Here is a 57,671-nt window from a genome sequence, read left to right as displayed (position 1 = left end):
ACCCACCGTAGCGTCGACCGCGCCCGTTCGACGGAGGGATCCGAGATGACGGACAGCCGGCAGGTGACCGCCCGCCCCTACCCGTTCGCCGCCCCCGACCGACTCAACCTCGACCCGCACTACGCCCGGCTGCGCCGCGACGAGCCGGTGATCCGGGTGCAACTGCCCTTCGGCGAGGAGACCTGGCTCGCCACCCGCCACTCCGACGTCCGGGTCGTACTCGGCGACGCCCGGTTCAGCCGCGCCGCCGGGGTCGGGCGCGACCAGCCCCGGACGATGCCCCGGCAACCGGATCTCGGCATGCTCGGCATGGACCCACCCGACCACACCCGGCTGCGCCGGCTGGTGGCGAAGGCGTTCACCGCCCGCCGGGTGGAGCTGCTCCGCGCCCGCGCCCAGGAGATCGCCGACGGGTTGGTCGACCGGATGGTCGAGGTCGGTCCGCCGGTCGACCTGGTCGAGCACTTCGCCACCCCGCTGCCGATCCAGGTCATCTGCGAGCTGCTCGGTGTGCCGTTCGCCGACCGGGACAGGTTCCACACCTGGTCGGAGGCGATCGTCTCGACCACCTCGCTGAGCCCGCAGCAGATCCAGGAATACCTGGAGAGCCTCTGGGGCTACATCGGCGACCTGGTCGCCGTCCGCCGTCGCGAGCCGATCGACGACCTGCTCGGCGCGATGGTCCGGGCCCGGGACGAGAACGAGGACCGGCTCACCGAACAGGAGCTGGTGCAACTCGCCGCCGGTCTGCTCGCGGCCGGGCACGAGACGACGGTGACCCAGATCCCGAACTTCGTCTACGTGCTGTTGGAGAACCCGTCGGAGCTGGCCCGGCTGCGCGCCGATCCCGCGCTGATCCCGAGCGCCGTCGAGGAGCTGATGCGGTACGTCCCCCTCGGTGCCGCCTCGGCCTTCCCCAGGTACGCGACGGAGGACATCGAACTCGGTGGCGTACTCGTCCGGGCCGGTGAGCCGGTGTTGCCGGCGATCGGCTCGGCCAACCGGGACGGCACCGTCTTCGCCGACCCGGACCGGCTGGACCTGGGTCGGCGGGACAATCCGCACGTCGGCTTCGGCCACGGTGTGCACCACTGCGTCGGCGCGCAGCTCGCCCGGATGGAGTTGCAGGTGGCGATCGGTACCCTGGTCGGTCGGCTGCCCGGACTGCGACTGGCGGTACCGGAGCCGGAGGTGCCGTGGAAGAGCGGCCTGCTGGTACGCGGACCGCTCGCCCTGCCGGTGGCCTGGTGAGCGCCGCCTGGCGGGTAACCGTCGACCCGCACCGCTGCATCGGCTCCGGGATCTGCGCCGGCATGGCGCCGGGGCACTTCCAGCTCGTCGACGGGTTCTCCACCCCGCTGGCCGAGACCGTCGAACCGGCCGACCCGGTGGTCGACGCGGCCGAGTCCTGCCCGGTAGAGGCGATCCTGGTCCGGGACGCGGAGGACCAGCGACTCATCGCGCCCGAGGCGTGACCGGACTCGTCGCACCCGAGGCGTGACCCCCGGACCGTCCGGCGCCCCCGTGACGCCGGACGGTCGGCTCGGCCCGCCCATGACGCGGGTCGGGCCGGACGGGCTCAGAGGAGCGCGTCGACCGGGGTCCTGATGAAGTCCAACAGCGCCTGGTTGACCTCGTCGGCGTGGGTCCACGGGATGCCGTGCGGCGCGCCCTTCAGGGTGACGAGCTGGCTGTTCGGCATCGCCGCGTGCATCCGCTGCCCGGTCACCGGATACGGCAGGATCCGGTCCGCGTCGCCCTGGATGATCAGTGCCGGTACGTCGATCCGGGGCAGGTCCTGCCGGAAGTCGGTGAGCCAGGCGGGGATGGAGGCCAGGGTGCCGATCGGCGAGGCGGCCACCGCCACGTTCCAGCTCATCCGGACCACCTCGTCGCTGACCCGTTTGCCGAGGTTCTCGTCGAGGTTGTAGAAGTCGTGCAGGAACGACGTCTGGTATTTGGGCCGGTCCGTGATCACGCTCTGCATGAAGCCGTCGAAGAGGCTCTGGTCGACACCCTCCGGGTTGTCCTCCGTCTTGAGCAGGAACGGCGGGATCGGCGAGATGAAGACCGCCCGGTTCACCCGGGCCGAGCCGTAGTTGGCGATGTACCGGGTCACCTCGCCGGTACCCATCGAGTGGCCGACCAGGATCACGTCGGTGAGGTCCAACTCGTTCATCAGGATGCTCAGGTCGGCGGCGAAGGTGTCGTAGTCGTACCCCACGGCGGGCTGGCTCGAGGTGCCGAATCCCCGCCGGTCGTAGGTGATGGTCCGGTAGCCGGCGTTGAGCAGCGGGTTGATCTGCTTCTCCCACGCCGCGCCGCTGAGCGGGAAACCGTGGATGAGCACCACCGGCTGCCCGGCGCCGTGGTCCTCGTAGTGCAGATCGATGGGCGCGGAGTTCTCCACGCCGACAGTCAGATAGGGCACCCGACTCTTCCCTTCCCCCGTGGTTCGCCCGCCGGGCGCGGCGGCCGCGTCGACCGGCGACTAGCGGACACGGCACCTCGGCGACAATTGCGTAAATTGTCGAAATTGCCGGCCTCGGTCAGCCTATCGAGTCCGTCCCCACCATGCCGGCGGGATGCCGTAATCCCCTGCACCGCGGGCGCCCACCGGCCGGGGGATATTCGCTGGTGGGCCCAACGGGCCGGGCCTAGGGTGGGCCCCGATGACGCTCGCACACGATGTCGCCGGAAACGGCCCCGCGCTCCTGCTGCTGCACTCCTCCGTCTGCGACCGGCGGATGTGGGACCCGCAGTGGCCCGCCCTGCTCGATGCCGGCTACCAGGTGATCCGCTGCGACTTCCGGGGCTTTGGTGAGACCCCGGTGCCGGACCGCCCCTACGCCGAGGCCCAGGACGTGCGCGACCTGCTCGACGCGCTGCGGGTCGACCGGGTGGCGCTGGTCGGCGCCTCGTTCGGCGGCCGGGTCGGCCTGGAGGTGGCCGCCCGCTGGCCGGACCGGGCGACCGCGCTGGCACTGCTCTGCGCCGGCATGCCTGGCCACCTGCCCGGTCCGGAGCTGCGGGAATTCGGCCGCCAGGAGGACGAGCTGGTCGAGGCCGGCGACGTCGCCGGGGCCGTCGAGCTCAACGTCCGGACCTGGCTGGGGCCCGAGGCCGACGAGGCGACCCGGAATCGGGTACGCGAGATGCAGCGGCACGCCTTCGACGTCCAACTCGCCGCCACCGAGGAGGTTCCGCGACTCGATCTCGGCGAGCCCGACCTCGGTCAGATCACCGCGCCCTGTCTCGCCGTCTCCGGCCGGTACGACCTGGCGGACTTCCGGCAGATCGCCGCCCGGCTGCCCGCGCTGCTGCCCGACGCCCGGCACCTCGAACTTCCCTGGGCCGGTCACCTGCCCAGCCTGGAACGCCCCGCCGAGACGACCGCGCTGATCCTCGACTTCCTCCGCGAGACCCGGCCGGCCTGACCGCTGCGGTTGTGCCTGAGCGAGCGAAACTCCGCGGTCAGCAGGGGCGGAGGGCCCGGGCCAGGCGGCGCACGGCCTCGTCCATCAGCTCGGCTGGGGCGGCGGCGTAGCTGAGCCGCAGGTGCGCGGCCGGTGGTTCGGCGGCGTACCAGGGACGGCCGGGAAAGACGACCACCCCCTCGGCAGCCGCGGCGGAAGCCAGTGCGATGTCGTCGGCGCCCTCGGGCAGCCGGACCCACAGGTGCATGCCGCCCCGTGGAACGGGCTGTCCGGCGAGTTCGGGCAGGTGCCGACGGAGCGCGGCGAGCAGCGCCTCCCGGCGGGTCCGCAACTCGGTACGCAGGGTGCGCCGGTGCCGTACCCAGGCCGGGGAGCTGACGAACTCCAGGGTGGCCTGTTGCAGCGGGCCGGCGACGAAGAGGTCGTCGCGCAACCGGGCGGTACGCAGCCGGGCGCCGGCCGGCCCACGGGCCCCGATGGCGGCGACCCGCAGCCCGGGTGCCGTCGACTTGGTCAGGGAGCGCAGGTGGACCACGTGTCCGTCGGGGTCGTCGGCGGCCAGTGGCGGTGGGCTCTCCCCGTCGATGGTGAGGTCGCGGGCATAGTCGTCCTCGATCAGGAACGCGCCCGCGTCGCGTACCGCCTCGGCGACCCGGGCCCGGCGGTGTGCCGCAAGTGTCGCGCCGTGCGGGTTGGCGTGCAGCGGCTGGCAGTAGAACAGCCGGGCGCCGGTACGGGCGAAGGCGGCGGCGAGGTGGTCGGGGCGTACCCCGTCGACGTCGGCGGGTACCGGCACCACCCGCAGGCCGGCCGCTCGGGCGGTGGCCAGCGCGCCGAGGTAGGTCGGCGACTCGACGAGCAGGGTGTCGCCGGGCGAGGCCAGCGCGCGCAGTGCGGTCGACAGCGCCGCCTGTCCGCCGGGGCAGATCACCATGTCGTCGGCGCGCAGCCCGCCTCCTGCCTCGCGGGCGAACCAGGCGCGGAGGTCCTCGCGCCCGTGCGCCGGTCCGCGCTGCCAGGAGGCGGACTGCCGGGCGGCGCGGGCGAGCGCGGCGCCGAGCGCGGCGGTGGGCTGGAGATCGGCGTCGAGATAACCGCCAGAGAGCGGGATCGCACCCGTGGGCGGTAACGCCAGTAGCGCCTGCATCTCCGCTTCGCCGGGTCGGCGGGGACCCAGCGCCACTGTCTGCCAGGACAGGTCGGGGACGGCCCGCCGCTGCGGCGGGACGGCCACGAAGGTTCCCCTGCCGGACCGCGCCTCGACCAGCCCTTCCGCCACCAACTGCCGGATCGCCTGGGCGACGGTGACCGGCGAGGCCCGGTGCCGCGCGGTCAGCTCGCGCACCGGTGGCAGCCGCGTGCCGGGCGCCGCGACAGCCACGAGCTGACGCAGATCTTGGATAACGCGATGCGCGGCGTTACCGTGGTCCATGAGAGGACAGAGTAGCGTTACTGCCCCGACGACGGTAACGGCGGAACGGCTGGCCGGCCTCGCCCTCGGTGCGCTCGGGGTGCTTGCCTTCAGCATGTCCCTGCCGGCCACCCGGGTCGCGGTGCGGCAACTCGACCCGTGGTTCGTCGCCTTCGGGCGGGCCGTCGGCGCGGCGCTGCTGGCCTGGGCGTACCTGCGGATCACCGCCGCGCCCCGCCCCACCCCCGACCAGTGGCGGCGGCTGTCGATCGTCGCCCTCGGCGTCGTCGTCGGCTTCCCGCTCTGCACCTCGCTGGCGCTGGTCACCCAGACCTCGGCACACGGCGCGGTCGTCATCACGGTCCTGCCGGCGATGACAGCGGTCTTCGCGGTACTGCGGGCCGGCGAACGTCCCCCGTTGTTGTTCTGGCTCGCCAGCACCGCCGGACTGCTGGCGGTGCTGGCGTTCCTCGTCGCCAGTGGTGCGGTGCACGGCGCCCTCTCCGCAGCCGACCTTCTGCTGCTCGCCGCGGTCGTGCTCTGCGGTCTGGGCTACGCCGAGGGCGGTGCGCTCGCCCGCGAGCTGGGCGGCGCCCGCACGATCTGCTGGGCCCTGCTGCTCTCGCTGCCCGTCACCGGCCCCGTCACGGTCGCCGCCGCCGTGGCCCATCCCCCGCAGGCAGACGCGGTCAGCTGGTCGGCGTTCGGCTACCTCACCCTGGTCTCCATGTTCCTCGGCTTCTTCGCCTGGTACGCGGGCCTGGCCCGGGGCGGCATCGCCCAGGTCGGCCAGATCCAGCTCGCACAGCCGGTGCTCACCCTCGCCTGGTCGGCGCTGCTGCTCGGCGAGACCGTCACCCCGGCCTCGGTCGGGGCCGCGCTAGCGGTGCTGGCCTGCGTCGTACTCATCCAGCGCACCCGGTCGCGAGCACCGGCCGTGCTCCGTGGTTGACAGCCGTGGTCCCTGGTGCACAGTGGACGGACCACGGCCGCCCGGGAACAAGCCCCGGGCGACCGTCCATCCCGTCCGGCTGCCGTACCGCGGCCAACCCGCTGGCTACACGCGGCGGCGCCCGTAGAGGCCCGCGGCCAGGCTGACGCCGACGGCGGCGAACCCGACCTGGAGGGCGAGTTCGATCCAGTCGATGTCGGGGGTCTCGGCGACACCGAAGGCGGCGGCGACGACGGTGCCGAGCAGAGCGGCGAGGATACCGATGAGCAGGGTGAGCCAGATCGGGATGCTCTGCCTGCCGGGTACGACCAGCCGGCCGAGGGCGCCGATGATCAGACCGATGATGAGGGCGCTGAGAATGCCGCCGATCTCCATACTGAATCTCCTTCGTGTGTCGTTGGCCGGGGTCGCAGTGCCCGTTGGACGGTTCCGAGAAACCTTTCGCCGGCCGGCGCACGCCGCCCGGACGCCGTTGCGGCGCGCCACCGTGCCCTTCGCCCCCTTCCCGGTTATCGCCCGGCACCCGCCCGTGGTGACGCCTCCGTATGCTGACCGGATGCGAATCGCCTTCGGCACCGACGACGAGAACGAGGCGACCAGAGCGGTATTCGACTACCTCTCCGGGCTCGGCGAGGTGGAACGGGTCGGCGGCGACGAGCCGTGGCCGGCCATCGGTGCCGAGGTGGGCCGCGCGGTGACCGAGGGCCGAGCGGACTTCGGCGTCGTGATGTGCTGGACGGGCACCGGCACGGCGATCGCGGCGAACAAGATCCCCGGAGTACGGGCGGCGCTGGCCTGGGAACCGTGGATCGCGACCGGCGCACGGCTCTGGAACGACGCCAACGTGCTCGCGCTGAGCCTGAAGCGACTCGCCCCGGACGTCGCCGTCGAGGTCGCCCGGGCGTTCTTCGACACGCCCCGGCCCGACCCGGACGAGGTCGGTAACATCGCCCGACTCTCCGAACTGGAGCCGGGGTAGGGCCGGTGACGGTGACCCGGTCCACCGGCCGGGCGGCCCGCCCCGGTCGTCCCCCAACCCGCGGAAGGTGACGTCGAGTGCCGGCACGGGGATACGACGTCATCGTCGTCGGCAGCCGGGTGGCCGGTGCGGCGACCGCCATGCTGCTGAGCCGCCGGGGCCTGCGGGTGCTGGCGGTCGACCGGGCGCGCTTTCCGAGCGACACCCTCTCGACGCACCAGGTCCAGGTGCCCGGAGTCGCCCGGCTGCACCGGTGGGGCCTGCTGGAGCGGCTGGTGGCCGCCGGCACTCCGCCCGCCCGCGACATCCGGCTCGACACCGGTGAGGTCGTACTCACCGGCCGCTACCCCGGGTACGACGGCGTCGACGCGCTCTACAGCCCGCGCCGTACCCTGCTGGACGCGCTGCTTGTCGATGCGGCCCGCGAGGCGGGTGTCGAGGTACGCGAGGGGTTCGACGTCGACGAACTCGTCTGGGACCGGGACCGGGTGGTGGGGATACGCGGACGGCAGCGCGGCGGCTCACCGGTGACCGAGACCGCCTCGCTGGTGATCGGTGCCGACGGCAAGCGTTCCACGGTCGCCGCCCAGGTACGGGCAACCACCTACCGGGAGCAGCCGGCGAGCACGTTCGCCTGTTACACGTACTGGTCCGGGGTGGCGCTCTCCGGTGGAGAGCTCTACCAGCGCCCCGGGCGTACCGTGGCGGTCTTTCCCACGAACGACGGCCTGACAATCGCCTACGTCGCCGGCCGGGCCACCGACTTTCCGGCGTTCCGGGCCGACGTCGAGGGCCACTACCTCGGCACCCTGGACGCCTGCGGTGATCTCGGCGCCCGGGTGCGGGCCGGCGAGCGGGCCGAACGCTTCCGGATGACGCCGGACGTGCCGAACGCGTTCCGGGTGCCGCACGGGCCGGGCTGGGCACTGGTCGGCGACGCGGGCCTGGTGATGGACCCGATCACCGGCCAGGGCATCGGAAACGCGTTCCGGGACGTCGAACTGCTCGTCGACGCCGTCGCCACCGGGCTGGACAGCGGCGGCCGGCTCGACGCCGAACTCGCCGGCTACCGGGCCCGCCGGGACACCGCCGCCGGCCCGATCTACGACCTCACCTGCGACCTGGCCGCCTTCCGGCCGCCCCGCGCGGTCGACCGGGAACTCTTCGCCGCGCTCAGGGACCGACCGGCCGCGGTCGAGGCGTTTCTGGGGGTACTCTCCGGTGCCGTCCCGATGCCCAGGTTCCGAACTCCGGGCAACCTGCTGGCCCTGCTCGGGCCGCGGGCCGTGATCCGGATCGCCGCCGCCGACCTGCTGCGCCGGTGAGCCCGGCTGGGCAATTCTGGCGGACCTCGGTCGCGGCGGGAGCGACCGGCCGTACGCTACCTGCTGCGCCGGGCGACCCGTACGCCGTACGCGATCGTGCCGACGACGAGCAGTACGCCGATGAGTTGGAGGCCGGGCGAGTCGTCGGCTCCCCCGTACAGCACGGCGGCGACGCCGAGAGCGACGATGAGCAGGGCGACGACGAACAGGACGTACCTCATGGGTTCTCCGTTCCGATCCCGGCGGTGACCGGGTCGACCTGGTCGGTGTGTGCGGCGCCGGCCGCGGCACGGCGGTTCATTCGTCGACCCACTCGAGTAGGTCACCGGGCTGGCAGCCGAGCACCCGGCACATCGCCTCCAGGGTGCTGAACCGGACGGCCTTGGCTCGGCCGTTCTTGAGCACGGCCACGTTCGCCGGGGTGAGCCCGACCCGCTCGGCGAACTCACCGACGCTCATCTTGCGTTTGGCCAGTTCGACGTCGATGCGCACGACGATGGGCATCAGATCACCGCTTCCATGTCGGTGCGCAACGTGGTGGCCTGGCGCAGCAGCGCACGCATCACGACCATCAGCAGTCCGAGCACGGCGACGCCTATCGACATCAGGAAGAGCAGCAGGGGCAGCCCGGGGTCGTCGGAGTGGAGACCGACGTAGACGAGCACGCCGACGAGGACGATCCACGCGGCGGCGATGGCCCAGAGGATCGCGTCCACCCAGGCCAGGGAGGCCTCGCTGAAGATGCGGTCGTTCTTGACCATGGTGAGCAGCTTCCAGGTAGCCACGATCACCGCCTGGACGCAGAGCACCCAGAAGACCGAGACGGCGGTCGCCGGCCACCTCAGGTACGCGAGTTCCGGGGACTGCTCGGCCATGTGCGCGAACTGTCCGGGCAGCGAGAAGGTCTGGAACATGACCAGCACCCCGAACAGCAGCACCAGGAGGACTCGGAGTGGGGCGACCGCTCGATGTTCGACTAGCATGCATCGACTATCACTCGGTACCTATCGAAAGTCAATAGGTCACTGCCAAGCTCAGCCCAGCCGGGCCGGCAGCGACGGGGGCGTAGGCCGTCGCCGACCTCTCATCCCAGCGGCGGTGTCGGTACCGGAGTGAGGTGTTTGGTGATCCGCAACAGCACCCGATCGGGGGGACCCGGGACGAAGACGGCCTCGTCGGCGAGGGCGGCGATCAGTGGCAGCCCACGGCCGCCGATCGTGAGCGGGTCGGGAAGATCGGCGTAGAGGCCCGCGTCGTCAGGGGTCCTGCCACGGTTGCCGACCTCCAGCAGACAGACATGGTCGTCGATGACTATGGTGATGTCGACGGCACTGTCCGGCTCGGCGTGCAGCACCGCGTTGGCGCACGCCTCGCTGACCAGTACGGCGAGATGTCCGCACGGCTCCTCGGCCGCGTCGGTGAGGCTCAACAGGGTGGTCAGGACGTGACGGGCTCGGGTCACCGAGGATGGATGCCGTGGAAGCGAAAGCGTCATTGTCACCCGCATTCCGCAGCTCCTTCCGGCCCGGCCGCGACCGCGCCGAGCGCCGGGAGGTCGGCCGGGATGCACAGGTCGTGATTGTGATCAAAGCTACCCGAGGTTCCCGGGCTGAAACGGTCCGGGTCCGAGGCGGGGACAGGACTCTCCGGGGGCGGTTCGGCTGCCGGTCCCATAGGGTGAATTCGGACCATTGGAGTGGGGAGGCTGTCGTGGATCTGCTGTTGTCGGTTCGGCCAGGCCGGGGGTGCACCGTGCTGGAGGTCGCCGGCGAGCTGGACATGGCGACATCCCCACAGTTTCGGGAGGGACTGCAACGGCTCGCCGACGCCGGTGATCGCCAGGTGGTGGTCGACCTTTCCGAGGTCGGATTCATGGATTCCAGCGCCCTTGGCGCGCTGGTGGTGATGTTCAAGACATTCCGCGGCGTCGGCGGCTGGTTGTGCCTCGCCGCGGTGCGGCCGGCGGTGCGTAGCGTGCTGACGATCACATCGGTGGATCAGGCGATCCGCGTCTACGACAGTGTGCGGGCTGCCGAGGACGACGTGCCGGTCCAGCGCGACACGGCGGACGGCACGACGGGCGGGTAGGCAGCCACGACGGGCGGGTAGGCACATGGCGGCACAGCCGAGCCGGGTGGTCAGTCGGGCCGGGTGGTACTTGCCCGACTCTGGTCGGCGCCCGCGCTGCTACGCCGATCTTCGCCGTGCCCGCCGTGCCAGTCGAGAATCAGCAGGGTGGCGTCATCGACCAGGGTCGGTCCGCTGACCTCGATCACGGCGTCGGCCAGCGCCCGGACCGCCTCGCGCGGATGCAACTGCGCGAACGAGCGCAACAGGGCCGGTAGGTCGAGGTTGGCGGCGTTGCGCTCCCGCATGCCGTCGGTGAGCAGCACCAGGCGGTCACCGGGTCGCATCGCGAGTTCACCGGACCGGTAACCGGCCCCGGCGAACATGCCGAAGGGGAAGTTCCCGGGCAGCCGCAGCGGCTGGGTGTCACCGTCGCGGACCAGCAGCGGGGGCACGTGCCCGGCGTTGACCAGCAGACACACTCCGCTACGCAGGTCGAGCCGGCCGAGCAGCGCGGTCACGTAACTGCCGGGTACGAGGGCGTGCTCGGCCACGACCGCGTCCGCGGCCTCGGCCTGCTCCACCAGGCCCACCGCCCGGCGACGGCTGTTACGCAGGCTGCCCACGCCCAGGGTGGCGGTAAGCGCGCTCGTCACCCCGTGACCCATCGCGTCGGTGACGCTGAAGTGCAACACGTCGCGGGCAAGGCTGTAGTCGAAGGTGTCCCCGCCGATGCTGGCCGCCGGCTCGAGCCAACCGGAGAGGGTGAACGCACTCGCCTCACAGGTGAACGCGGCGGGCAGCAGCCGGCGCTGGATCTCCGCCGACAGGGTGAACGGGGTGGTGCGTTGACCCCACTCGAAAAGGTCCGTGTGCCGCCGGTTCGCGATCACCACGAAGGCCAGCGCGTGCGCCGTCCTCGCGATCTCCGCCAACGTCCGCTCGTCGGGTTCCTCCGGCAGGAGCAACTCCAGCAGGCCGATCGCCTCACCACGGTCGGTCACCGGCGCCAGCACCGTCCAGCCGTCGGACTGCTCGACGACCCGCACCGTCTGGCCGCGTAGCGCCTGCTCGGCCGGACCACCGTCGAACGGCAGCACCGTGGCGAGTTCGCCGCCGTTCCGGCGTTCCTCACCGGTACTCCTGATCGGCACGTGCGCCAGCCGAACCAGCGCCCGGCCACTGAGGTCGGCGATCAGGAACGTGACGGTACGTGCCCCCAGCGCCGTACCAAGTTCCCGGGTGACCGCCTCGGCCGCCTCGACCGGCGAAGCATTCTCCGCCGCCTCCAACAGGTCGGCCAGAACCCGCCCTCGACTACTGCGCACACTGTGAGCCTACGAGACCGACCGCCACCGGGCAGACTCACGAGCCAGGGAGGAGTGGTGGTCAGGCCGGGTGGGGGTGCCGCCGAATCACTGCGGTGCTGGCAGGATCTGCCGGATGCAGCAGGTTCTGCCGCCCGAGGCCGTCGGGCTGCTCGCCAGGGCCCGTCGGGTCGTCGTCTTCACCGGCGCCGGGATGTCGGCCGAGAGCGGCGTACCGACCTTCCGGGACGACCTCACCGGGCTCTGGGCCCGCTTCACACCGGCCCGACTCGCCACCCCGGAGGCGTTCCACGCCGACCCGGACCTGGTCTGGGGCTGGTACGAGTGGCGGCGTGCCCGGGTACGCCGGGCGGAGCCGAACCCGGGGCACCTCGCCGTCGCCGCCCTGGAAGCACTGGTCCCGGAGACGGCGGTGGTGACCCAGAACGTCGACGACCTGCACGAGCGGGCCGGCTCCGCTTCCCCGGTGCACCTGCACGGCAGCCTCTTCACTCCCCGGTGCATCGCCGAGGCCGGCCACCCGGCCGCCCTGCCGGAGATCGGGGACGCCGAGGCCGCCGGTCCGGGCGAGGGCGGCAGGCTGGCACCGCCCCGGTGCACCCGCTGCGGAGCACTGGTCCGGCCCGGCGTGGTGTGGTTCGGCGAGGCGCTGCCGGAGGCGGCGCTTACCGCAGCGATCAGCGCTGCCGCCGGCTGCGACGTACTGCTGACGATCGGCACCTCCGGGGTCGTCTATCCCGCCGCCGAGATCCCCCGGATCGCGGCGGACTCCGGTGCGGCCGTGATCCAGGTCAACCCGGAGCCGACACCGCTCGACCCGGTCTGCACGGTCAACCTGCGCGGAACCGCGGCCCAGGTGCTCCCCGCCCTCGTCACGGCCGCCCGGGAGCACATCCGGAGCAGGTGATCCGCCCCGCCCGGGAGCGGATCGGAGCCGCGATCTGCCCCGTGCGGGAGCGCCTCGGAGGCAGGTGGTCCGCGCCGCGCGGGGAGCGGGTCACGGCTCCGATCCGCCGTCCGGCCGGCGGATCACATGACGTAGGTGAGGCTGACCCAGAAGACGAGCGCGGCGGCGGCGAGCGCCCCGCCGAGGGTGGTGCCGGTGACGACAAGCGCCGGGGCGATCCGGACCCGGTCCCGCAGCAGCAGGTAGACGCCGATCGCGGCGATGAAGGCGATCACGGCGAGGTAGACCACGAAGAGGAAGCTCGCGGTGACGACGGCCGACGAGCCGGCGGCGGCCAGACCGGCCCGGCGGGAGCCGAGGTCGCGGCGGAAGACCGGATAGGCCACGGCGGCGGTGCCCAGGGCGACGAATCCCAGCACCGCCGGAAGCGCCAGGCTGGCGAGGTAGAGCATCAGCAGGAAACTCACGGTGACGCCGACCGTCACCGCCCCGGCGACCAGGACGGCGCGCCGTGGTCCGAGGGCGCGTGCTTGGACCAGGTAGCCGACGGCGCCGGCACAGACAGCGGTGGCGCCGATGAGGATCGCGAGAGACGAATCCACGGCCTTCCTTCCGGTCGAGGACGAACGGATCGTCGGACGCCAGGAATCGTACGGAGGCCGTGCACTCCCGTGGCGCCGACGAGCGGTGTGCCGGACGGCCCTTTCCCGACGTACCGGCGACGCGCCGAAGCTGTCCTGCGAGCAGTCCGCCGGCTAACGGTCCGGTGCCGACCGGATCGCGAGTACCGCCTGGACGAGTGCGGCGTGGGTCAGGGTCTGCGGATAGTTGCCGAGGTGTGCGCCGGTAAGCGGATCCATCTCCTCGGCGTAGAGGCCCAACGGGCTCGCCCGGTGCAGGAGTGCCCGGAACAGCTCGACCGCCTCGGCCCGCCGCCCGGTCGCGGCAAGCGCCTGGACCAGCCAGAAGGAGCAGGGCAGGAAGGCCGCCTCGGAGCCGGGCAGGCCGTCCCGGCCCGGTGGGTAGCGGTAGAGCAGTGGACCACCGGCGCCCAGGTCGCTGCGGATCGCCTCGATGGTGCGCTCCACCCGGGACGAGCCGGCCTCCTCGATGCCGAGCAGCGGCACCACCAGCAGCGCCGCGTCGACCTCCCGGGAGCCGTAGCCGCGCACGTAGTTTCCCCGCACGGGGTCGACGCCGCGCACCCGCACCTCGTCGGCGATTGCCTGCCGGGCGTCGTGCCAGCGTCGCCGCTGCCGGTCCGCGATCGGATGGGTCTGGGCGATCCGCAGCGCCCGGTCCAGCGCGAGCCAGCCCATCAGCTTGGAGTGCACCTGCTGGGTGGGGTGGCGCAGTTCCCAGATGCCGGCGTCGGGTTCCGGCCACCGCCGGGCGACCACGTCGACGAAGCCGCGTACCGTCCGCCAGGTCTCCGTGTCGAGGCGGTTTCCGGCCCGCGCATAGACCCAGCCGGCGTCGACGACCCAGCCGTATCCGTCGAGCTGGTGCTGGCCGGCGGCACCGTTGCCGACGCGTACCGGGGCGCTGCCGGCGTAGCCGGGCCAGCCGTGCAGCGTCCGTTCCGCCGGCACCCGCAGGCCGTCCAAAGTGAACATTGCCGGCAGGCGCGGGCGCTGCAACCGGCTGGCGCGCAACAGCCAGGCGAGGAAGCCACGGGCCTGGTCGGGTTTGCCGACGCCGAGAAAGGCGGCGATGCCGAGGCTGGCGTCCCGGGGCCAGACGTAGCGGTAGTCCCAGTTGCGTACCCCGCCGGGCTGCTCCGGCAGCGAGGTGGTGGGCGCGGCGACCGGGGCGTGCGTCGGCGAGTGGGTCAACAGCCGCAGGGTGAGCAGGCTGCGCGCCACCGCCTCCCGGAACGGCAGTTCGGGGTCGAGGTCGGCGACCCAGGCCCGCCAGTACGTCTCCTCGGCGCGCAGCAGTTCCCAGGACGCCTCCGGATCCACCTGGATCAGCGGTTCGCGGTGCGCCACGACCAGCACGAAGGTGACGGGTCGATCGGGATGGACGGTGATCGGGGCCGGTCGGCCGGGTTCGACGACCGGCCCGGGAGCGCAACTCAGCGACACCGCGAGCGAGTTCCACTCGCAGACGGTCACCGGCCCGCGCCGGCGTACCCGGGGTGGCCGGTGGCCGGCGCCGAGCCGGGGGTCGAACTCGACGACGGCGTCGACGGGGCCTTCCTCGGCGTGGAGGCGCCGGACCAGCAGGGTCGTCGGCAGCAGCCGACCGGTGACCTCGGCGACCATCCCCTCGGTGAGGGTGAGGCGCCGCTCCCCCACCGTCCAGGTGGTCCGCAGGGTCGTCGTGTCCGGCCGGTACCCGCGTTCGACCACCTCGGCCGGTCGGGCCGGGCCGATCCGGTACGTGCCCGCCGCCGGCCCGCCGACGAGCCGGCCGAACAGGGGCGCGCCGTCGAAGCGGGGTACGCACATCCAGTCGATCGCACCGGCGCTGGAGACCAGGGCTGCGGTGCGGGTGTCGCCGAGCAGCCCGTAGTCGGCGATCGGTGCTGGTTCGGCGGCGCCGGGTGCTGGTTCGGCAGCGCCGACCGGGCCGGTCATCGGGCCTGGAGGAGCAGCCCGAGGACTGCACCGTAGAGGAGGTGCACGGCCACCGTGACCACCGGGGTCTGCACTCCGTAGTTGAGGGCGAGCAGGCCCGGCGGCTCCAGTACCGCCGTACTGGCCGGGCCGGCCCGGGACGAGGCCATCCGGGGATGTACGCCGGGCAGCAGCGGCAGCAGCACGGTCAGCGCGATGCCGACGTGCACCAGGCCGAGCAGCGCACCGATCCACCAGGTGGCCCGGTCGAGCAGCGCGAACGTCGCGGCGTAGCCGAGCGCGAAGCCCTGACCAGCCAGCAGGTGGATGAAGAACCCTGTCACCCGGGCCCGGTCGGGGTCCGGGGTGACCAGGGTGCCGAGGATCAGCGGCAGGTCCACCCGGGTGAGCCCGGCGAGCTGTGCCGCGATCATCGCCGCGGTGAGTGCGGCGGTGGCCACCACCCCGAAGAGGGCCCATCCCGCCCAGTCCATCTCAGCCGGCGTGGCCGACCGTGACGTGTGCCGGCCCGTTCGCCGGGGCGTCCGCCGGACCGGCCATGCCTGCCTCCTCACCTCTGCACGGGGACGCCGCGCTGCGGGGGTGTCGGACGCCTCGACAGGTAGCCGACCGATTTCGTCCGGATATCTACGGTATGCGCCAGCCGCTGCGAGGAGGGTACGGCTCGCCGGACCGGCTCGCCTTACTCCCCGATCGTTGCCGGATCGACGACGGCGACGAAACTACCGGGCGGCTGCGGCGCGCCGCTTGGTCCAGACGTCGAAGGCCACCGCCGCGAGGAGTACGGCGCCCTTGACCAGCATCACCCGCTCGCTCGGCGCACCCATCAGCGACATGCCGTTGTTGATGACGCCCATGATCAGGCCGCCGGTGATCGCCCCGACCACCTTTCCGACGCCGCCCTGCACGGCCGCCCCGCCGATGAACGCCGCCGCGATCGCGTCGAGTTCGAAGGCGTTGCCGGCGGTCGGCCCGGCCTGGTTGAGCCGGCCGGCGAAGATGATCCCGGCGAGTGCCGAGAGCACGCCCATGTTGACGAAGATCCAGAAGATCACCGACTTGACCTTGACACCGCTCAGGGTCGCGGCCTGGAGGTTGCCGCCGACGGCGTAGATCTGCCGGCCGAAGACGGCCCGGTTGGTCAGCAGCGAGTACGCGAGAATCAGCCCGGCGAGCAGGATCAGCACCCAGGGCAGGTTCTTGAACCGGGCCAACTGCACGATCACCGTCATCACCACGACGCCGGCAAGGGCGAGCTTGAGAACGAAGAGCGGCAGCGGCTCGACGCTCTGCTGGTAGCCGAGCCGGGCCATCCGGCCGCGCCACTGCACGAGCACGATGCCGGCCATCGCGGCGATCCCGACCAGCAGACTGAACAGGTCGGCCCCGCCCAGCGGGCCGAGCCCGATGTTGCCCAGGTAGCCCTCGGTGAAGCCGTTGGCGAGGGTACGCACCGGGTCCGGGAACGGGCCGATGCCCTGGTTGCCGAGGACGGTCAGGGTGAGCGCCCGGAAGAGCAGCATGCCGGCCAGGGTCACGATGAAGGCCGGGATGCCGAAGTAGGCGATCCAGAATCCCTGCCAGGCGCCGATCAGCCCGCCGACGACGAGGGTGATCAGCAGGGCCAGCGGCCACGGTACGTCGTGTTCGACCATCAGTACCGCCGCGACCGCCCCGGTCACCGCCACCACCGAGCCGGCGGAGAGGTCGATGTGCCCGGCGATGATGATCAGGATCATGCCGATCGCCAGGATCAGCACGTACGAGTTCTGCACGATGATGTTGGAGATGTTCTGCGGCTGGAGCAGGGCGCCCTCGGTCAGCACCGAGAAGAGCAGCACGATCAGCGCGAAGGCGACGTAGATGCCGCTCTGCCGCAGGTTCACCGACAACCGGCGGCCGGGACCGCCGCCCGGGGCGGACGGTGCGGCGAGACCGGGCCCGCTCACCGCGACATCGGCGTTGGTGGGTGCGGTGGCGCTCATCGAGGTCTACTCCTGTCCGTTCGTGGGGTCGCCCGGGCGGCCGGGAACGCCCGCCGCGTCCTGGTCGTCCGAGGGGGTGCGGGCGTCGCCGTGGTCGGCCTGGCCCTTGGTCATGTACCGCATCAGGTGTTCCTGGGTCGCCTCCGCGCGCGGCACCTCGGCGGTGACCCGCCCGGCGGAGAGGGTGTAGATGCGGTCGCAGAGCCCGAGCAGTTCGGGCAGCTCCGACGAGATGACCAGGATGGCCTTACCCTCGTCGGCGAGCCGGTTGATGATCGAGTAGATCTCGTACTTGGCGCCGACGTCGATGCCCCGGGTCGGCTCGTCCAGGATCAGCACGTCGGGATCAGTGAAGATCCACTTCGACAGTACGACCTTCTGTTGGTTACCGCCGCTGAGCTTGCCGGTCACGCTCAGCACACTCGGCGCCTTGATGTTCATACTGGCCCTGAACTGGTCGGCGACCTGGAATTCCCGGTGGTCGTCGACCCAGCCGCGCCGGGCCAGCCGGCTCAGACCGGCGGCCGAGACGTTCCGCTTGATGTCCTCGATCAGGTTGAGGCCGTACCGCTTGCGGTCCTCGGTCGCGTACGCGATGCCGTGCCGAATCGCGTCCTGCACCGACCGTACGGTGATCTCCCGACCGTCCTTGACCAGCCGGCCGGAGATGTCCGTCCCGTACGAGCGCCCGAAGACGCTCATCGCCAGCTCGGTACGCCCGGCGCCCATCAGCCCGGCCAGCCCGACGATCTCGCCCCGCCGCAGGCTCAGGTTGGCGTTGGAGACCACCACCCGGCCGCGCTGGGTGGGGCTGTGCACCGTCCAGTCCTCGATCCGCAGCACCTCGCTGCCGATTCGCGGCTCTCGCGGCGGGAACCGGTGGTCGAGGTCCCGACCCACCATCCCGGAGATGATCCGGTCCTCGGTCACCGTGTCGGAGCCGGGGTCCAGGGTCTCGATCGTCCGGCCGTCGCGCAGGATGGTGATCCGGTCGGCGATCGCCGCGATCTCGTTCAGCTTGTGCGAGATGATCACGCAGGTGATGCCCTGGTTGCGCAGGCCGCGCAGCAGGTCCAGCAGGTGCGCCGAGTCCCGGTCGTTGAGCGCGGCCGTGGGCTCGTCGAGGATCAGCAGCCGGACCCGCTTGGCCAGCGCCTTGGCGATCTCGACGAGCTGCTGCTTGCCCACGCCGATGTCGCTGACCTGGGTCACCGGGTTCTCGTGCAGGCCGACCCGGGCCAGCAACTCGGCGGCCTCGTGGTTGGTCCGATTCCAGTCGATCAGACCACGGCTGGCTCGCTCGTTGCCGAGGAAGATGTTCTCGGCGATCGAGAGCTGCGGGCAGAGCGCCAGCTCCTGGTGGATGATGACGATCCCGCGCCGCTCGCTGTCCCGGATGTCGGCGAACTCGCAGGGCTCGCCGTCGAAGAAGATCTCCCCGGAGTACGAGCCGTGCGGGTAGACCCCGGAGAGCACCTTCATCAGGGTGGACTTTCCGGCGCCGTTCTCGCCGCAGATCGCGTGAATCTCACCCCGGCGCACCGAGAGGCTGACCTCGTGCAGCGCGCGTACCCCGGGAAAGGTCTTGGTGATGCCCCGCATCCGCAGAATGTCCTCGGTCATGCCAACGGATCGCCTCCAGCGTCGGTGGGTGGGCTCGGGTTCCGCCATGAGCGCGGCGGTCGCACCAGGGATCACCCGGGCGACCGCCGCGAGGGTACGACTACTGGATCTGCTCCGGCTTGTAGTAGCCGGTGTCGATCAGCGTCGCCTTGTAGTTGTCCTTGTTGACGATCACCGGGTCCAGCAGGAAGGCCGGCACGACCTTGTTGCCGTTCTCGTAGTCCTTCTCGTTGTTGACCTCGGGCTTGCTTCCCTTGAGCACCGCGTCGGCCATCTTGACCGCCACCTCGGCGAGCTGTCGGGTGTCCTTGTAGATGGTCGAGTACTGCTCACCGGCGATGATGGACTTCACCGAGGCGACCTCGGCGTCCTGCCCGGTCACGATCGGGTACGGCTGCCCGGTCGTTCCGTAGCCGTTGCTCTTCAGCGCCGACAGGATGCCGATCGACAGGCCGTCGTACGGCGAGAGCACCCCGTCGACCTTGGTGCCGCCGCCGTACGTCTTGGTGAGCAGGTCCTCCATCCGGCGCTGCGCCGTGCCGGCGTCCCAGCGGAGGATCGCCACGGTCTTGAAGTCCTTCTGCCCGCTCTTCACCACCAGGGTGCCCTTGTCGATGTAGGGCTGGAGCACCGACATCGCGCCGTTGAAGAAGAACGTGGCGTTGTTGTCGTCCGGCGACCCGGCGAACAGCTCGATGTTGAACGGTCCCTTGGCGGTGCCGTCGCTGCCGTCGGAGTTCTTCAGCTTCAACCCGACCAGCAGCGAGGTCGCCTGCTGCACACCGACCTTGAAGTTGTCGAAGGTGGCGTAGTAGTCGACGTTCGGGCTGTTGCGGATCAGCCGGTCGTACGCGATCACCGGGATCTTGTTGTCGGCGGCGTTCTGCAACTGGGTGGTGATGGCGGTACCGTCGATCGAGGCGATGATCAGCACCTTGGCGCCCTTGGTGATCTGGTTCTCGATCTGGTTCACCTGGGCCGGGATGTCGTTCTCGGCGTACTGGAGGTCGACGGTGTAGCCGAGCTTCTCCAGGCCGGCCTTGACGTTGTTGCCGTCGTGGATCCACCGCTCGGAGGACTTCGTCGGCATGGTGACCCCGACGAGCGCCTTGGCGTTGTCGCCGGAGCCGGCCTCCTGGTCCACGGTCTTGGTACTCGATCCGCACCCGGTGAGCGCGACGGCGAGCGTGGCCGCTCCGGCCACCGCCGCAAGCCGAACAGATCTCATCTGATCCTCCATTCCTGAAGGTGCAAGGAAGGGCCCCCACTTATCGCATTCTGTATAGGAAGGGGCCCTTCCTTGCACCTCAGAGCTAGTGAGCGTGGGGTACGGGTCAGCCCCGGCCGGGCAGACCCTGGGCGAGTCGGTGGTATGCCTGGTTCCAGCGCAGCCGGTCCCGGAAGTCGGCGGTCGTGGTCCGCTCGTCGATCAGCACCAGCTCGGTGTGCAGCATGTCGGCGAAGTCGCGCAGCGTGGCCGAACCGACCGCCTGGGTGAGTACGGTGTGGTGCGGTCCCCCGGCGGTGAGCCACGACTCGGCCGAGGTACTCAGCGACGGTGCCGGCTTCCACACCGCCCGGGCGACCGGGAGCCGGGGCATCGGCTCGTCCGGTGGCACCACCTCGATCTCGTTGGCGACGAGGCGGAACCGCTCACCGAGGTCGGCCAGCCCGATCACCACGCCCGACCCGGGAGTGGCGTCGAAGACGAGCCGGACCGGGTCCTCCCGGCCACCGATGCCGAGCGGGTGGATCTCGCATGACGGGCGGGCGCTGGCGATGCTCGGGCAGACCTCCAGCATGTGCGCGCCGAGAATCTTCGGTTCACCCGGTCCGAAGTGATAGGTGTAGTCCTCCATGAACGAGGTGCCCCGGGGCGACCCGACAGACATCGCCTTGACCGCGGCGAGCAGTGTCGAGGTCTTCCAGTCGCCCTCGCCGCCGAAGCCGTAGCCGTCGGCCATCAGTCGCTGTACGGCGAGTCCGGGTAGTTGCCGCAGCCCGCCGAGATCCTGGAAGTTCGTGGTGAACGCCCCGAACCCGCCGTCGACGAGGAACTCCCGCAGGCCGGCCTCGATCCGGGCCGCGTACCGCAGCGACTCGTGCCGGTCGCCGTCCTTGGCCAGCTCGGGGGCGAGCCGGTAGGTGTCGGCGTACTCGCCGACCAGGCGCTCGATCTCCTGGTCGGCGACCCGGTCCACCACCTCGACCAGGTCGTTGACCCCGTAGGTGTTCACCGAGACACCGAAGCGCAGCTCCGCCTCCACCTTGTCGCCCTCGGTGACCGCGACGTCGCGCATGTTGTCGCCGAACCGGGCCAGCCGGAGATTGCGCAGGTGCGCGAAGCCGAGCGCGGCCCGGGCCCACTCGTCGATCCGGGTAACCACGCTCGGATCGGAGGCGTGCCCGGCGACGGTCTTGCGGGCCAGTCCGAGTCGGGTCTGGATGAAGCCGAACTCGCGGTCGCCGTGCGCGGCCTGGTTGAGGTTCATGAAGTCCATGTCGATGGACTCCCAGGGCAGCGCCTCGTTGAGCTGGGTGTGCAGGTGCAGCAGCGGTTTGCGCAGCGCGTCCAGGCCGGTGATCCACATCTTGGCTGGCGAGAAGGTGTGCATCCAGGCGATCACGCCAAGACAGTTGGGGTCGGCGTTGGCCTCCAGCAGAACGGAACGGATCGCCGACGCCTCGGTGAGGACGGGTTTCCAGACGATGTCCGCGACGATCTGGCCGGAGCCGGTGAGCGTACGCAGGATCTGCTGCGACTGGGACGCGACCTGATCGAGGGTCTCCGGACCGTACAGGTGCTGGCTGCCGGTGAGGAACCAGATCTGCGGATGCGTGGCCGGCGGCATGTCCACCTCTCCTACTTCGGGCATGGCTCCTGCCAGCCCCGACGAGTCTGGTCGCGATCACGTCGCGAGCCGAGTGTTACCGCTAACATTGGAGCAGTCAAACCGTACACCGTAACGCTTCAGTAACGGGAGACCGGGGAATCCGCAGGTCGTACGCTGAGGCGTCGAGCGGTCGATTCGGAACGTCGAACGGTCGCCGTGAAGTCGCCGTGAACAGGCCCCGCCGCGCCGTCCGGAGAATTCAGCGTTCAGTCCCGGGGTGTCACCGGGCCGGTCGGGAGCGGCGCCGAGGCGTCGTACTCGTGGTGTGCCACGACCCGGATCCCGTTGCGCAGCAACAGGGCCGCCGTCACACCCTGGCCTGTCACCCGGTTACGCCGGAAGGTGCCGTCACTTATCTGCCGGCAGCCGCAGGAGGGGCTGTAGTCCTGGAGTACCGCTCCCGCCGCACCTGTGGCCCGGGCGATCCGCAGGGTCCGCCTCGCACCCTCCAGGTACTCCTCGGTCACGTCCTCGCCCCGGTCGGTCAGCACCCGGGCGCGGCCGTCCAGGACGTCGAAACCGTCCCCGCCGACGATCTCGGCCCGGTCGCGCGGCGTCGGCAGCCCACCCATCACCTCCGGGCAGACCAGCCGGACCCGGGCGTCGGCGGCCGGGGCCACCTCCTCCTTCGCGGCGCCACCGTCGTAGGCGCACCGCGTGCCGGCCAGGCAGGCGCTCATCAGGAACGTCGCGCCACCCTCCGGGGCGGGCCCGGACGCCCGGTCGCCGTCGGGCTTGTCGCCGCCGGCCCTGTCGTCGTCACCAGCGGGTACGACGTCCATATCCGGTCCCCTACCAGTCACAGCCGGTGCCCGCCGTTCACAGCGAGACCTGTACCGTTCGCCGACTCTTGAGCGCCGACCATCACGATTCGGTAGTGAGTCTATGCCCCGGCACCGACGGGACGCCGAGGACAGCGGTGCGGATCTGTGCGTGGCCGAGGATGGTCGGCCGGGCGCGGCGGCCGAGTGCGGAGTGGCCGAGGGTGCACAAACGGGGCAGCTCGACAGTGTGTGCCCCGGACATCTCCTGGTCGGCCGGCCGGGTGCGCAGGCCTGCACCGGCTACGACGCGAACCTCAGCCGCAGCCTGCTCGAGGGGTGCGCCATCGCATGCCGGTCCTGCGGGGAGGAGTACCTGGAGGGTGCGAGGCGTGCCGGGTCGCCGCGATGGGCCGCTGACGGCCGAACGATCGACAGATTCGGGACTGTCCACTTCGTCCTGCTGCGACAAACACCGAGCGTCAACATCCGTGTACGATCACCGGGCGACTGCGGCGGGCACTCCAAAACCACCGGCCGCCTCCGGAGGGGCCTCGGGCAGGCTGGTCTCGCCTCGCTAGGATCCGCACAGGGCGAAGCGGAAGTGGGTTGGGATGCAGCCAGTGGGTCCGTACCAGTTCATCGAGGCGGTCAGCCTCTGCCAGGTCGGCAGCGTCTGGTCTGCGATCGACGGGCAGGGCAACTCGTACACGGTGGCTGTGCTGGACGCCGCCGTCGCGAGTGACCAGCGCTGGCGGGACGCCTTCGTCGGCACCGCACACGCGCTGGCACAGCCCGGCGCGGCCGGCCCTCGTTACGTGCACGCCGAATTCGCCGCCCCCACGCCCTGGGTCGCCTACGCATCCAGCGAGGCCAACGGCGGTGAGCGGCTCTTCACAGCGCTGGGCATGCAGTGCCGGCCCGCCCAGGAGCAGTTCGGAGACGGCGAGGCGCCGACCATGAAGACCGCCGTCGCCGGGCCGAACGCCACCGGCGCGCCGAACCCCACCGGCGCACCGGACGGCTCCGCGACGGACGGCTCCGCGACGACCGACGACGACGAGCTGGCCAGTCCCACCACCCGACTGACCCCGGGCGTGCCGCCCACTCCCTGGCAGGCAGGGCCGCCACAGTCGACGCCGCCGGTGAATCCGGTCCCGACCTCGGCACCACCACACCAGATCTCGACACCACCGGATCAGGGTTCGGCGCCGCCGTACCAGAGTTCGGCGCCGCCGTACCAGAGTTCGGCACCGCCGTACCAGACCTCGGCGCCGCCGGATCAGAGTTCCGCGCCGCCGTACCAGGTCTCGGTGCCGCCGGACTCCGTCTCCGGGCCGCCGCAGCCGCTGCCCGAGATGCCGCAGGCGTACCCGACCGACCCGTCGCCGAGCACGTCCGGCTATGACCCCTTCAACTCGCCGGTGCGGCACATCGTCCCCTCCGAACCGAAACCGCGCCGCACCCGGCTCTGGATCGGCATCGCGGCACTCGTCGTGCTGCTACTCGGCGGTGGTGGGACAATCGTCGCCCTGGCCGCCAGCGGCGACGAACCCGAGCCGCGGCCGACCGCTGCCCCGCAGTCGGTCAGCCCCACACCGTCCGCGGTGGCGATCCCGACCGCCCCGCCGGTCGCGCCGGGCAAGGAGCCGCCCAAGGAGGTGAAGTGGCCGGCGGACTGGCCGAAGTTCAGCCCGAGCTTCCCCTTCCACACCCTCGAACTCGAAGGTCTGGGTTTCCCGCTCAAGACTCCGCAGGCCTGGCAGTGCGCGCCGGCCGGACAGGCCGAGGGGTACGCGAAGTACAACTGCGGCGTGCCGCCGGGCTCGGGGCCGGAGATCGGTGGCGAGTTGGTGGTCCGGAACTGCTCGCCGTGTGACGGGGACTCGCGGTACCGGATGCGCCTGGCCGAGGAGGCCTGGGGACTCCAGTGGAACCGCGCCGGAGGCTCGGCCCTCTACGCCGAGTCGTTCCATCTGGAGGGGACTCCCGAGCGACGGTACGGACTGGTCCTGATCGGCTACTACCGCACCGGCGCCGACGTCGACCGTCAGATCGTGCTCCGGATGACCTCGCCGGTGGACGGCGCCGGTCAGATCCGCCGGGTCGCGAACTACCTCCGTGATACGTTGATCTTCTGAGTCATCGATCGACGATCTTCAAACTCGTACCCGTGTATCGCGCCCGTGTATCCCGTGCGCAGCCGAGAACGGATTCTGGCCGGCAGTGAGCAGAGACGTCCATCGCGGCGCGGAGCAGACCCCGTCCCACCGGGACACCCACGCCGGCCGGCATGGTCGGTCGAGCCGACGACCAGCCCCGCGAGCCAACGTCCCCGGAGCGGTTGCGCGGCGCGGGGCGGCGACGGCGTTGGCGGTGGCCGTCGCCCTCGTCGCGGTCGCCACGGCCGGCCAACCCGCGAGCGCGGCACCGGGACTCGCCCCGAACGAACCGGCGACCGCGGTGGCCGGCCGGAGCACCGTCTATCTGGAGGCGACGTTCACCGGCTACCTGCGGTACGCCGAACCGGGCGGCACGAGCCGGCAGGAGCGGGTGACCGTACACCGCAGGTGCAGTGGCGCGATCGTCAACCCGGACGGGCACGTCGTCACCGCCAGCGGCTGCGTACGGCCCGACGAGCGGGAACTGCTGACCGATGCCCGGTACGCGCTGGCACAGTCCCTCGTCGAGACGGCCCGGCTGCCCGCCGACGGGGTGGACGGTTTCGTCCAGAGCATCGCGGCGGGCGCGACCTTCGCCGGCGCCCGGCCCGGCCAGCAACCCTCGTCGGCGCTCTGGGCACAGCTCGGTGTCGCACAGCCGGGCGTGACCGCCGCTCCCGCGGTCCGGGCCACCGTGCTGAGGGTGGGGCAGGGCCTCGCCCTGGTAAAGATGTCCCGGTCCGGCCTGTCGGCGATCGAGGTGCACGCCGGTGTCGCCCCCGGTGCCGCCCTCGTACGGGACCGCCAGGTCCTGGCCCTCGGCTACGGTGCCGACGAGCCCGACACCGGATCCGGCGAGTACCGGCAGCGGGTCCGGCTGGTCGAGGTCGAGGCACGGCCGGATCGGCTGGCCGGCGAGGGCCTCGGCCCGAGTTTCCGGGGCAGCCCGGTGCTGGACACCGAGGGTCGGCTCCTCGCCGTCCTGGACGGCGACCCGTCGGGCACCGATGACCGGACCCGCCGGATCGTCCCCGGCACCGACGTCGCCACGCTGCTCGCCGATGCTGGCGTCGCCAACCAGCTGAGCGATGTCGACCAGGCATACCGGAACGCGCTGCACGCCTACTTCGGCGGAGAGTTCTCGACGGCGATCCGCCAGTTCGACGACCTCCTCCGGCTGGCGCCCTCGCACAGCTCCGCACAGACATACCGGGAACGGGCACAGCACCGGCTCGACGTCGACGGAGACGCGGTGGAGAACTCCGCGCAGTGGCTGTACTACCTGGTCTCGGCGGCCCTCGGCGTACTCCTCGTCGTCGCCGCCGGCCGGGTACGACGGTTCGCCCGGAGCAGAGCCGGCAGGTCGCCGGCACCGAGCGGAGTGGGACCGGACCGGAAACGGTGAGGCACCTGCCGCGGTGAACGCCTGTACTACTATCTGGCGCGGCTCGCCGACGGTTGCACCGGCGCGCCCGGGTTCGAGGGGAGGCACGGAGATCGCGGCGTCATCTGCGGAGACATCAGGAGCCCGGACCGTACCGTTGGCGGGACGATCCGTCGCGCTCGTACACGAGTGGTTCGGTGCGACGGGCGGCTCGGAGAACGTCTTCCTCTCGCTACACGAGATACTCCCGCACGCCACCGGTTTCGTGCTCTGGCGGGACCGGGACGCCCGACGTGGACTCGAGTTCCGGGAGTCCTGGCTCGGCCGTACGCCGCTGCGCCGGGCCAAGGCACTCGCCCTGCCGGTGATGCCGCTCACCTGGCGTACCCTGACCCGGGAACGGTTCGACGTCGTCATCTCGTCGAGCCACGCGTTCGCGCACACGGTGAAGCTGCCGCAGGACCGGGGCACCCGCTACCTGAGCTACGTGCACTCACCGGCCCGCTACCTGTGGAGTCCCGACTTCGACGGGCGCGGCTCCGGCGGGCTGCTCGCACTGCCCCGAACCGCGTTGCGGCGTACCGACCGACGACTCAGCCGGCACGTGCACAGCTACGCCGCGAACTCGGCCGAGGTGCGCTCGCGCATCCAGCGGTTCTGGGGGCGGGACGCCCGGGTGATCAACCCACCCGTGGACGTGGACTACTACCGGGACGCGCCCGCACCTCAGCGCCGGCAGAACCGCGACTACCTGCTCGGGGTGGGGCGTTGGATCCCGTACAAGAACTTCGATCTGATGATCGAGATCGCCGACGCCGCCGGCCTGCCGCTGGTCATCGCCGGTTCCGGGCCGGCGGAGGAGTCGCTGCGCCGGGCCGCCGCCCGGGTACGGGTGCCGGTCACCTTCGAGCATCGCCCGTCCCAGGAACGGCTCCGCGAACTGTACTGGGGTGCCAGGGCACTGCTCTTCCCCGCGCACGAGGACTTCGGCATCATCCCGGTCGAGGCGATGGCCTGCGGCACACCGGTGCTCGGCGTCCGGCGCGGCGGTCTGCTGGAGACCGTCGTCGACGGGGAGACCGGCTTCCTGCTCGACTCCCCGGACCCGCGCCGGTACGCCGACGCGCTGCACCGCCTCGACGAGCTGGACCCGTCCCGGATCTCCGCCCGCGCCACCGCCTTCTCGGCGGAGGTGTTCGCGGCCAACGTGGCGTCGTGGGTCACCGATGAAGCGCACTGACCGGTTGCCCGGCTCCGGTACCGCCGTCCGCACCGGCCGCTGGCCAACCACTCCGGTCGTCGCCTCGGTGGTGGGAGGCGCGGTGATCGTGCTCCTCGGCGTCACCACCGTGCTCCCCCGGCCCACCGTGGCCGGGGTGCTCGGCCTGGTCGTGGTGGGAATCTGCCTGGCCGCGCTCTACCATGCCACCGTCGCCGAGTCCTTCGCACCCGTTGCGGTGACGTTCTGGGCGTTCGTCGGCGTCTGGGTCGGCTTCGCGCCGCTGCTACAGATCCGGGACCGTCGACTCCCCTGGCCCGACCTGCCGCTGTACCAGCACTACGTGACGGCCCAGGTGATCCTCATCCTGGCCGTCACCGCGTACTGGGCCGGGTACGCCCGCCGGCTGCCCGCGGCCCGGAGGGTCTCGTCGGGGCGTCTCCAGGTCACCGTCGAGAAGGCGGTCGTGCTGACCGGGCTGGCCGTGGTGATGGCGGTGGTCTGCCTGCCCCGCACCGGCGGGCTGGCCGTCCGGTTCACCAGCCGGGACGAGCTGCAACGCGCCATCGAGCAGGCCGGGTTGCGCGGCGGCCAGGATCTCGCGCTCCTCGGGCTGTTCAGCACGCTGCCGGCCGCGACCAGCGTGGTCGCGCTGATCCTCTGCCTGCTCTGCTGGCGCAACCGTGGCTACGCCGACTCCAGGGCACGGCTGATCCTCGCCCTCGCCACGGCCGTCGCGGTCGTGCTGAACCTCGTCTACAACAACCCGCTGACCGCGAACCGGTTCTCGTCGTTCAGCGTGATGCTCGCCGCCGGCCTGGCACTGGTCAGGCTCCGCCGGCAGCGCTGGCGGACGCTCTTCTCGGTCGGGATGCTGCTCGGGCTCGCCGTCCTCTATCCGCTGGCCAACCTGTTCCGCAACGACCGGTCACGCGGGAACCTACGGCTGGGCCTGGACGCCTACTACACCTGGGACTTCGACGGATACCAGCAGACCGTCAACGCCGTCTTCTACGTCGACAGCCAGGGCCACACCTGGGGTCACCACCTCATTTCGGCGCTCTTCTTCTGGGTGCCGAGGTCACTGTGGGAGGGCAAGGCGATCCCCGCCGGAAACGTCGTCGCGGACAGCCGGGGTTACGAGTTCCAGAACCTGGCCCTGCCGTTCTGGGCCGAGGTCTTCGTCGAGTTCAGCCTGGTCGGCGTGATCGTGCTGTTCTTCTGCTACGGCAGGCTCGCCCGGCGACTCGACAGGGCGTTGAACTCCTCGCCGGCACACCTGCCGGTCGCGCTCGCCGTCATCTTCGCCGCCTGCCAGATCGGGCTGTTGCGCGGACCGCTCGGCGCGCAGATCCCGTTCGTCGGTGCCGCGTTCGTGGTGCTGCTGGTCGGGGTGCTCGGCTGGCGCGGCCGGAGCTGGGGCCTGACCCGGCCGGCCGATGACCCCGCGACGCCGGAGCCGGACAGGCCGGCCGAGCAGGCCGCAGGGCCGAACGAGCTGGGCGAACATGCCACAGGGCCGAACGAGTCGGCGGAGCCGGGCACGCCGAACGAGCCGGGCGAGCCGGTCGAGCCGGTCGACCCGGCCGAGTCAGGCAGGGTCGGTGAGTCGGGCAGGGTCGGTGAGTCGGGCGAGCTGGGCGAGTCGGGCAAGCTGGGTGAGCCGGCCGAGTCGGTTCAGGTGCCGAGATGAGCCGGCCGAGGGTCGCGGTCCTCGCCGACTGGTGGTGGCCGAACCTGGTCGGCGGGGCGGAGCGGTCCGCCAGGTCCGCAGCGCTGGAACTCGCCCGGACCGCCGAGGTCGCGGTCTTCGTCCCGGCGCGGGCCGACGAGGTGTACGACGACGGGCCGCTCGTCGTGCACGCCGTGCGGCGGCCGTACGCCCGGCGGGTGCACGCCGACTCGGCACTGCGCCGTGCCCTTGAACTGCTGACGGCGTGGCTGCTGCCGGCGGTCGCGTCCAGGCAGATCCGCGCGCTGCGGGCGTACCGGCCCGACGTGGTGGTGGCGACGAACATCTCCCGTACCGGCCCGTGGCTGCTGCGCTGGGCCAGGGCGAACGGGGTCCGGCTGGTGCGGTCGTACCACGACCTCAGCGACACCTGCTGGCGACGGTCCCGCCGTCGAGGCGACGAGAACTGCGCGGACATCTGCGCCGGCTGTCGAGTCAAGACCGGGGTGATGCGCCGGGCCACCCCACCGGCGACAGTCGCCGTCTGCGTCTCCGGTTTCGTCCGGGACGAGTTGCAACGGGCCGGGCTGACCAGCCCGCAGACCAGTCTGGTGGCCTACCCGCTGGTCGGTACGGCGACGGTGGCGCCGCAGGCGTACCGCCCCGACCCGGCGCGTCGGGTTCTCGGCTATCTCGGCCGGATCGCCCCGGTGAAGGGCATCGAGGCGGCGATCCGCACCGCCGCCGCGTACCAACGGCACACCGGTACGGCGGTCACCATGCTCGTCGCCGGTGAGGGGCAGCCGGACTACCTGCGACAGTTGGCCGATCTCGCCGCCGCCCAGCAGGTCGAGGTGGACTTCGCGGGCCGGCTGGAGGTCGAGGCGTTCTGCGCCCGGATCGACGCGGCGCTGATCCCGTCCACCTGGATGGAGCCGTTCGGCCGGGTGGCGGTGGAGGTGGGCGGTCACGGTCGGCCCATGCTCGTCGCCCGGGTCGGCGGACTGCCGGAGGCCGCCGCCGTCTCGGGTGGACGGTTCGCCTTCGCCGACTTCGCGGATCCGGAGGCCGCCGCCCGTACCCTGGCGGAGCTGCTCGCCGGAAAGGCCGAACCTGCGGGCCTGCCCGGCCGGGGCAAGGTGCTCCGGCTGGAGCAGGGCGTGGTGACCGCCGTCGCGCGGGCCCTGGCGGGCCGACCCGGTACCCGGCAGGGGCGACCGGTATGACGGCGGAGACGGAGGCGGCGGCGACTACCGGCGGGACCACCCGCTCCGGCGGACGGTCCTGGTCGGCGTTGGCCCTCACCATGGGCCAGCTCGCACTGATGGCCACCAGCCTGGTCTTCAGCCTCTCCCTCGGCTACGCGGGCGGGCTGGCCGCGGTCGGCGCCGTCGCACCGGCGATGCTGGTCTTCCAGCTCAGCTGCGGTGTCCTGCAACGTACCCTCGCCGAGGCGACACTCTTGGCGAACGCCAGTGAGGGTCGACCGGCCGATCGGGCGACCTGCCGGTGGTCGGTGGCCGCCGCGCTGGCCGGCGGCCTGCTCGGCGCCGTCGCGGCGTTGCTGTCCAGCCTCGCCGTCCCCGACGTACCGCTGGAGTTGGTCCTCGGCTACGCGGCCGGCATCCCGTTCGTGATCGCCCTCGACATCGGTCGGTCCGCCGCGGTGGCCGCCGGTGCGGCCCGGTCGGCGTTCCTTGAGTCGGCGATCTGGCTGGTCGTCCAGGTCACGGCGGCGCTCTGCTTCGCGGCGTTGCGCTCGCCGCTGGGCATCTGTCTCTCCTGGGCGGTGGTGAACGCCGTGTTCCTCCTGGTCGCCGCCCGCCGGCCCGACCGCCGGCCGGCGCTGCGCGGCCTGCTGCCGTGGATCTGGTCCCGCCGGTCGGTCATGGGAGCCGCCTCGCTGGACGCCTTCGCGGTCGGCGTGACGCCGGTACTGGCCATCGGGGTCACCGCGTTCGTCACCACGGCCGCCACGCTCGGTGTGATCCGGGTGCTGCAACAGGTACTCGCCCCGCTGGCGTTCGTCTCGATAACCGTCCGGCGGGTGCTCATCTACCGTCGGCGCAACGACGGCGGCAGTACGGTCTGGCAGGATCTCCGCGACGGTCTGCTGTCGCTGGCCCTGATGGCCGTCGGTGCGCTGCTGCTCGGCCTGGCGGTGCTGCTCGGTCGACGGATCGTACCCGCCCTGGCCTTCATCCCGGTCGGCGCCGCACTTGTCGCGGCGGGCGTGGAGAAGGCGGCGCTCGGTTTCTCCTACGGCTGCTCGCTGAGCAGGTTCGTCCGGGGCGAGTTCGACGTGCTGCTCCGGGCCCGTTACGTCATGCTCGGCCTCACCGTGCTCGCGGCACCGCTGATGACGCTTCGCTGGGGTGCGACAGGCTATCTCGTCGGGTCGGCGCTCGGCATGGTCGGTTACTCCCTTGTGCTGTTGGCCCTGCCGGACCGTCGGCGGGCCGTACCTCCGGCCGGGTCACGGCCCGGGTTTTCCTGACCGGAGTCCGTCGCCTATGTTTGCTGTATGACCGACGTCGTCGCACTCCTGCTGCGTCGGGCCGGTTTCGGTCCCACCGCCAGCGAGTTGTCCGCGGCGAAGCAGGCCGGCTACAAGGCGACCTTGTCGGCCCTGCTCTCCCCCGCCGGCCCGGACGTCGGCGCGACAAGTGCCCCGATACCGGTGCTGGCCCGGGATCCCTACGCGGGACAGCGCGATCCCACGCCGGAGCAGAAGGTCACCTTCGAGCGTCGCCGGGAAATCGAGACCGAGCAGATCACCCGGTGGTGGGTGGACCGGATGACCGTCGCCAGCCACCAGGCGGTGGAGAAACTGATCTTCTTCTGGCACGGCCACTGGGCCACCTCGATCAAAAAGGTCCGCAGCCCCCAGCTGATGATGGTGCAGCACCGCACCTTCCGGCAGTCGACGGACTTCGTGACGATGGCCCGGCAGATGGTGGTCGACGCGGCGCTCTCGCTCTATCTGGACGGCAACCGCAACACCCGGCAGGCGCCCAACGAGAACCTCGCCCGCGAGCTGTTCGAGCTGTTCATGCTCGGGATCGGCCAGTACACCGAGAAGGACGTCAAGGAGGCGGGCCGGGCCCTGACCGGCTGGCGTTACAGCCTCGCCCAGGAACGCTCCATCTTCAACCAGGCCGAACACGACGGTGGCAGCAAGACGATTCTCGGCTCGACGCTGGACTTCAACGCGGCCACCCTGATCGACCTGCTGTTGGCCCAGGAGGCCTGCCCGCGGTTCATTGCCTCCCGGCTCTGGTTCCGCTACGGATCGTCAACACGTCCGCTACCGGACGCGCTGCGGGACAAGATGGTCGCCGCGTTCCCGATCCCGATGGCGATGCTCAAGGTGATGTTCTCCGACGACGCCTTCCAGGCGACCAACGGCGACATGGTCAAGCAGCCGATCGAGTGGTTCATCGGTGCCCTGCGGCAGCTCGGGCTCCGACCGGCGGCCCTGCCGACGGAGACCCACGACGAGCTGCTCAAGATCCTGGAAGACCTGGGCCAGCTGCCGTTCGCACCGCCGAACGTCGGCGGCTGGCGGGCCGGTGGCGCCTGGCTGACCTCCGCCGCCGCCCAGGTCCGGCTCCGGCTCGCCGGCAAGATCGCCGAACGGGCCGAGGTCGACCGGCTGACCCCGGAGAACCTGGCGTACCTGCTCTGCGTCGACACCTGGTCCAACCGGACCTACGCGGTGCTGCGCGACGCGGCCAGCGATCCGCGCCGGCTGCTGACCCTCGGCCTCGTGAGCCCGGAATACCTGGTGGCCTGAGATGATGGACATACACACGCGACGCCGCTTCCTCCTCACCTCGGGAGTCGTCGGTGCCGGTGCGCTGGCCGCCGGTGCCGGCACGATGGGCCTGGTCCAACTGCTCCGGACGGCGGACAGCGCCCGAGCCGCCACCGACGGCAAGCTCGTGGTGGTCACCCTCTACGGCGGCAACGACGGTCTCAACACCGTCGTGCCGTACGCGGACTCCGCGTACCATGCGGCCCGGCCCGAGCTGGCCTACGATCCGGCCGAGGTCCTGCACCTCGACGATCGGCTGGGGCTCAATCCGAAGATGCGAGGGCTGAAGAAACTCTGGGACGAGAAGCGGCTCGCCATCGTCCTCGGCGTCGGATATCCCCAACCCGACCGCAGCCACTTCCGGTCGATGGACATCTGGCAGACCGCCTCACCGGCCAGCCCGGTGCCGACCGGCTGGGTGGGGCGATGGCTGGACGGCACCTCCGCCGCACCGGAGACGGCGGTGAGCTTCGAACCCGTACTGCCGCCCCTGCTGGCCGGGGAGAGCCGGGCCGGCGCCTGCGTCAGCCCGGCTGGGCTCAAACTGCCGAACGGGATAACGCCGGAGATGATCGCGGCGCTGGGTCGGGCCGAGTCGGGCGAGCCGGCGCTACGGGCCCGGGCCGCATCCGCGTACGCGGACCTGCTGCACGTGGAGCACCTGATCCGGGAGGCGGAGCAGGTGCCGAGGGACCCGGCCGGCCAGGAACTCGAACTTCTCACCACCGGCACCGGCCGGACGAGTTCCCTCGGTACCCAGCTCGCGCTCGTGGCGCGCTGTGTCGAGGCGGGGGTGCCGACCCGGGTCTACTCGGTGAGCCTGGACGGTTTCGACACCCACGCGGACGAGATCGGCGCCCACGAGAGCCTGCTGAAGCGGCTCGACGACGCGCTGTCGGGTTTCGTCGCCCGGATGTCGCAGACCGAGGCGGGCCGGCAGGTGACGGTGCTGGTCTACAGCGAGTTCGGCCGGCGGGTCCGGGCGAACGCCTCGGACGGTACCGATCACGGCACCGCCGGTCCGGTCTTCGTGCTCGGCCACCGGGTGGCCGGCGGGTTCTACGGCGAGCAGCCGAGCCTGGCCGACCTCGACGACGGCGACCTGAAGTGGGGCCTGGACCTGCGTTCGGTCGTCGGCACGCTGCTCGACTCCGTGTTGGACGCCGAACCCGAGCGCTATCTCGACGGCTTCAAGGCCAAGCGGCTGCCGCTGCTGCGACCCGCCGCCTGACGTCGCCGCCGCTACGGCCCGCCGCATGATGTCGCCGCCGCTGCTGCGACCCGCCGCTTGGCCCGGCAGTGCTGGCGCGGATCAGCGGCCGCCGCCGCGAAACACCTCGGCGATCGTGCGTACCAGCACCTTCGTGTCGAGCCAGAGCGACCAGTTCTCGATGTAGTAGTTGTCGAACCGGGCCCGGTCGGAGATCGGGGTGTCGCCGCGCAAGCCACTGACCTGGGCGAGACCGGTCAGACCGACCGGCACCCGGTGCCGCATCGCGTAGTCGGGGTGCTCGGCGGAGAACTTCTCCACGAAGTACGGGCGCTCCGGGCGGGGACCGACGACTGTCATGTCGCCGCGCAGGATGTTCCAGAGCTGGGGCAACTCGTCCAGGGAGGTACGGCGCATGAAGCGGCCGATCGGACCGACCCGGCGATCGTCCGCGATCGACCAGTTGGTCTGTGACTCGTGCTCGTCCCGGGGCCGCATGGTGCGGAACTTGATGACCTGGAACGGCTTGCCGTACTGCCCGATCCGCTCCTGCCGGAAGAAGATGCCCCGGCCACCATCGAGGAAGGTGAGCATCGCGCAGAACAGGATGATCGGGCTGAGCACGACGATCGCCACGGAGGCGAGCACAAGATCGGAGGCTCGCTTCACCGCCCAACGCGGCCCGGAGAGGGTGGTGTAGCGGATCTGCACGACCGGGATCGCTCCGATGTGGTCGGGCATCCCGCCTGGTGAACGGGACCCCCAGAGCCGCTGCACCGCCCAGAGGTCGCAGCCGGCACTCGCGGGGCGGCTCAACAGTTCCATCAACGCTGCTTCCGGACAGTCCGGGTCGGCGATGATGAGCACGTCGCACTCCGTCATCGCGATCAGCTTCTCCAGATCCTCCAGGCTGCCGATCAGCGGCGCCGAACCTGGCAGGCGGCGGTGGGTGGCGTCGACACATCCGGCGAAGCGCAGGCCGTAGCGGGGGTTGCGCCGGAGCAGCCGGGCCAGTTCCACCGAGATGGGACCGCTGCCGATGATTATTGCGTTGTGCTCCACCCAGCGTCGCTGGCGGGCCAGCACCACCGCACGTCGGGTGATCGTCCGCCCGACGATGACCAGGCCGGCGGAGAGCGCGATGCCCCGCATGAAGCCCGCGACGTACTCGACCGAGCCGTGCCGCATCGCCGCGATGATCGCCACGGTGCCGGCGGAGGCGAGCAGCCGACCGCAGAGGGTGGGAAGTTCGTCGAGGATGCTCATGTGCCGGCGACCGCGGTAGAGCCCACCGGCCGCGAAGATGGTGACCGTGAGGCCGGCGGCGAACAACGTACCCCGCCAGTAACGGTCGGTCAGCAGCAGCGGAACCAGTAGGGCGAACAGGTCGACCGGGGCGGTCACCATCCAGGCCCGCAGGCCACGGGTCCGTTTCGAGGTGGCGGAGCCGGCGTAGGGAAGCACGGCGGTGGTGTCCAGTCCGGGCTGGAGCCCTGCCCGGATGGGCTCGTCCGCCGCGCGAGGGCGTGGGACCGTCCGCTGGTCGTCCACGACCGGGCGGGACTGCTCCACCGGCTGCGGCGCCAGCCGGCTCGCGTCGTGACCCAGCGCACCTGCCGTCGCTGTGCCGGGCTGCGCTGCCGGCCATCTCGTCATCTCCATGACCTCCCCCGGTGCACGGTCACGGAGGTCCCGAGGCCATGCGAAGTCGCCAGCAGGATACGGCCAGGTCGCGCGTGTTTCCAGGCCCACCCCCACACCGTCCGGCGAGACCCGACCGGTGTCGATCCCGTGGTACGCGTCGACGGGGCCGTGTCCCGGTGGAGCGTCGACGCCGCAGTGGCGACCAGGGCTGGCTCCCGGTCGACACTCCGTCGTGGACTGTGGAACACGGCGGCTGGTGTGCCGGCTACTTCTTGGCGTTGCTCAGGATCTCCGGTACCGCGTCCCGGCGGACCGCCTCGTAGAACTTCTTGGCCTTCTCCCGGTCGGCGAAGACGACACTCTCGCTGCCGACCCGACCGGTGCCCTGGGTCGGACTCGTCACGAAGGTGAGGTTGCTGCTGCGCAGATGCCGCAGCTCCATGCCCATGTCGAGCATCGAGAGGGTCTTGTCGACCGAGACCGCGTCGGCAGAGGCCCGGATGAAGGAGTTCAGCTTGCCCGGGTTGGCGAGGGTCCCGCCGGAGGCCGCCTTGTCCAGGATGGCCCGGATGACCTGCTGCTGGTGCCGGATCCGGGCGAAGTCGCCGTCCTTGAACGCGTAGCGCTCCCGGGCGTAGTCCAGCGCCTGCGCGCCGTCCATCATCTGCGTGCCCTTCTTGAACTCGCGCTTCCCGCTCGGCAGCAGCGAGTGCGTCGAGGTGAAGCTCTCCTCGACGGTGATCTGCACCCCGCCGAGCGCGTCGACGATCTCCTTGAAGCCGGCGAAGTCGATGAGCGCCACGTTGTCGACGCGGACCCCGGTGAACTTCTCGACCGTCTGCACCATCAGCGGGATGCCGCCCCAGGCGTAGGCGGCGTTGATTTTGGCGTCCCGGCCGCCGTGCTTGCCGTCCTTGGACTTCGGCACGTTTACCCAGGTGTCCCGGGGGATCGAGACGAGTTGGGCGCTCGACCGGTCCGCCGGCAGATGGGCGAGGATGATGGTGTCGCTGCGCGATCCGCCGGTGCTGGACGGGTCACGGGTGTCGCTGCCGAGGATCAGGATGTTCTTGGCGTCCTTGGCCACCTTGACCGGGCGGGACTCCTCCGGGACGGCGTCGAACGCCTCGACCCGCTCGATGCCGGACTCCAGCGACCGGACGTAGAGGCCGGCCGCGACCGCGCCACCCCCGCCCAGCATTGCCAACACCAGCAGGGTGATGAGGACGATCCGCCTGGTGCGCCGTCGCCGCCGTTTCGGAGTCGGTGCGCCCGGGGACCTCCCGTCCGGTGTCACCGCGATGACCTCGGTGGAGTCGGACTCCGCGAGTTGGGGTTGGTGTGGCATGGCTCGATGCTACTGACCGGTGCAACAGGCCAGTGGCCGGGATCCGAGGCGGACACGGCCTGTCCGGCCGGTACCACTGCGTCGCAGGTCAGCACGGGCACGGCCGACGGACGGTCGCGCATCGTGCCGATGACCTCCGGCGAACCGGTCGTCGGCCGGCACGGCCGGACGGCGGCATATGGGAACGGCGACACCCGGAACGGCGGCCGTGCACGGCTGTGCCGGGACCGGTCCTCGTGGCCGGACGGCCGGCGGAAGCGCCTGTCGTATAGCCGTCAGGTCGGCTCTGCGGTGCCGCGTCGTCGGCGGTTCCGGCCGGCTCGACGACCTCGTACTTTCCGGCCGAGTATCGCCATTCCCGTGCCGCGGGCCAGCCGGATCGGTGACAGTGCGAGGCGGAGGCGGGTAGGACGAGGCGGAGCATGGTGGGGCGGCACGAGCGGAACGGGAACAGCGGGTCACCGCCGGAGCAACAGACGATCACGTTCAGCCCGTCGGCCGAGTTCCCGCCGCTGAACGAGACCGAACTGGCCGCCCTGCACGAGGTCGGCCAGCGGTGGCGGGCGGACCTGCGTGGCCGCCCGCCCCGGGACGCGGTACTGCCGCTCGATCCGAACCTGGAGCAGTACCGGCACACGCCGACGCCTGGTCGCTTCCACCGACTCGGCCGGATCGAGATGTTCCGGACCGAGCGACGGGGACAACTGACCGCGACCGGTTCGGCGAGCACCCCGGACACCCGGTTCGGCCGGCTCAGTACCGCGCTCCGACGCACCCTGGTCGGACCGCCGCTGGCCAGCACGGCGGTGCTCCAGGAACGGATGCGGAAGCTGATCGCGCTTCCGGTGCTCTCCTCCGACCTGCTCTCCTCGGTGGCGTACGGGCCGGAGGCGATGCTCGCCATCCTGGTACTCGCCGGCAGTGGCGCGCTCGGACTCTCCCTGCCGATCGCCGCCGCACTGGTGATACTGATGATCACGGTCGGCACCTCGTACCGGCAGACGGTCTACGCCTACCCGCACGGCGCCGGCTCCTACCTGGTCGCCTCCGACAGCCTCGGTCCCCGGTTCGGTCTCGCCGCCGCGGCCGGACTGATCCTCGACTACGTGCTGACCGTCTCGGTCTCGGTGGCGGCCGGGGTGCAGGCGATCACCTCGGCGCTGCCCGGACTCGCCCCGTTCACGGTCCCGTTCGGGCTGCTGGTGATCGCCGGGCTGCTCGCCGGCAACCTGCGCGGGGTACGGGCGGCCGGGAGGATCTTCGCCGCGCCGACGTACCTCTTCATCGCCGCCATCGGACTCCTCTTCGTCGTCGGGGTGGCCCGGGCGGCGGGCCGGGGCTTCGAACCGGTCCCGCCGCCACCGGTCGGCGCGGTGGAAGGGCTCGGCCTGCTGGTGGTGCTCCGGGCCTTCGCCTCCGGCGCCTCCTCGATGACCGGAATCGAGGCGGTCGCCGACGCGGTGCCGGCGTTCCGGCCGGTCGAGTGGCGCCAGGCGCGGACCACCCTGACCTGGATGGTCGGGATCCTGGTGGTGCTCTTCGTCGGGCTGACCCTCCTGTTCCACTTCAACGGGCTGGTCCCCCGGGCAGACGAGACACTGCTCTCCCAACTCGCCCGCGAGACGTTCCGCACCGGGCCGTGGTACGCGCTGATCCAGGCCGCCACCACCCTGGTCCTGCTGCTGGCCGCGAACACCGCGTTCAACGACTTTCCCCGGCTGCTCTTCTTCATGGCCCGGGACAGCTACGCCCCCCGACAGTTCCTGCACATGGGCGACCGGCTCGCGTTCAGCAACGGGATCATCGCGCTGGCCGTGGCAGCAGCCCTGATATTCGTGGCGTTCGGCGGCTACACCCAGTCGTTGATCCCGCTCTACGCCGTCGGGGTCTTCCTGGCCTTCACCCTCTCGCAGAGCGGCATGGTGGTGCACTGGCGCCGACGCCGGGAACCGGGCTGGCACTGGCGGGCTGCGCTGAACGCGACAGGCGCGGTGCTCTGCGCCCTGGTCCTGGTCACCGCCGCGATCACCAAGTTCGTCGAGGGCGCCTGGGTGGTGGTGGTCGCCGTACCACTGCTGGTGCTGCTCTGCCTGCACATCCGGTGGCACTACGACGCGATGCGGCAGGCGCTGACCCTGCCGAACACCGCCGCCGGCACCGACACCGGCCCCGATCGGGCCGGTCGACCCGACGGCGGGATCGGGGACGGGCGGGTCGGCGCGGCGGAACAGGTTCCCCGGCCCAACGAGGTGGCCGAGACGACCGGGCCGGGCGACCTGCGGGTCGACCTGACCCCGGGCGAGGTACGGCACCTGGTGGTCGTACCGGTGGCGCGGCTGAACCTGGCGGCGCTGCGGGCGCTGGCGTACGCGGCCTCGCTCGGTCAACCGGCCTTCGCGGTGCACCTCAGTCCCGAGCAGGGCGAGGCCGACCGGTTCCGTCGGCAGTGGGAGACCTGGGGCGATCACCTGCGGCTGGAGACGATCATCTCGCCGTACCGGACCGTGATCGCGCCGCTGGCCCAGTACGTCGAGGCGCTGCACTCGGTCCGTCCGGAGGTCACCCTGACCGTGGTGGTACCGGAGATCGTCGTCCGGCACCTGTGGCACCAACTGCTGCACACCCGTACCGAGTTGCGGCTGCGTCGCGCGCTGCGGGACGTACCCGGGGTGGTGGTCACCAGCGTCCCCGTCCACCTGCCCGAATAGCCTCCGGGACGTCGCGCCGGGGGGTATCGCCGGCACGCCGCTCGGATGATCGCATCCGCTCCGCCGACCACCGCCCGGTCCCGCCCTCGACCGTTCGGTCGGGTTGCTGCCCGATCGAGGATATTCATCACCATGGACCGGCGTGTGGGCCGGGTGGGTGTGAGGCGCGCAGGCCAAACTGTCACCGTGGAGGCGCAGCAGGTACTCGGCGGCCGCTACCGGCTCGAAGACCAGCTCGGCCGGGGCGGCATGGCGGTGGTCTGGCGGGCCCGTGACGAGGTCCTCGGTCGTCCGGTCGCGATCAAGCTGCTGGCCGGCCCGCACGCCCGGGACCCGGTGTCGAGACGCCGGATCCGGCACGAGGCGCGGGCGGCGGCGGCGCTGTCGCACCCCAACATCGCCCAGGTGTACGACTTCGGCGAGTCGGTCACCGGCCTGACCTGCGTCCCGTACGTGGTGATGGAACTCGTCGAGGGCGGCACCCTGGAGCAGCGCCTCGCGGCCGGGCCGCTGCCGGCGAAGGCCGTCTTCCGGATCTGTGCCGAGGTGGCAGCGGCGCTCGCCGCCGCGCACGACCGTGGCCTGGTGCACCGGGACATCAAGCCCGGCAACGTGATGGTGACCCCGTCCGGGGCCAAGGTCGTCGACTTCGGCATCGCCGCCGCGGTCGGCACCGGCGACGCGGACGAGTGGGGTGACGAACTGCTCGGCACTCCCGGATATCTCGCCCCGGAACGGATCAGCGGGGACGCCGTCGTGCCCGCCTCGGACGTGTACGGCGTGGGAGTTCTGCTCTACCGCCTGCTGGCGGGACGCCCGCCGTGGAGCGCGGAGACCGCGACCCAGATGCTGCGGGCCCACGTGTACGTCGAACCGGCGCCGCTGCCACCGCTGCCCGACGTACCGGCGAAGGTCGTCGAGCTGTTGGAACGCTGCCTGGACAAGGATCCGGAGCGGCGTCCGGTGGCCCGCGAGGTCGCCGAGGTGCTCGCCCGGGCCGCCGGGGTACGGATCGTCGACGACGAACTCGCGCACTCGCTGGCCCCGGCCGCGGTTGACGGGGAACCCTCGACCGTGCTGGTTCCGCGCGCCTCCGGTGGCCGGGGCGCCCAGTTCCGCGCCGGAGTGCTGGCCACCGGCGCGGCGGCGGTCGCCGTCACAGTGCTGCTGCTCTGGCTCGCCGATCCGCTCGGCTCGGGAGTGGACGGGCGCAGCGGCGTGGCGCAGCCCGGTCCCAGCAACCGGCCGACCGTGGAGACCGGCCCGACGGGGAGCACCGGCGGCGGGTCCGGCACCCCACCGCCGGGCCCCGGAGCGCTGACGCCACTCGTCGGCGCCCCGGGAACTTCGCCGAGCCCCGTACCCGGTCCGGTGACCGGGTTTCCCCCCGGCGGACAGCCGGGCGGGGTGCCGGTTCCCGGTGACCCGCTCGGCGAGACACCGACCGGACCGGGCGAACCGCCGCCGTCGACGCCGGATCCGCCATCGCCGTCGACCTCGACGCCGGACGGGAGGACGCTGACCTCGGAGGGTGGCTCCGTGCAGGCGACCTGCACCGGCGGCGGCGCCTGGCTGCTGTCGTGGACGCCGAACCGCCCCTACCGGACGGACGAGGTCGAGCCGGGACCCGCGTCGGTCACGATGGTCAGGTTCCGGCACGGCAACCGCAGCGTGCGGATGACAATCACCTGCATCGACGGAGTGCCGTCGACCGCCAACACCTCGGAGTGACGGGTCGGGACACCCCGCCGGCCAGGCTCACAACCGGCTGGCGACGGTACGGGCCACCTCCTCCAACGGCTTACGGCTCTCCTTCGGGTCGTTGAGCAGTACCAGCCTGACCGCGACCCACTGGCCACCCTTGTTCAGGAAGACCGCGCCGTCCTCGGCGTACGCCTCGTCGCCGACCCCGGACAGCTGCCAGATCTCGTGTCCCAGTTCGCGTTCGATGTCGAGGAACTTCTTCGCCCCGTCCCCGACGTAGACCTCCACCTGCGCGGTCGGGCCGGTGACCGGTCCGGTGTAGGTGCACGTGTCGCGGACCGGTACAGCGTCCTCCAGCGGCGTACCGGCGAGCTTCTCGGCCTCCGCCTTGGTGACCAGGGCACACGCGTCCGCCGGCCCGGCCGCCGGTGGTTCGGCCGGGGGTTCCGCCGAGGTCGGCTCGGTCACCGGGTCGGCACCGGTGGCTGCCGGCGGGGCACCCTGCGGGGCGGCCGGCTGGTCCCCGCCGAACCGGATGCACCCGGTGGTGAGGGCGAGCGCGAACGCGGTCAGGGTCACCAGTACCGGGCGGCTACGGACGATCATCAGGGGGTTCCTCTCAGCCCACACAGAGCGGGACGTTCGGCAGGGTCTGGGCGGCCCGGTGGATCGGCCAGAGCTGCTCGCTCTCCAGTTCGAACTTCAGCTTCGTCGGCAGCAGCTTCTGCAGCGCGTTCAGCGCCACCGAGGAGACGGTGATCCCGAATCCGCCGCCGACCTTGGCGTTCAGGCTCGCCGACACGCAACGGGCCAGCGGGGCACCCAACGCCGAGCCGTTGGTGACGCCGATGTCGACCACGAGCTTGGCGTACGGGCCGGCGAACGCGGCCGGGATGCCGAGGCCGAACTGGATCTTCGTCTCCACCGCGAAGGCGAGCCCGCTGGGGCCGATCGAGATGCCGGTGATCGAGTCCATGATGCTGCGCACCGTCGAGAGGCTCGGCTTCTGCAACGTACCGCTGACCACGCCGAGGACACCCTTGAACGCCCACTCCCCGCCCGCCGTGACAGTGGTGTTCCGGCCGCTCAGTCCGGTGGCGACGATGAACTTCCAGGTGTTGCTGAAGACCAGCGGCTCACCCGGTATCGCAATGTTGATCTCGACCGGTACCTCGACCCGGACCTTCTTGTTGTCGTCCGCGCCGTTCGCCGCCCCGGCCGAGATGTCGACCGAGATGCTCTGGATGCCGTCGACCGCGAAGGTGCTGCTGCCGACCCGCCCGTTCGAGATCGGCACGTCGGCCCGAACCCGCAGGTCGGCAACGTTCATCGCGAAGTCGATGTAGACCTTGAGGCTCTCGCCCGCCGCGTACCCGACCTTCAGGCCGAGCTTGCCCGGTGTCCGGTACGGCTGTGCCTCCCAGCTTCCGACGCTGACCGCGAAGTTCCGCTCCCGAGCCGGCGGCAACCGGCCACCGCCGGCCGGGGCGAGCCGGACCGGCGGCATCGCCAGCACCATGGTGCCGTCATCGTCCTGCGCCCCCGCCGGCAGAGCCGGCCCGACCGGTGCAGCCGGCACGCTCTGCCTGACCGGCATGCTCTGCACCGCCGACGCGCTCTGCACCGCCGGCATCGCCTGCACCGCCGGTACGGTCTGGACGGCTGGCACCGTCTGGACGGCCGGCATCGCCTGCACGGCCGGCATCGTCTGGACGGCCGGCATCGTCGCCGCCCCGGGCCAGTCGCCGTCGGTGCCACCGAAGACGATCGGGGTGCTCGCGTCCTTCGGCGACCGCGTCCCGGTCGGCACGCTCACCGCCCCGGGCAACCCCGGCACCTCCTGGTACGCCAGGCCAGCCTCGTCCAACCGCCGCTCGGTGCGGAAGTGCGCGTCCCGGAACACCTCGGTCAGGGTCACCGGAGACACGGTGACGGCGAGTTCGTCCCCGGTGCGCCGCGCCTGCACCACCCGACCGACCGCCCGGCTGGTGGCGTACATGATCCGGCCCGGTTCGAGGTCGTCGGCGCCCGGCGCGTCCGCGTCGATCACCCAGGTGGTGCCGTCCGCACTGGCCGACCGGATCACGTCCGGCCCACCCTCGACGAGCACCACGTCCGGCTGGTACCTGATCGACCTGTCCCGGCTCGGGCCGTAACCGTAGGTGCGGCCGGCCTCGCTCGCGGCGGTCCCGCCAGACGGGGCGCCGTCGCCGCCGGGGCGGAGCCCGCACGCCGCCATCCCGACCACCAGGGCGGGCACCACCAGCAGCGAGCCACACCACCGCCGCCAACCGCGCATCCGCCGCCTCCGCCCTCGACCCGCCGCGTCGGGCGGGCTGCCACCGGCGACCCCGCCGGCCGGCGCCGCGCCGTCCGGGCTCCATGATGGGCGGCGATGTTCGGAGGCGGTTCAGGAATCGTTCAGGGGCCGGCGGCCCCGGTGGTGGCACCGGGAAACGCCGCCGGCTCCACCTCGATCTCCCGCATCCGGTCCAGATAGTCCTGGTAGCGGCGCGCCGCCTCGCCGTGCCGCCCGGTCGCCGACAGCGCGGCGACCAGTCCCAGGTGTGCCGATTCGTCGTAGCGGTCCTCGGCGGTCAGTCGCAGGTACCAGCCGACCGCCGCCTCCGGCCGGCCGTTACGCAGGCACCGGCGGGCCAACCGGCGAACCAGTTCGCGGTGCAGCTCGGCCAGGGCGGTACGCGGACGGCCCACCCAGTCCCCGGTCACCTCGCCGTCGTCGCAGAAGTCCCCGGTGTACATCCCGACGACCGCCTCCAGCCGGCCCAGTATCTCCACGCCACCCGCCTCGTCCGGCACCTGCGTCACGCCGTCGGGCCCGGTACGCCGCTGCGCCGGGCTCGCCCCGTCCGCCGCGATCGCCGAGCGGGCGGCGTCGTGAAACCGCACCGCGTCCACCGAGACCCGTTCCGGGTTGATCCGCACCGTCGCCGGATCGGTGTGCAGATATCTGTCGGCCGGATGTCGCCGCTCCGGGTCCAGCACGGCGCGGACGGTCGAGACGAGCACCGACAACCGGCGCAGGGCCACCTCCGAGGGGGTCTCCGGCCAGAGCACGGCAGCCACGGTCTCCCGACCCAACGGACGGCCGAGCTGACCGGCCAACACCTTCACCAGTTCCCGTGCCCTGCGGGACTGCCAGGCCGCCGCCGGTACCGGCACCCCGGCCAGCCGTACCACGAAGTGCCCCAGGGTCTGCACCTCGACCTCGGGCACCGGCGCCGGCCCGATCGCCGCCAGCGCTCCGGCGACGTGCCAGGCACCCTCGCGTACGCCCAACCGGTGCAGCCGCTGGCAGGCGACCTCCTCGGCCGGCCGGTCCGCCCCGAGTCGCGCCCGCAGCAGCGCGTTGGTGGCCAGCGCGACCTCGTTGCCGCCGTCGGCCCAGATCTGCGCCGCCTCGGCCAGCGCCACCGCCGGCGCCGTCGACCCCGGTCGGGACGCCGGGCGGCCCGAGGTCCGGCCGGCGACCGGGCCGCTGACGTCACCGGCCGGGTCCACCCCGCTGCCGAGTCCTGCGAGCGCGGCGAGTTCGATCGCCTCGGCCAGCCCGGCCGGGTCACGCCGGAGCCCCGCCTCCGCCCGGGCCCGCGCGGCGTGCCGGCGGGCCGCCTCGACCTGCCCGGAGCAGAGGGCCACCCAGCCGGCGGCGAGTTCGGCCACGGTCGGACCGTTGGCGCTCGGCATCGCCAGGGCGCGGCTGGCGTACTCGGCGGCCAGGGCCGGATCGTCGGCGTACCGGGTACGGGCCAGGCCGGCGCACGCCTCCATCAGCACCTGGGCGTTGCCGTCGGGTTCCGCCATCGTCAGCGCCGCCTGGTAGGCGGCCACCGCCTGGCTGGTCGAGCCGCAGACCCGGTGCACCCGGGCGGTCAGCAGCAGCCCGAACGCGGCCAGCGGTGAGCCGTCACGCTGCCAGAGGCTGAGCGCCGCGTCGGAGTCGGTCCGGGCCCGGGGCAGTTCGCCGAGTCCCAGCCACGCCTCGGCGCGGTTGTGCAGGGCCAGTGCCAGCAGCAGCCGCTGCCCGGTCCGCTCGCCGAGCCGGATCGCCGCGCCGAGTTCCTCGGTCGCCGCCCGGTACCGGCCCTCCTCGACGAGCCGTGAGCCGACGTTGCAGTGGATCCGCAACTGCTGGACCAGGTCACCGGCCCGGACGGCCGCGGCCAGCGCCCGGGCATACGCGTGCTCGTTGCCGGCCCGGTCACCCGCGCTGAACGCGGCCAGCGCCCGGGCGACGTACGCCGCCGCGATCGCCGCGTCGTCCCGGCTCTGCTCGGCCAGCCGGACCGCCTCGTCGGCGAGTTCCCTGGTCCGGGTCCGGTCGCCCCGGGCCCAACGCACCGCCGCCCGCCCCGCCACGACCTGCGCCTGGTCCGCCAGCCCCGCCGGAGTCGCCTCACCCGGTGCGGCGCGTTCGAGCAGCGCCTCCGCGTCGTCGAACTCGCCACGCCGGTGCAGCAGTCCGCCGAGTTGCCAGGCCAGTGCCGCCGGCAGGGGCAGGTCGGCGGGTACCGCCGCCAGGTAACGCAACGCCTCGTCGTGCTGCCCGTCGCGTACCGCCGACTCGGCGAGCACCAGGTCGGCGTCGGCTGTTCCGGCGGGTCCACCGAGGACCAGCCGGGCCGCCCGGAGCGGGGCGGGGTCACCGGTACCGAGCCGATCGGCCAGTTGGCGCACCACCCGGTCGTACGCCAGCAGGTGCCGGTACCGTGCCGCCGGACCGGTCCGGCACAGCGCCGCCAGCACCCAGAGCGCGGCGAGGTCGGCCTCGTCGAGGGTCGACCACACGTCGACTCGCGGCCGGCCCGACCGGCCGGGCCGGACCGGTGCGCCGTCTCCGCCGGCCCAGGGCGGATCCGTGCCGGCGGCGAGGCTGACGATCGAGCTGACCACACCCGGCCAGGCGGCACAGTCCAGCGCGGCGCGCCGGATCGCCGGGTCCGCGGCGGCCGGGCCCGCCGGGGCCAGCAGTCGGCGTACCTCGGCCTGGGTGAGCGCGAGGTCGGCCGCTCCGATCTCGCCCAGCCGGCCGGCGGACCGCAGGGAGTCGACCGGGAACGGCACCGGGTCACGTCCGGCGATCACCAGTACCGTGCCGGCGGGCAGTCCGGCGGCCAGCGTCTCCAGCAGGGTGGCGGCCGGCCCGGCGTCGAGCAGGTGCACGTCGTCGAGGACCAGCCGGACGACCCGGCCAGCCGGGCCGGTGGCGGCGGTGGTCAACGCCTCGACGAGCAGCCCGCCGAGCCCGGTCGGATCGTCCGGCACTCCGGCCACGTCGGGGCCCACCGCAGCGTCCGGCACGCGCGCCGCCTCCGGCAGTCCGGCATCGTCCGGCACGCGCGCCGCCTCCGGCAGTCCCGCAGCGTCCGGCACCCCGGCCACGTCCTGCGGCGCCGTCGACGGCACCTCGACGCCGACCCGCCGAAGCGCCGTGCCGATGGCGCCGAACAGGTGTCGCGGATCGCGGTCGGCCGGCAGCAGGCCGTGCCAGGCCGTCGGTCGTCGGCTCGCCCACTCCCGCAGCAGCGTCGTCTTGCCGGTCTCCGGGCCGGCGACGACGGTCACGAACCGGCGGACGGCCAGCCGGTCGAGGCGCCGGACCAGTCTCGGCCTGGGCGGCACGGCCCGGTCGGAGCCTCCGCCGCCGGCCGAAGCCCGTCCCCCACCGGTGATCACGGCACGAGGTCGTCCCGGCTCAGGTCTGCCGCCTCGCCATCCGGCTGCGCCATGCCGGCTCCCTCCACCTCGCGGACCGCCTCGCCTGACATGATCCAACAATCCGGCAAGGTACGGTGGCGCCGCGCTGGACCGGGCGACGCCGCTGGCAGCGGGCGACCGGGTGGATGGCGCCTGGTCGCCCGGCCTGCGTCAGTTCGGCGGCAGGGTGTCCATGAAGGAGCTGACCGAGAAGACCGCGTTGCCGGCCCCGGGCGGGCCGTAGCCGGGCGGACTGGTCAGGCCGTTCGCCTCCATCGTCGCCCGGTACGCCTCCAGCAGCCGGATGTGGTATTCCAGCGGCGCGCCATGCGGGTTGGTCCGGCCGAGCGGGGTGGTCGGCTCCGGGCACCAGGTGGTGAACCGGGGGGTGATGCCCCGGGACATGAAGAACTGCAACCCCTCGGTGGTCGACTCGATCGCCTCGTCGACGGTGGTGAAGCCGAACGGCTCGGCCATCTCGATCCCGGCCACGAAGTTCGGGATGACGTTGCGCGGGCCGAAGATCTCGGCGGAGTCGAGGATCCGGCGGTGCCACTCCTCACGGCCGACGTACCGCTCCTTGCCGGGGCAGTACAGCTCGAAGAGCCGCTTGTCCCAGACCTCGTAGTTCGGGTGGTAGATCCGGATCCCGTAGTCGTGGAACCGCTGCACGTCCGCCTTCGGCAGGGCCTGGGCGACGACCTTGCCGATCCACCGGCCCGGGAAACGCTCCTCGATCGCCTTGGCGTACCGGCCGTAGAAGTCGGCCTCAGCCAGCCCGTCGACCTTGGAGGTGACGCTTCCCCCGGTCAGGGTGTACGCCTTCGAGGCGCCGAGGGTGTCGTGCCGGTCGATGATCTCCATCGCCTCCAGCACCTCGTCCACCGGCTTGACCCCGGTGTACGGCCGGCCGGCCGCCTTGTGCTGGCGCCAGTTGTGGTTGATGTCGCAGTACTGGCACTCCTCCTTGGCGCCGAAGTACTGGCAGACCCGGAAGACGGTTAGGTAGATCAGGTAACCCCACTGGATGGTCGGGGCGACCTCCATCACCGACTTGCCGCCGGAGAGGGTGTGCCGGTAGTACTCGGGCATCGGCGGCAACCCGACGTCGGCGATCGGCCGGTCGTCGAGGTAGAGCCGGAGCACCCCGTCCCCGCCGTCCCTGACCCGGTACGGCGAGTCCGGGTTGACCCGCACCGAGACCACGGTCCGGCGCAGCTCGTACGGGCCGCCGGTGAGGACGATCTCCTCCGGTGGCCGGCGCAGTGCCGCCGTACCCAGCTCGGGCAGGGTCCGGTGGTCGAACGAGAAGATGAAGTACGACTTCGGCTTGACCTCGCCGTTCTCGTTGTCGGTGAGCGCCGAGTCGTCGAACGCCATGCCGCCGCGCAGCAGGTCCTCCTTGAGGATCGCCTCACGCGGGATGTGCGGGAAGCGCCCCATCAGGTCCTCGACGAGATCAGTGCGGGTCTGCACGCGCGCTCCTCCGGTCCGTTACGACGCCGTCGGATCTCCCGACGAGCCTGTCGTCACCATGGCACCCCGCGCCGGCTGGCCGGCGACCGCCTCCTCGGCGGTGTGCCCCCGACCACGCTACCCGCGCCCGGTCCGGCCCCGACGGGTGGATCAAGATCGGCGCGGCAGCCGGCCGACCCGGCCCCGGCGGGCCCGGATCCGGGTAGATCGGCCGAGGCTGGGAACCAGGTCGGCCGGGAGCGGCTGCTCAGCATCGTCCGGGCGGATCGGCGGAACGGGGCCACCCGGCCGGTCAGCCCGGCAACTGCCGCTTCTGCACCTTGCCCATCGCGTTGCGGGGCAGCGCGTCCACCAGGTGCACCCGGCGGGGCCGCTTGTGCCGGGACAGCCCGGTGGCGACGAAGTCGATCAGCGCCTGGGCGGTCACGCCGTCGCCGACGACGTAGGCCACCACCTCCTGGCCGAGATCCGGGTGCGGGGCGCCGACCACCGCCGCCTCCCGGACGCCGGGATGGCGCAGCAGCATGTTCTCCACCTCACCGGCACCGATCCGGAAGCCCCCGCTCTTGATCAGGTCGATGCTGGCCCGGCCGACGATCCGGTGCTGCCCGTCCGGCCCGACCGTCGCCACGTCACCGGTGCGGAACCAGCCGCCCGGGGCGTACGAGGCAGCGGTCACCTCCGGCAGGCCGAGGTAGCCGGCGAAGAGGGTCGGGCCACGGACCTGGAGTTCCCCGATGCTCTCCCCGTCGGCCGGCAGCACCTCACCTGCGTCGTCGACCAGCCGGGTCCGCACGCCGGGCAGCGGCAGCCCGACGTGTCCGGGCCGGCGTTCGCCGTCGACCCGGGTGCTGACCGTGATCAGGGTCTCGGTCATGCCGTACCGCTCGATCGGCCGGTGCCCGGTCAACCCGGCGAGCCGGGTGAAGACCGGCTCCGGCAGCGGCGCGCTTCCGGAGACCAGCAGCCGTGCTCCGGCCAGTGCCCGGGCCGCCCCCGCGTCGTCCACGATCCGCGACCAGACCGTCGGTACCCCGAACAGCAGCGACCCGCCGGCCGCCGCGTACCGGTCGGGGTGGGGTCGGCCGGTGTGCGCGAGCCGGCAGCCGACCCGCAGCGCCCCCAGCACCCCGAGAACCAGCCCGTGTACGTGGTACAGCGGCAGCCCGTGCACCAGGACGTCGTCCGGGGTCCACGCCCACGCCTGCGCCAGGGCGTCCAGGTCGTGCGCGATCGCGTCCCGGCTCAGCAGGACGCCCTTGGGTGCCCCGGTGGTGCCGCTGGTGTAGAGGATCAGCGCGGTCGCCGTACCCGGTGGTTCGGGGAGGTCGCCGGGGGACGCGTGTCCCGCCGTGCGGACCGGCTCGACCGGCACCGGCACCGGGTACGGCGGCGGGGTCTGCGCGAGCAGCAGCGCGGCCCCGGAGTCGGTGAGGATGTGCGCCAGTTCCACCGGCCCGGCGTCGGCCGGCACCGGAACCACGGGTACCCCGGCCATCAGCCCGCCGAGCACCCCGACGACGCCGTCCAGCGACGCGGTCGCGTGCACGGCGACGGCCGGCGCCCCCACCAGCCGGCCGGCGACCCTGGCTGCGGCGTCGCGGAGTTCCTCCCACGAGGCCGGCTCGCCGTCGACCCGGACCGCGTCCGGACGGTCCGGCAGCACCCCACCCAGCGCCGGCAGCAGCATCTGTCCCTCCCGTCGGTCGGTTGCCGACGATCCTGCCAGTTGCTCCCGGACGCACCGAGGCGCCGAATGCCCGGCGGCTCAGATCGGGGGGTCGGGCAGGTCGGAGGGTCGGGCAGATCGGAGGTTCGGTCAGATCGGGGGGTTCGGCTCGATCGCGAACTGCTCCCGGTCGCGCAGCGCGTCGACGACCACGATCCCGGCCAGCACGGCGGTGGCCAGGAACGGCACGGCCAGCAGCGGCAGCACCAGGGCGACCGGGGTGAGCAGACCGAAGACGAGCAGCCCGGACCAGCGGGTGACCACGACCCGCCGTTGCACCTCCCACTCGCACCAGGCCCGACCGAGCAGGAAGAGCACGGGACCGCCGAAGATGATCGCGACCCAGGCCGGGTCCTGTTCGGCGTACGGGTCGTTGATCAACAGGCCGTAGCCGACCGCGCTGCTGACGATCCCGCAGACCATCACCAGATGGGTGTATCCGGCGGACCTGCTGAACCGGACCTGGTCGCGGCTGTTGTCGAAGGCGTCGGTCAACCGCGTCTCGGGCTGGTAGAAGTAGATGCGCCAGAAGAGCACGGTGGTGACGAAGGTCGCGATGAACGTCGCCGTCCGTTCGACCGCGAAGCCGACCGCACTGAGCACGAAGCCGCTGACCAGGATCGCCTCGCCGAGGGCGATCAGCAGCACCTGCTGGTACCGCTCGGCGATGTGCGCCGGGGCGATGCCCCAGTTCCCGGCGTCGGTCCGGCCGAGCCCCGGCGTCGGCCAGCGTAGGGCGGCACCGAGGAACTCCAGTACCACCGCGGCGGTCCAGCAGATCCCGCGCCCGGTGCCGCCGCTGAGCGCACCGGCGATCCAGCCCACCGAGGAGATCGCCGACCAGAACAGGATCCGGATCGACGCCGGTTGCCGGGGATGCCCGCGCAGGGCCAGCACCAGGAAGAGCGAGCGGCCGACGTGAATCGCCACGAAGGTGCTGGCGAAGATCACGCCACGCTCACCGAAGGCCTGCGGCAGCGACACTGCCATGATCATGGCGCCGAACATCGACCCGATGACCACGAGCTGGATCTCGATCCGGCGCGGGTCGAACCGACTGGTCGCCCAGGCGGTGAACAACCAGACCTGCCAGAGGGCGAGCAGGACCAGGAAGGTCTGGCCGAGCTCGGAGAGGAGGGTCCGGCGGCTGACGGTGAAGTCGTCGGTCAGCCGCTGGGAGAGCCGGGTGAGCGCGAAGACGTACACCAGGTCGAGGAAGAGTTCCAGGAAGGTCGCGCGTCCCTGGCTCCTGGAGTCGCCGAGGTGGCCGACCCGGTCATCGGCCGCCAATGATCCGCCTTGTCCCGATCTGCCCTGTCACCCGGCTGTCATACCACGACAGCCGCCCGCCAAATCGGCATAACCTCGGCACTGCCGATCGGCGGGCGACCGCCGGGTAAGGTGCGGGCCGGCCGCCCGGCCGCGAGCTGGACGGTGTCCGGAGCCAGCGGTCAGGCCGAACCGGCCCGGGCCGCCACGGCGGTGTCCGGGTGGTCACTGAACACGCCGTCCAGGCCGAGGCCGTAGAAGAGTTCGTACTCGGCGATGATGTCGCCCCGGGCGTTCGGGTCGGCGCCGATCCGGAAGTCGGCCGGCAGGAACTGGTTCTCCGCCCGGAACGTCCAGGCGTGCACCACCAGGCCGACCCGGTGCGCGTCCCGGACCAGGGTGGTCGGGGCGAGCAGCTTGCCGGCCGCGTCCCGGGGCACCAGCAGGTTCTTGTGCACGCCCAGCCCGTCGGCGTAACCGTCGATCCAGCGCAGGTTGGCCGGCTCGACCAGGTCGGCGTACGTGCGCGGGTCACCGGCCAGCGTGAAGTCGTACGGCCGGCCGGTCGCGTCCAGCAACTGCACCAGCCGTACGTCGGTCATGCTGTTCAACGCGCGCAGGTTGGCGGTCTCGAAGGACTGGATGATCACCGGATCCCTCTTGCCGGTCATGCCGTTCTGCTCCAGTACCCGGACCAGCGGCTCCTCCAGCGGCAGCCCGATCGACCGGAAGTAGCTGGGGTGCTTGGTCTCCGGGTAGACCCCGATGGTCCGGCCCAGCCGGCGGCTCTCACCGCGGGCCAGGTCGATGACCTCCTGGAGGGTCGGCACCGGCGACCGGCCGTCGAAGGCGGTGTTCGTCACCCGCACCAGCGGCAGTCGCTCCCTGGCCCGCAGCGTCCTCAGCTCGGCCAGCGTGAAGTCCTCGGTGAACCAGCCGGTCACCGCCGTACCGTCGATGCTCCTGGTGGTCTTCCGGGCGGCAAACTCGGGGCGGGCGGCGACGTCGGTCGTTCCGGAAATCTCGTTCTCGTGCCGGGCCACCAGCACTCCGTCCCGGGTGGAGACCAGGTCGGGCTCGATGAAGTCGGCGCCCATCCGGATCGCCAGCCGGTACGCCTCCAGGGTGTGCTCCGGACGGTAGCCGCTGGCGCCGCGATGTGCGATCACCAGCGGGCGGTCACCGGCCACCGGCCTGGACCGGTCGTCGTGCGCGGCGGCCTGGCTGGCCGGTACCGCCATCGCGGTCGCCAGCAGCGCGCCGGCCAGGCCGAGCGTGGAGAGGGTACGTGCCAAAGTCGTCTCCCGTCGGTCGAGGCGGGGCCGTGCCGCCGGGCGCGGCTCCGCTCCTGCGTCGACCTGGAATCCAACCCGCTCCTGGCGACCGGCAGTCGTTCGACGGCTGTCCGGACGGTGAACCTCCGGGGTGGCGACCCCCGGCACCCGCCTCCGTCATCCGGCCCCCTTCCGCCGCGTACGCCGAGTCGCCGGAATTATCGCCGACCGTCCACTCCGGCGACGAACCGTGCCGCGCCGACCGGTGCCCTTGACCGTCCATACCTAACCGTTAAGCTCGGCGGTCAGGCATCGGAGGTCGGTGAATGAAACACCTTGTGCTCGGGCTGCTCGCCGCCGGCCCGGCCCACGGCTACGAGCTACGTCGTCGCTACGACGAGCTCTTCGCCGACGCGGGCGGCGAGGTCAACATCGGTCAGATCTACGTGACCCTCGGTCGGTTGGAGCGGGACGGGCTGGTCGCACACACCGCCGAGTCCGGCGGCGACCGGCGGGACCGTAAGGTCTACCGGCTCACCGAGCCCGGCACGGCGGCGCTGCACGAGTGGCTCTCCGCCGGATCCGATCCCCCGCTGGTCAAGCCGGACGTGCTGCTCCGGGTGGTCGCCGCCCGGCTCGCCGCGCCACTCCTGCCCGACGTGGATCCCCGGACCGTCATCACCGACCACCGGCAACGCTGCCTCGAGGCGCTCCGCACGCTCGACCAGCAGGCGGCCCGCACCGCCGCCGGGAGCGTCAGCGGCCTGCTGGTGCAGGCGACCGCGCTGCACCTGCAGGCCGAGTTGCGCTGGCTGGAGGCGTGCCAGCAGCAACTGGCGCAGATCGAGTTCAAGACCTTCTCCGAGGGGGGACGGCGATGACCGAGCCACTGCTGCACGCCCGAGGCCTGGTACGCACCTACCACGGCGGCGTACGGGACCTCGCCGCCCTGCGGGACGTCTCGATCGAGGTGGCGGCCGGCGACTGGGTCGCGGTGACCGGGCCGAGTGGCTGTGGCAAGTCCACCCTGCTGCACCTGCTCGGCGGGCTCGACCGCCCCGACCGGGGCGAGGTCTGGCTGGCCGGCCGGCGGCTGGACACCCGTTCGGAGAGCGGGCGGGCCCTGCTGCGGCGCCGGCACGTCGGCTTCGTCTTCCAGTTCCTCAACCTGGTGCCGACGATGACTGTCGCCGGCAACGTGGAACTGCCGCTGGTGCTCCAGGGCGTCGGGCGGCGCGACGCCCGCCGCCGGGCACTGGAGGTCCTCGACGAGTTGGACGTGGCCGAGACCGCCGACGCCGTACCGGCCGAGCTGTCCGGCGGCCAACAGCAGCGGGTGGCCCTGGCCCGTGCCGTGGTGCACCGCCCCGACGTGCTGCTGGCCGACGAGCCGACCGGAGCGCTGGACTCGGCCGCCGCCGAAACCGTGCTCCACCTGCTGCGCCGCCGGCACGAGGAGGGCCAGAGCATCGTGCTGGTCACCCACGACCACCGGGTCGCCGCCGCCGCCGACCGGGTGGTGACGATGCTCGACGGGCGGATCGTCGACGAGCGGGACCTGACCGGTCCGGCCGACCGGCCGGCGTTCGGCAACCTGATCAACCTGGAGGGTTGAGTGTCCGCCATCCTCCGGCTCGCCCGCTCGGGGCTGCGGGGCGGCAACCGGGCCACCGCGATCGCCACCGTGCTGGTCGCCGCGCTGGCCACCACCGGCGTGGTCGCGGGGCTGTCGGTGCAGGGGCAGGGCGGCGCGGAGCTGGACCGGATCTACCGCGACGCCGGCCGTCCGGACCTGGTCGTCTACGGCACCCCCGAAGTGCTGGAGGAGGTACGCCGGGATCCCGCGTTCGCGGCCACCTCCCCGGTGAGCCCGTACCTCGGCGCGGCGGTCGACCTCGGCCGGGAATCCGTCGACGCCCGGATCACGGCTCTCGTCGACGACAGCTATCCGACGGGTCGGCCGCTGCTGCGTACCGGCGAATGGCCCGCGACCGGCGTGGCCGGGGAGGTGGTCTTCGACCAGGCGGCCGCGACCGAGGCCGGCATCGGCACCGGTGACCGGATCCGGCTGACCGTCGGCGGCCGGCCCGCGACGCTGACCGTGGTCGGCACCGCGGTCGACCTGACCGACTGCTTCTATCCGGACTGCGACCCGATCCGGCTCTTCGTCGATCCCGCCACCCTGGCCGCACTCGCCCCGACACCGCCGGCCGACACTCCTACACCGCCGACCGACACTCCTGCACCGCCGACCAACACTCCTGCAACGCCGACCGACACTCCTGCACCGCCGACCGCCGGCCCTGGATCGTCGGACACCGGTGGGTCGGCGGTGCCGCCGTCCGGGGAGGGTCGAGCGGGAGTGGGCGGGTCGAGAGCGCTGCTGGTCGCCCGGCTGGTCGACGCCGACCAGGCCGACGCGGTGGCCGCGAGGATCGCCATCCGGGCCGGTGTGCAGGGAGTCCAACCCTGGCCGGACACCAGGGACGACATCCTCGTCCGAGACCGGATCTTCGGCGCCTCGCTGGCCGGCTTCGGCATCTTCGTCCTGCTCACCGCCGCCTTCGTGGTCGCCGGTACCGCCGCCGCCCGGCTACTCGCCCGGCGGCGGGAGATCGCGCTACTCCAGTCGGTCGGCTACACCAGTCGGCAGGTGGTCACCGGACTGGTCACCGAGGCGCTGCTGCTCGGCGCGGTGGGCGTACTCGCCGGATGGGTGGCCGGCACTCTGCTCGCCCCGTTCCTCCAGATCAACCTCGGCGGTGCACTCGGCCGGCCGGGTCTGCGGTTGACCCCACTGTCGCTGCCCGGCTCCGCTCTGCTGGTCGGCACGGTGCTCGCCGCGGCCACCGTACTGCCGGCCTGGCGGGCGGTCCGGCAACCCGTCTCCGGCGTACTCCGCGACGCCCCACCGCGTGGTGCCGCCCCGGCCCGGGTCACCCGGATGCTCGACCGGCTCCGGCTCGGCCCCGCCTACCGGTACGGGCTCGGCGCCGTACTCAGCCGTCCCGGGCGCTCGGCGCTGACCGTTGCCGCCCTGGCGGTCGCCGTGGCTGCGGTGGTGGTCGGGGTCGGCTTCGCCGCCACCGTGGACCGGATGATCAGCGAGCCGGCCCGCAGCGGTGACCCGTACGACGCCGTCGTCGTGGCGAGCGGCACCGATCCGGCCAACGTCACCACCGCCCTCGCCGGTACGCCCGGTGCGGCCGGCTGGTACAGCCAGGTCGACCGGCGCAGCACGTTCGGCGACGAGACGTTCCTGTCCCGTGCGATCGGCGGGGACCCTGCCGACGCGCGCTTCCTTGTCCGGGAGGGCCGGCCGTTGCGGGCGCCCGGGGAGGCGATCGCCGGGTACGGCCTGCTGCACCGGTTCGGGCTCCAGATCGGTGACACGATCGAGATCAGGGCCGGGGACACCGCGCTGCGGTTGACGATCGTGGGCTGGTACAGCGAGACCGAGGACACCGGGCAACTGCTGATGTACCGGGCCGAGATGCTGCCGGGGGTGGCACCTGACGCGTACCTGGTCTCGGCCGCCCCGACCGGTACGCCGGAGGCGCTGGCCGCCGCGCTGCGGGACCGGCTCGGCCCCGGCGTCACCGTGCACGCCCGGTCCTCCGACCCCGGTGACCTGGGTACGTTCACCGTGGCCATGCGCCTGCTGGCCGTACTCGTCCTGCTGATCAGCCTCGCCAACCTCGCCGCGGCGCTGCTGACCGGCGCCCGGGAGCGGGCCCGGACCCTCGGCGTGCTCCGCACGGTCGGGTTCACCGTCCGGCAGACCGTCGCGCAGTCCGCGACCGGCGGTGCCGCGCTCGGCCTCGCCGCCGCGCTCGCCGGTCTCCCGATCGGCCTGCTGGTGTTCCGGCTGCTCACCGACCGGGTGATGGTCGGCATCGGCGCCGGTCCCGGTCTCGCCGAACCACCCTCCGCCGTGCTGCTCGCGTCGATCGTGCCGGTGACCATGCTGGCCGGCGCGCTCGCCGGTGTCCTGGCCGCCGCCCGGGTGGCCCGAGCCGGAGCCGCCGAACTTGTCCGCTACGAGTGACCCGGCCACCGAGCAACTCCGCTCCCGTTCCGCCGTGCCGCCGGCCGCTCGATGCGCTGGCTCGCGCAGCGGCATGGTCGAGCTGGCGGCGGGCCCGGCCGGTGGGCGCCGTCAGAAGGTGACCGGCAGGCTGCCGAGTCCCCGGGTCCGGAACGACGGCCGCCAGGTCAGCTCGGCCGGGTCGACCGCCAGGGCGAGCTTCGGGAACCGGCGCAGTACCGCCCCGATCGCGATCTGCGCCTCCAGCCGGGCCAGCGGCGCACCCACGCAGTAGTGGATGCCGTATCCGAGCGTCAGGTGCGCGTTGTCCGGCCGTTCCAGGTCGAGCGCGTCCGGATCGGCGAACCGCTCCGGATCCCGGTTCGCGGCCGCGACGCAGAGCAGCACCGTGGCTCCGGCCGGAATGGGAACCCCGCCGATCGTGAGGTCGCTGACCGCGAAGCGGCGCAACGCGACAGTGGACGGTGGTTCGTAGCGAAGCAGTTCCTCGACGGCGGCCGGCGACGGCTCGGCACCGGTACGCGCCAGCGCCAACTGCTCGGGGTTGCGCAACAGGGCGAGCAGCGAGGTGCCGATCACGTGTACCGAGTTCTCGTAGCCGGCGAAGAGCACGAGGAAGGCGAGCGAGGTCAGCTCGTCCTCGCGAGCCGGAGGTACGCGCGGCGTGCGGGCAGGGCACGCCGCGCGCGTACCCGGCGGATCAGAAGTCGTCGTCGAACCTGACCGTGCCGGTCACCCCGACCTGGTACGCCGAGACCCGCCGTTCGAAGAAGTTGGACAGCTCCTGCACGTCCTGCAACTCCATGAAGGCGAACGGGTTCGTCGACCCGTACCGCGGGGCGATGTCGAGCTGGGCCAGCCGGCGGTCCGCGACGTACTGGAGATACTCCCGCATGTCGGCGAGGGAGAGCCCGGAGACGCCGTGTTCGAGCAGGTCCTCGGCGAACTGCACCTCGCACTCGACCGCCTCGGCGAGCATCTGGCGGACCTGGTCGCGCAGTTCGTCGTCGAAGAGCTCCGGCTCCTCCCGACGTACGG

General features: G+C 72.0%; 48 protein-coding genes (1 of these 48 only partly in view). 21 read left to right on the top strand and 27 right to left on the bottom strand.

What is annotated here, in order from left to right:
- The first annotated feature begins 45 nt into the window (after window positions 1–45).
- Window positions 46–1,251 (top strand): cytochrome P450, encoded by a 1,206-nt coding sequence (locus CLT71_RS02820; protein WP_101371085.1) that lies wholly within the window; start codon window positions 46–48, stop codon window positions 1,249–1,251.
- Window positions 1,248–1,475, top strand: coding sequence for a ferredoxin (locus CLT71_RS02815; RefSeq protein WP_101365712.1), 228 nt, complete (start codon window positions 1,248–1,250; stop codon window positions 1,473–1,475). Before CLT71_RS02820 ends, CLT71_RS02815 begins: the two co-directional genes overlap by 4 nt.
- A gap of 104 nt (window positions 1,476–1,579) precedes the next feature.
- On the opposite strand, the gene CLT71_RS02810 is transcribed toward CLT71_RS02815, so the two are convergent.
- Entirely contained in the window at window positions 1,580–2,431 is an 852-nt protein-coding gene (locus CLT71_RS02810) for an alpha/beta fold hydrolase (RefSeq protein WP_101365711.1), read from the bottom strand.
- A gap of 241 nt (window positions 2,432–2,672) precedes the next feature.
- Between CLT71_RS02810 and CLT71_RS02805 the strand changes: the two genes are divergently transcribed.
- Complete coding sequence (locus CLT71_RS02805) at window positions 2,673–3,437, top strand: alpha/beta fold hydrolase (RefSeq protein ID WP_101365710.1); 765 nt, start codon at window positions 2,673–2,675, stop codon at window positions 3,435–3,437.
- Window positions 3,438–3,474: 37 nt separating this feature from the next.
- Here the strand turns inward: CLT71_RS02805 and CLT71_RS02800 are convergent, their stop codons facing one another.
- The gene (locus tag CLT71_RS02800) at window positions 3,475–4,869 is read right to left on the bottom strand and encodes an aminotransferase-like domain-containing protein (RefSeq protein ID WP_101365709.1); all 1,395 of its coding nucleotides are present in this window, start codon (window positions 4,867–4,869) and stop codon (window positions 3,475–3,477) included.
- Between CLT71_RS02800 and CLT71_RS02795 the strand changes: the two genes are divergently transcribed.
- A complete protein-coding gene (locus CLT71_RS02795) occupies window positions 4,868–5,800 on the top strand; it encodes a DMT family transporter (protein WP_101365708.1) in 933 nt (310 codons plus the stop codon). The two genes, CLT71_RS02800 and CLT71_RS02795, sit on opposite strands and share 2 nt — an antisense overlap.
- Window positions 5,801–5,905: 105 nt before the next feature.
- Here the strand turns inward: CLT71_RS02795 and CLT71_RS02790 are convergent, their stop codons facing one another.
- Entirely contained in the window at window positions 5,906–6,175 is a 270-nt protein-coding gene (locus tag CLT71_RS02790) for a GlsB/YeaQ/YmgE family stress response membrane protein (protein ID WP_101365707.1), read from the bottom strand.
- A 181-nt stretch (window positions 6,176–6,356) separates the two neighbouring features.
- Here CLT71_RS02790 and CLT71_RS02785 point away from each other — a divergent pair, with 181 nt between their 5' ends.
- Complete coding sequence (locus CLT71_RS02785; protein ID WP_101365706.1) at window positions 6,357–6,779, top strand: RpiB/LacA/LacB family sugar-phosphate isomerase; 423 nt, start codon at window positions 6,357–6,359, stop codon at window positions 6,777–6,779.
- 77 nt (window positions 6,780–6,856) lie between these two features.
- Window positions 6,857–8,104, top strand: coding sequence for an NAD(P)/FAD-dependent oxidoreductase (locus CLT71_RS02780; protein WP_101365705.1), 1,248 nt, complete (start codon window positions 6,857–6,859; stop codon window positions 8,102–8,104).
- Between the two features lie 56 nt (window positions 8,105–8,160).
- On the opposite strand, the gene CLT71_RS37340 is transcribed toward CLT71_RS02780, so the two are convergent.
- From CLT71_RS37340 to CLT71_RS02765, 4 genes are all read right to left on the bottom strand, one after another.
- Window positions 8,161–8,325: a hypothetical protein gene (locus tag CLT71_RS37340; protein WP_199187487.1), complete on the bottom strand. Its 165-nt coding sequence runs from the start codon at window positions 8,323–8,325 to the stop codon at window positions 8,161–8,163.
- A 76-nt stretch (window positions 8,326–8,401) separates the two neighbouring features.
- The gene (locus CLT71_RS02775; protein ID WP_101365704.1) at window positions 8,402–8,608 is read right to left on the bottom strand and encodes a helix-turn-helix domain-containing protein; all 207 of its coding nucleotides are present in this window, start codon (window positions 8,606–8,608) and stop codon (window positions 8,402–8,404) included.
- Window positions 8,608–9,087, bottom strand: a complete 480-nt coding sequence (locus CLT71_RS02770) for a DUF2975 domain-containing protein (protein ID WP_101365703.1) — start codon at window positions 9,085–9,087, stop codon at window positions 8,608–8,610. Before CLT71_RS02770 ends, CLT71_RS02775 begins: the two co-directional genes overlap by 1 nt.
- Before the next feature lie 101 nt (window positions 9,088–9,188).
- Window positions 9,189–9,599 (bottom strand): ATP-binding protein, encoded by a 411-nt coding sequence (locus CLT71_RS02765; protein WP_486483645.1) that lies wholly within the window; start codon window positions 9,597–9,599, stop codon window positions 9,189–9,191.
- Window positions 9,600–9,814: 215 nt separating this feature from the next.
- On the opposite strand from CLT71_RS02765, the gene CLT71_RS37760 reads away from it, so the two are divergent.
- A complete protein-coding gene (locus CLT71_RS37760; protein ID WP_486483008.1) occupies window positions 9,815–10,192 on the top strand; it encodes an STAS domain-containing protein in 378 nt (125 codons plus the stop codon).
- Window positions 10,193–10,242: 50 nt separating this feature from the next.
- On the opposite strand, the gene CLT71_RS02755 is transcribed toward CLT71_RS37760, so the two are convergent.
- Window positions 10,243–11,499 carry a PP2C family protein-serine/threonine phosphatase gene (locus tag CLT71_RS02755; RefSeq protein WP_101365701.1) on the bottom strand — a complete coding sequence of 419 codons (1,257 nt, stop codon included), beginning with the start codon at window positions 11,497–11,499 and terminating at the stop codon, window positions 10,243–10,245.
- 115 nt (window positions 11,500–11,614) lie between these two features.
- On the opposite strand from CLT71_RS02755, the gene CLT71_RS02750 reads away from it, so the two are divergent.
- A complete protein-coding gene (locus CLT71_RS02750) occupies window positions 11,615–12,406 on the top strand; it encodes an SIR2 family NAD-dependent protein deacylase (protein WP_101365700.1) in 792 nt (263 codons plus the stop codon).
- A gap of 122 nt (window positions 12,407–12,528) precedes the next feature.
- On the opposite strand, the gene CLT71_RS02745 is transcribed toward CLT71_RS02750, so the two are convergent.
- The 8 genes from CLT71_RS02745 to CLT71_RS02710 all read right to left on the bottom strand — a co-directional run bounded on the left by CLT71_RS02745 (window position 12,529) and on the right by CLT71_RS02710 (window position 22,272).
- On the bottom strand, window positions 12,529–13,008 hold the full coding sequence (locus tag CLT71_RS02745; protein ID WP_101365699.1) for a hypothetical protein: 480 nt from the start codon (window positions 13,006–13,008) through the stop codon (window positions 12,529–12,531).
- 153 nt (window positions 13,009–13,161) lie between these two features.
- Complete coding sequence (locus CLT71_RS02740) at window positions 13,162–14,988, bottom strand: glycoside hydrolase family 15 protein (RefSeq protein WP_101365698.1); 1,827 nt, start codon at window positions 14,986–14,988, stop codon at window positions 13,162–13,164.
- On the bottom strand, window positions 14,985–15,461 hold the full coding sequence (locus tag CLT71_RS02735; protein ID WP_101365697.1) for a hypothetical protein: 477 nt from the start codon (window positions 15,459–15,461) through the stop codon (window positions 14,985–14,987). Before CLT71_RS02735 ends, CLT71_RS02740 begins: the two co-directional genes overlap by 4 nt.
- Window positions 15,462–15,710: 249 nt before the next feature.
- Window positions 15,711–16,973: a multiple monosaccharide ABC transporter permease gene (gene mmsB / locus CLT71_RS02730; RefSeq protein ID WP_101365696.1), complete on the bottom strand. Its 1,263-nt coding sequence runs from the start codon at window positions 16,971–16,973 to the stop codon at window positions 15,711–15,713.
- Window positions 16,974–16,979: 6 nt separating this feature from the next.
- Entirely contained in the window at window positions 16,980–18,596 is a 1,617-nt protein-coding gene (gene mmsA / locus CLT71_RS02725; protein WP_101365695.1) for a multiple monosaccharide ABC transporter ATP-binding protein, read from the bottom strand.
- Between the two features lie 100 nt (window positions 18,597–18,696).
- Window positions 18,697–19,824, bottom strand: coding sequence for a multiple monosaccharide ABC transporter substrate-binding protein (gene chvE / locus CLT71_RS02720; RefSeq protein ID WP_101371083.1), 1,128 nt, complete (start codon window positions 19,822–19,824; stop codon window positions 18,697–18,699).
- 106 nt (window positions 19,825–19,930) lie between these two features.
- Window positions 19,931–21,448 carry an L-arabinose isomerase gene (gene araA / locus CLT71_RS02715; RefSeq protein WP_101371082.1) on the bottom strand — a complete coding sequence of 506 codons (1,518 nt, stop codon included), beginning with the start codon at window positions 21,446–21,448 and terminating at the stop codon, window positions 19,931–19,933.
- Between the two features lie 248 nt (window positions 21,449–21,696).
- Window positions 21,697–22,272: a 2-thiouracil desulfurase family protein gene (locus tag CLT71_RS02710; protein ID WP_101365694.1), complete on the bottom strand. Its 576-nt coding sequence runs from the start codon at window positions 22,270–22,272 to the stop codon at window positions 21,697–21,699.
- A gap of 593 nt (window positions 22,273–22,865) precedes the next feature.
- On the opposite strand from CLT71_RS02710, the gene CLT71_RS02700 reads away from it, so the two are divergent.
- The 8 genes from CLT71_RS02700 (at window position 22,866) to CLT71_RS02670 (ending at window position 33,736) form a co-directional block, all read left to right on the top strand.
- On the top strand, window positions 22,866–24,392 hold the full coding sequence (locus CLT71_RS02700; protein WP_158242160.1) for a hypothetical protein: 1,527 nt from the start codon (window positions 22,866–22,868) through the stop codon (window positions 24,390–24,392).
- A gap of 235 nt (window positions 24,393–24,627) precedes the next feature.
- Window positions 24,628–25,818: a trypsin-like peptidase domain-containing protein gene (locus tag CLT71_RS37755; protein WP_486483007.1), complete on the top strand. Its 1,191-nt coding sequence runs from the start codon at window positions 24,628–24,630 to the stop codon at window positions 25,816–25,818.
- Window positions 25,819–25,954: 136 nt separating this feature from the next.
- The gene (locus CLT71_RS02695) at window positions 25,955–27,037 is read left to right on the top strand and encodes a glycosyltransferase family protein (RefSeq protein ID WP_486483006.1); all 1,083 of its coding nucleotides are present in this window, start codon (window positions 25,955–25,957) and stop codon (window positions 27,035–27,037) included.
- On the top strand, window positions 27,024–28,709 hold the full coding sequence (locus tag CLT71_RS02690; protein ID WP_101365691.1) for an ICP22 family protein: 1,686 nt from the start codon (window positions 27,024–27,026) through the stop codon (window positions 28,707–28,709). Before CLT71_RS02695 ends, CLT71_RS02690 begins: the two co-directional genes overlap by 14 nt.
- Window positions 28,706–29,914 carry a glycosyltransferase gene (locus CLT71_RS02685; RefSeq protein ID WP_101365690.1) on the top strand — a complete coding sequence of 403 codons (1,209 nt, stop codon included), beginning with the start codon at window positions 28,706–28,708 and terminating at the stop codon, window positions 29,912–29,914. Before CLT71_RS02690 ends, CLT71_RS02685 begins: the two co-directional genes overlap by 4 nt.
- On the top strand, window positions 29,911–31,185 hold the full coding sequence (locus tag CLT71_RS02680; protein ID WP_101365689.1) for a hypothetical protein: 1,275 nt from the start codon (window positions 29,911–29,913) through the stop codon (window positions 31,183–31,185). Before CLT71_RS02685 ends, CLT71_RS02680 begins: the two co-directional genes overlap by 4 nt.
- Window positions 31,186–31,212: 27 nt before the next feature.
- Window positions 31,213–32,484: a DUF1800 family protein gene (locus CLT71_RS02675; RefSeq protein ID WP_101365688.1), complete on the top strand. Its 1,272-nt coding sequence runs from the start codon at window positions 31,213–31,215 to the stop codon at window positions 32,482–32,484.
- Window positions 32,485–32,488: 4 nt separating this feature from the next.
- Entirely contained in the window at window positions 32,489–33,736 is a 1,248-nt protein-coding gene (locus tag CLT71_RS02670; RefSeq protein ID WP_101371081.1) for a DUF1501 domain-containing protein, read from the top strand.
- Between the two features lie 81 nt (window positions 33,737–33,817).
- Here the strand turns inward: CLT71_RS02670 and CLT71_RS02665 are convergent, their stop codons facing one another.
- Window positions 33,818–35,371 carry a sugar transferase gene (locus tag CLT71_RS02665; RefSeq protein ID WP_486483005.1) on the bottom strand — a complete coding sequence of 518 codons (1,554 nt, stop codon included), beginning with the start codon at window positions 35,369–35,371 and terminating at the stop codon, window positions 33,818–33,820.
- 253 nt (window positions 35,372–35,624) lie between these two features.
- The gene (locus CLT71_RS02660) at window positions 35,625–36,707 is read right to left on the bottom strand and encodes an LCP family protein (RefSeq protein ID WP_101365687.1); all 1,083 of its coding nucleotides are present in this window, start codon (window positions 36,705–36,707) and stop codon (window positions 35,625–35,627) included.
- Window positions 36,708–37,129: 422 nt separating this feature from the next.
- On the opposite strand from CLT71_RS02660, the gene CLT71_RS02655 reads away from it, so the two are divergent.
- Both CLT71_RS02655 and CLT71_RS02650 read left to right on the top strand, forming a co-directional pair.
- Window positions 37,130–39,415, top strand: a complete 2,286-nt coding sequence (locus CLT71_RS02655) for an APC family permease (protein ID WP_101365686.1) — start codon at window positions 37,130–37,132, stop codon at window positions 39,413–39,415.
- Window positions 39,416–39,601: 186 nt separating this feature from the next.
- Window positions 39,602–41,146, top strand: a complete 1,545-nt coding sequence (locus CLT71_RS02650; protein ID WP_486483004.1) for a serine/threonine-protein kinase — start codon at window positions 39,602–39,604, stop codon at window positions 41,144–41,146.
- A gap of 27 nt (window positions 41,147–41,173) precedes the next feature.
- On the opposite strand, the gene CLT71_RS02645 is transcribed toward CLT71_RS02650, so the two are convergent.
- The 7 genes from CLT71_RS02645 to CLT71_RS02615 all read right to left on the bottom strand — a co-directional run bounded on the left by CLT71_RS02645 (window position 41,174) and on the right by CLT71_RS02615 (window position 52,606).
- Complete coding sequence (locus tag CLT71_RS02645) at window positions 41,174–41,725, bottom strand: hypothetical protein (RefSeq protein ID WP_101365684.1); 552 nt, start codon at window positions 41,723–41,725, stop codon at window positions 41,174–41,176.
- Window positions 41,726–41,738: 13 nt separating this feature from the next.
- Complete coding sequence (locus CLT71_RS02640; protein ID WP_101365683.1) at window positions 41,739–43,418, bottom strand: hypothetical protein; 1,680 nt, start codon at window positions 43,416–43,418, stop codon at window positions 41,739–41,741.
- Between the two features lie 122 nt (window positions 43,419–43,540).
- Window positions 43,541–46,762, bottom strand: coding sequence for a BTAD domain-containing putative transcriptional regulator (locus tag CLT71_RS02635; protein ID WP_143743343.1), 3,222 nt, complete (start codon window positions 46,760–46,762; stop codon window positions 43,541–43,543).
- A gap of 246 nt (window positions 46,763–47,008) precedes the next feature.
- Window positions 47,009–48,313, bottom strand: coding sequence for a radical SAM protein (locus CLT71_RS02630; protein ID WP_101365681.1), 1,305 nt, complete (start codon window positions 48,311–48,313; stop codon window positions 47,009–47,011).
- 292 nt (window positions 48,314–48,605) lie between these two features.
- A complete protein-coding gene (locus CLT71_RS02625; protein ID WP_101365680.1) occupies window positions 48,606–50,003 on the bottom strand; it encodes an acyl-CoA synthetase in 1,398 nt (465 codons plus the stop codon).
- A 129-nt stretch (window positions 50,004–50,132) separates the two neighbouring features.
- Entirely contained in the window at window positions 50,133–51,332 is a 1,200-nt protein-coding gene (locus tag CLT71_RS02620; protein WP_101365679.1) for a low temperature requirement protein A, read from the bottom strand.
- A 161-nt stretch (window positions 51,333–51,493) separates the two neighbouring features.
- On the bottom strand, window positions 51,494–52,606 hold the full coding sequence (locus tag CLT71_RS02615) for a glycerophosphodiester phosphodiesterase (protein WP_101365678.1): 1,113 nt from the start codon (window positions 52,604–52,606) through the stop codon (window positions 51,494–51,496).
- Between the two features lie 305 nt (window positions 52,607–52,911).
- Between CLT71_RS02615 and CLT71_RS02610 the strand changes: the two genes are divergently transcribed.
- The 3 genes from CLT71_RS02610 to CLT71_RS02600 are packed head-to-tail and all read left to right on the top strand — an operon-like array spanning window position 52,912 to window position 56,633.
- Window positions 52,912–53,466, top strand: coding sequence for a PadR family transcriptional regulator (locus tag CLT71_RS02610; protein ID WP_199187486.1), 555 nt, complete (start codon window positions 52,912–52,914; stop codon window positions 53,464–53,466).
- Entirely contained in the window at window positions 53,463–54,200 is a 738-nt protein-coding gene (locus tag CLT71_RS02605; RefSeq protein WP_101365676.1) for an ABC transporter ATP-binding protein, read from the top strand. The genes CLT71_RS02610 and CLT71_RS02605 overlap by 4 nt, the downstream gene beginning before the upstream one ends.
- On the top strand, window positions 54,201–56,633 hold the full coding sequence (locus CLT71_RS02600) for an ABC transporter permease (RefSeq protein WP_101365675.1): 2,433 nt from the start codon (window positions 54,201–54,203) through the stop codon (window positions 56,631–56,633). It begins immediately after the preceding gene.
- 111 nt (window positions 56,634–56,744) lie between these two features.
- Here the strand turns inward: CLT71_RS02600 and CLT71_RS02595 are convergent, their stop codons facing one another.
- Together CLT71_RS02595 and CLT71_RS02590 are read right to left on the bottom strand one after the other, a co-directional pair.
- Window positions 56,745–57,245: a cytochrome P450 gene (locus CLT71_RS02595; protein WP_486483003.1), complete on the bottom strand. Its 501-nt coding sequence runs from the start codon at window positions 57,243–57,245 to the stop codon at window positions 56,745–56,747.
- Window positions 57,246–57,333: 88 nt separating this feature from the next.
- Window positions 57,334–57,671, bottom strand: partial view of a ribonucleotide-diphosphate reductase subunit beta gene (locus CLT71_RS02590; protein ID WP_101371079.1) — the 3' portion only. It continues 658 nt past the right edge of the window; 338 of the gene's 996 nt are visible here — the last part of the coding sequence; its start codon lies beyond the right edge, outside the window; the stop codon is at window positions 57,334–57,336.

Source organism: Plantactinospora sp. CNZ320 (genome assembly GCF_002846275.1).
The sequence above is the reverse complement of the archived record's forward strand: the minus strand, read 5'-3'. Positions and strand labels throughout refer to the sequence as shown.

Coding starts and splice junctions, on each gene's coding strand:
- CLT71_RS02820 (WP_101371085.1), top strand. CDS start 46: ATGACGGACAGCCGGCAGGTGACCGCCCGCCCCTACCCGTTCGCCGCC.
- CLT71_RS02805 (WP_101365710.1), top strand. CDS start 2,673: ATGACGCTCGCACACGATGTCGCCGGAAACGGCCCCGCGCTCCTGCTG.
- CLT71_RS02795 (WP_101365708.1), top strand. CDS start 4,868: ATGAGAGGACAGAGTAGCGTTACTGCCCCGACGACGGTAACGGCGGAA.
- CLT71_RS02800 (WP_101365709.1), bottom strand. CDS start 4,869: ATGGACCACGGTAACGCCGCGCATCGCGTTATCCAAGATCTGCGTCAG.
- CLT71_RS02790 (WP_101365707.1), bottom strand. CDS start 6,175: ATGGAGATCGGCGGCATTCTCAGCGCCCTCATCATCGGTCTGATCATC.
- CLT71_RS02785 (WP_101365706.1), top strand. CDS start 6,357: ATGCGAATCGCCTTCGGCACCGACGACGAGAACGAGGCGACCAGAGCG.
- CLT71_RS37340 (WP_199187487.1), bottom strand. CDS start 8,325: ATGAGGTACGTCCTGTTCGTCGTCGCCCTGCTCATCGTCGCTCTCGGC.
- CLT71_RS02775 (WP_101365704.1), bottom strand. CDS start 8,608: ATGCCCATCGTCGTGCGCATCGACGTCGAACTGGCCAAACGCAAGATG.
- CLT71_RS02770 (WP_101365703.1), bottom strand. CDS start 9,087: ATGCTAGTCGAACATCGAGCGGTCGCCCCACTCCGAGTCCTCCTGGTG.
- CLT71_RS02765 (WP_486483645.1), bottom strand. CDS start 9,599: ATGACGCTTTCGCTTCCACGGCATCCATCCTCGGTGACCCGAGCCCGT.
- CLT71_RS02750 (WP_101365700.1), top strand. CDS start 11,615: ATGCAGCAGGTTCTGCCGCCCGAGGCCGTCGGGCTGCTCGCCAGGGCC.
- CLT71_RS02740 (WP_101365698.1), bottom strand. CDS start 14,988: ATGACCGGCCCGGTCGGCGCTGCCGAACCAGCACCCGGCGCCGCCGAA.
- CLT71_RS02735 (WP_101365697.1), bottom strand. CDS start 15,461: ATGGACTGGGCGGGATGGGCCCTCTTCGGGGTGGTGGCCACCGCCGCA.
- mmsB (WP_101365696.1), bottom strand. CDS start 16,973: ATGAGCGCCACCGCACCCACCAACGCCGATGTCGCGGTGAGCGGGCCC.
- mmsA (WP_101365695.1), bottom strand. CDS start 18,596: ATGACCGAGGACATTCTGCGGATGCGGGGCATCACCAAGACCTTTCCC.
- chvE (WP_101371083.1), bottom strand. CDS start 19,824: ATGAGATCTGTTCGGCTTGCGGCGGTGGCCGGAGCGGCCACGCTCGCC.
- araA (WP_101371082.1), bottom strand. CDS start 21,448: ATGCCGCCGGCCACGCATCCGCAGATCTGGTTCCTCACCGGCAGCCAG.
- CLT71_RS02710 (WP_101365694.1), bottom strand. CDS start 22,272: ATGGACGTCGTACCCGCTGGTGACGACGACAGGGCCGGCGGCGACAAG.
- CLT71_RS02700 (WP_158242160.1), top strand. CDS start 22,866: ATGCAGCCAGTGGGTCCGTACCAGTTCATCGAGGCGGTCAGCCTCTGC.
- CLT71_RS02690 (WP_101365691.1), top strand. CDS start 27,024: ATGAAGCGCACTGACCGGTTGCCCGGCTCCGGTACCGCCGTCCGCACC.
- CLT71_RS02685 (WP_101365690.1), top strand. CDS start 28,706: ATGAGCCGGCCGAGGGTCGCGGTCCTCGCCGACTGGTGGTGGCCGAAC.
- CLT71_RS02680 (WP_101365689.1), top strand. CDS start 29,911: ATGACGGCGGAGACGGAGGCGGCGGCGACTACCGGCGGGACCACCCGC.
- CLT71_RS02675 (WP_101365688.1), top strand. CDS start 31,213: ATGACCGACGTCGTCGCACTCCTGCTGCGTCGGGCCGGTTTCGGTCCC.
- CLT71_RS02670 (WP_101371081.1), top strand. CDS start 32,489: ATGGACATACACACGCGACGCCGCTTCCTCCTCACCTCGGGAGTCGTC.
- CLT71_RS02665 (WP_486483005.1), bottom strand. CDS start 35,371: ATGACGAGATGGCCGGCAGCGCAGCCCGGCACAGCGACGGCAGGTGCG.
- CLT71_RS02660 (WP_101365687.1), bottom strand. CDS start 36,707: ATGCCACACCAACCCCAACTCGCGGAGTCCGACTCCACCGAGGTCATC.
- CLT71_RS02655 (WP_101365686.1), top strand. CDS start 37,130: ATGGTGGGGCGGCACGAGCGGAACGGGAACAGCGGGTCACCGCCGGAG.
- CLT71_RS02645 (WP_101365684.1), bottom strand. CDS start 41,725: ATGATCGTCCGTAGCCGCCCGGTACTGGTGACCCTGACCGCGTTCGCG.
- CLT71_RS02640 (WP_101365683.1), bottom strand. CDS start 43,418: ATGCGCGGTTGGCGGCGGTGGTGTGGCTCGCTGCTGGTGGTGCCCGCC.
- CLT71_RS02625 (WP_101365680.1), bottom strand. CDS start 50,003: ATGCTGCTGCCGGCGCTGGGTGGGGTGCTGCCGGACCGTCCGGACGCG.
- CLT71_RS02610 (WP_199187486.1), top strand. CDS start 52,912: ATGAAACACCTTGTGCTCGGGCTGCTCGCCGCCGGCCCGGCCCACGGC.
- CLT71_RS02605 (WP_101365676.1), top strand. CDS start 53,463: ATGACCGAGCCACTGCTGCACGCCCGAGGCCTGGTACGCACCTACCAC.